Genomic DNA, 57,671 nt, shown 5'->3' with positions numbered 1-57,671 from the left:
CATGAATGCCGATCTCCGCGCCTGCTTGTGAAATTGTGGCTAGCAATGCGGGATGGCGTCGTAGGACTACGGCTGGAATAAAGAAAGTTGGCGCTGCTTGATAGCGCTTCAGTTCATGGATGACGGTTTCCAGTGAGCGACGATTGCGTTTCTCACTGAAACCAAAGCGCGAAAAGACTGTCCAGAGGCGACGCGCGAAGTTACGTCCGCCCTTGGTTCGGATGGAGAAGGCGACCAGATTCAAGAGAAAACCTCCCATGTCATGTATGCGATGGATTGCATGGGGGCGCAAAAAGCCCACCATCGTGCAAAAGCGTTCAATGGCAAGCAAGCAGGATCTAGAACGCGGTCGCGATGAACATGGGATATGTTTTTTGCTATTATAGCATATACATGTGTTTATAGGCGAGATTGTATACTTTGCTCAAATGATGGGCGTGAGCGCGTCCTGAAAGACACGGTATCCCTCCTGGCTGATTAGCCCCTCCAAAAGCAAGTCGTCATTGATGCGATATCCTTCTGGATGAGGTGTTACCTTGTCTAGATGGGCAAAGAGCCAGCCAGCAGGCGAAAGCCATTTCTGGAAGTTGTTGAGGGCATGACCCTGACTTTGTCCATAAGCATAGAGGAGCGCTGGTTCTGGCTTCTCATCCTCGATCCAAAGTTCTGCAATATAGAGCACATATACGGCCGACTCAGAATCCATTTTTCTCCTCCTGCCTGATAGATGTAGAAGATTGCTATTGTTAGTATGCCATAGAAAAAGCCAGAAAAACAGGCGAAAAGTGCATATATTACGATTATTATGATACACGCTGGCTGACAGTGAGTTGGAGACAGTTGTTTTGAAATAAGAGGAGGCAGCCACTGCTTATAAGTTTAAAGCAATGACTGCCTCACAAGAATTTCTTATAGCATTGCCGCAACAGCTTGATGAGATGTCGTGGTTGACTGAATCTGGCTAGGGTCTAATCCAAGGTGGCGTGCTGTGCTGCGAAGAATATCGTCGGCGAGGTGTTCCAGGAGGGCTATTTCATCGCACTGGAATGGCTGTAGGTGGCGAGTGCGAAGAAGATGCAGAGGATCACCCCTATGTATCCACGCATACACTGAGCGATAGAGAATAGCCAGGAAAAGGAACAGGGCTGGGAAAAAGAGGATAAGACCGATTAGACTAACCAGCCCTGTAACATACCAGTCTGAAGAGGCATTATTTCCTTGTGAAGACGAGCTTGTGAAGGCAAACAATGGTGCATGCTGTAATTGTGCAAGTAGCGTTGGAAAGCTGAGTAGAGCCGCACCAAGAAAGAGCGTCAGTAGCGTAAAGACTAGCCCACGTAACATGCTCATTGGAAGGCGCACGGTCGTTGTGCGTGACATGTACAGGTGATTGCCAATGGATGTGGCAGATAGAAAGACCGTTGCCGCTTTGCGGTGCAAAAGGACATATTGTTCTTGCGCGCGTGTAACTTCAACCTCTTCCAACTTGCGGTGCCTGGTCTCTTCCTCTAGAACTGCGTAGACCGTGGGTGCCTGTGTGCGATGCCCATGTAGGAACCAAGAGCGATGTGCCACAGTAGTACCATAGCTATGTAAGTCCTGACTATGAGCCTCCTGAGTTTGATCTGGCTCAGACTGTGTAATAGATGTGGGAATGGCAGGCAGTGACTCTGAGATAGGTAGTGACAGGGGCGACTCCTCGCCAGGGGCTGAAAGCATCGATGGGATCGGAGTCTGGGGTATGGCTGTATAGCGTGCGATCTTGGTAAATGAGCCGGTGACCTTACTCTGGGAAGCGTTTTGTAGTTGCGCTCCACAGTGTGTGCAGGTCGTTGTTTGTTCAAAATTAGCTAGCGAGCAATACGGGCAGGTGGATAGCATTAAGGATTCTCCTCTTCAACGTTGCACATACCAGATCTGTTGTAGAGCATATCTAACTCTACGACTATTGTATCTGTGAGCTCGCCTTATGTCAATTTAAGCCTGTAAAGCCGCTTTAATTCTTTTTTAATGTATTGTTATTAGAGGAGTGTTTGAAAACGCTTTGAGATGTCATTGGTGAATATTTGTTCATATTTATATGGCGAAAAGAAAGACGAGGATGGACCATCGCGAAGCGTGTAAGCGAGCTTGCTTATTGCGCGATAGCATACTGCAATATGTAAATACTGTCATTCAGTCGGTGTGTGAAGCTAACCTCCAGGGGTAATGCTTTGGATATGGAAGAGGGATTTGCTTGTAACCTATATAAACATAAAAAAGAAGGCTTCAAATTGAAGCCTTCTTCGTTAGTGCCGAAGGGGGACTCGAACCCCCATGCCAGTTAAGGCACAACGCCCTGAACGTTGCGTGTCTACCAATTTCACCACTTCGGCGGGTTATGGTGTTCTGGCGAGAACAATGAGTATCATACCGGATCGAACAGCACTTGTCAAGCCTGAGGATAAAGTTTTTAACATGGCATATGCTCATCCTTCACAAGATGTATGTATCAGCAAAAACTTATAAGATGTTGGGAGGCTGCGAGAACTCTCAAATGGAAGCGATCCGGTCGAGTTTGATACTCGACCGGATCGCTTGTCTCCATGGTATGGGTGCCGAAGGGGGACTCGAACCCCCATGCCAGTTAAGGCACAACGCCCTGAACGTTGCGTGTCTACCAATTTCACCACTTCGGCGAGAAGTGTCTTGTTCCTTATGGAACGTAAACAATAATACAGGATTGATTTCCACTTGTCAATAGGTTGAGTGATCTTTTCCCAGAGCGTGCATATTGAGAATAACCTGAAGAACGTGTATGGCTCTAGTGTTGAGTCGAGTGGCCCATAAGTTTGCTTCTCTGGGTGTGCTTTGTCTGTGGTAAAATGACAAATATATTCCAACTGGCCGTTTGGTGTTCCTGAACCTTGCTTCACACAAGGATATTCAGTAGGGAACTGTGTGTCCACAGAAACTACGTGGAAAGATATGTGCGTGGTACTTCTAGTGCCATAGGGAAAGAAGCCAAATACTGGAGGGTTGAGATGTCGCTTCAGGAGAATGCCCCGACGTGGGCTGCTATTGATATAGGTAGCAATACGCTTCAACTGGTTATCGCCAGGTGTCAGGCCGATGATCTGGATATCCTGATCGATGCTGAAGATGTTGTGCGCCTGGGTCAGGATGTGAATGCCCATGGAGAGATCACGCCTGCCAAGCGTGGAGAGGTGGTAGATATCCTTAAGCGCTATCGATCTCAGGTGTCTGAGCATCACGCGGAAGCGGTCTTTGTGGTTGCGACAGAAGCCGTGCGTAAAGCGAGCAATGCACCGGAGTTTCTAGATGCTGTCGAGCGGGCAATTGGTGCGAAGGTGCAGGTGGTTGCTGGTGAAATCGAAGCCTTGTTAACTTTCTTTGGTGCAAGCTATGAATATTTACGTGAACAGCACACATCGCCCGCGCTAGCTGTGATGGACCTGGGTGGGGGAAGTACTGAACTGGTTACCGCGACTGGTGAACAGGTCAACTGGCTCACTTCGCTCCCTATTGGCTCTGGTTGGTTGCATGATCGCTATACACGTTCAGATCCACCAACAGAAGAGGAGCGTGAGCTAAGCTCAATCTTCCTCAAAACATATTTGAAGGGGGTACGTATCAAGGGGAAACCCAAGACCTTGATTGCCACTGGCGGTAGCGCGAAGACCTTGATGTCCTTGGCCCGTGCGTCTCTCGGTCTTGATGCGCAAGCATCATGTCTATCCTATATGGATGTTGTGCGCTGTGATGGTATTCTGGAGGCGCTCTGTGCCGATGAGATTACGCAGCGATATGGTATCTCTGAGAAGCGGGCTGGGCTCTTGCCTTCCGGTGTCCAGATTATCAAAATGTTGATGCTACGTCTCCAGATGTGTGAGTTGTGGATAAGCACTCACGGGATACGTGAGGGACTTTTGCTAGCTTACGCTCGCTATGGTGAGCGTTGGCTTGAAGTGCTTGAGACACAGGTGCAAAGCCTTGGACGCAAACGAACACGGGTGTCCGTTGGTGCGGAAATGCTCACTGAAACTTTTATGGATACGGGGCGACGCCTGTTGAGCGAGGGGGCGAACAGGATGAGTGAGTGGCGCGATGAGGTGCTCAAGAATGAGGATATCGAAGCGGTCCATAAGATGCGTGTAGCCTCACGCCGTTTGCGCGCTATACTCGATTCGTATGAGGGGATTTGTGATCCCAAACTATTCAAAAAAGTCTATCGCCTTACTAAAGAGATGGCAGATATGCTTGGCAAGGCCCGTGACACTGATGTCATGATCCTGAATCTAAATGCAACCCTTGAAGAGGTCGTAAGTGAGCAGAAAGCTGGTATCGCATGGTTGCTTGAGCGTCTGCATGTTTATCGTGTAGAGCATCAAGCCACGCTGGAACGTTACCTCAACGCCTTCGATGAGCGAAAGTTTCAGCATTTGATCGATACTTGCATTCCGAAAGGAGGTAGGCACAATGGCAAAGGCTAAGGCCATAAAGGATTTGTCTCCACAGGCTATGACTGTGGAGAGCGTGCGCAAGATTGTTACCACGCGTTTGCAAGAACTCTATGACTGGGCTGATTATGTCGGCGATACCTACCACGCGCGCGAGTTGCATGATATGCGGATAGCAGCCAAGCGTCTGCGCTATACGTTGGAACTGTTTGCTGATGCTCTGCCGCCGGAGTGTGGTTTACTGGTTAAAGAAGTTGAGCTTATTCAGGGAGAGCTAGGCGAACTGCATGACGCTGATGTGATGGTCGCGTTGTTGCGTTTATGTCTGGGAAGTTCAGATAGTGGAGCACCATATCAGGAGGCTCTGGTGCGAGCAACGAAGCTCCCAAAGAAGGGAAAGGTAATGGTGGATCCCGACCTTGTCGCCCACTTTGCCGATCCAGGTGTTACGCCCTCCGCTGAAGAGCGTCAGGGCTTAGAGTGGCTTTTAAGCGACTACGAAAAACGGCGTAAGCAGCACTATACTGCTTTTTGCCAGCACTGGCAAGAATTGCTAGCGCAGGATTTTCGGCACAAACTATTGTATGCTCTATAATAAGTAGTAAATATATGGGTGCATGTGAATCTTGTTTTTATCTGTAAACAACAATAGTCGCTTGCTTGGCCGGAAAAATAACATTTAATACCTATGGGAGAGGAGCTTTGGTATGTCTACGAGTTCAATCGAGGAGTTACGCTGGTGGCAGGAAGCCCAACCAACTGCGGAAGAGTTGCGTCTGAACGGGGGATTATTAGTAGAGGATTGGCCCCATGCCCGTTATGTTACGCGTCTCGCTCACGATTTGTTTGGGGTGACGCGTCCTCTGCATAAGCTCAATGAGAGAGCTCTGCTCGTCCTTGAGCGCGCGGCTTTTCTGCACAATGCTGGCATGCTCATCGAAGAACGGCAGCATCATAAGCACTCATACCGTTTGATTAAGGAGACAGATCTTCCAGATTTCACGGATGAAGAGCGGCATGAGATTGCCTGTATCGCCCGTTATCACCGACGGGCTCTCCCAAGCAAGGAGCATAAGGAGTTTGCTCTGCTCAAGCCAGAGGCCCGTAAACGCGTCTCATCTCTCTCGGCTATCTTGCGTATTGCTGATGCGTTGGATCGCAATCATGATGGACGTGTGTTGCGTCTGGAGGCCGATGAGGCTGGCTGCGATAAGGATATATGGACGCTTCGCCTTTGGGTACGCCCCTTGGCGGATCTGGACGAGGAGTTAATGCATGCTCACGCCAAGGCTGATCTCTTCGAAAAGGTTTTCAAGCGCAAACTGCGCCTGAAAACCCAGGCGCTTGATGTACAATATTTTCAGTAAAGCATCTAGAGGTAGCCAGAGGGTCTTGATCCTCTGTCAATCTTGGTTTATGCGGTTGCCCTATTATCCTTCGACGAGCATAATAGATGCTCCACATGCTTGAGATGGATGAATCCAGAGTAGGGGGTTGCCTTGCTCCTGGTGCGTATATGTGATATGGCGCGCATTCAGATAATGTCGGGCTGCGGCAAGGTCGTTTACCATTAGTGTCATACGGCAGAGACTCTCCCCGTAGCGTTGTAGATGGGCCGCAAGCGCTCCTTTGGCTGGCAAATAGTTTGGTGTTTCCACTGACACATGCTCCTTTGAGAGGGGAGAAGCCAGCTCAAAGCGTTGCGCTCCATTGTGTGGGGCCTTGCCAAGAGAAAATGCGGCTATTTGTGCTTCCCATCCCTCAAACTCGCCGCTAAACGGTTCAGATGGTTCTAGACCATAGACACGTTGAAAGCGTACAGTCGCCTCTTCCAGATCCTCCACTGCCAGCGTGGTACTGAGCACCCCAGTTACGCCCAGCGGATGCGTGGGTGGCTCCTGCCACCCGGCCAGGCGCATGCGCCGTTCCTGGCCTGAACTATCATGCTGAATCAGAAAGGGATAGTGCTGAGCCAGATCAGGGCGTTCGACATCGGTGCGTTGCCAGGCGCGGCTCTGCCCTCCTGGGCTATGTAGTGCTCCGGCGTATGGGCCTATGATAGAGATGCCACGTGTGCTCATGGCAGCGCTATCAGCGGCGATGGCATCGGAGCCAAAGACACAGTTTAGGTAGCCGTCTCCTTGCGCGAGCCGCTCTCGTATACTCTGCTGTGCCTCCTCTGGCTTCTGAATGGTAATCAATTCAAGGTAGGTATCGCCAATCACGATGATCCGATTAGCTGTTCCACCTGTAGGATGTTGCCCTCCACCGCTGGGTATCAGACCCAGATCCTCTTGAAAGATGCGTGTTCCTGCTTCCAGGTTGTTGACGCCAATAATAACGTGATCTAGTCCTATAAGCATATGCACTTTCCCTCTCATGGTTACTGCACGAAAAAGGGGCAGGTTACCCTGCCCCTAAGAAGTGTTATTGTTGTGTCGTTTCGCTAGCTTTAGCCACGGGAGCGCGCTAGCTCACGAGCCTGACGGCGACCGCCAGTCGCGACCTGGGCTTCGCGCTTGCGGCTGAAGAGGCCAAAGCCAAGTTCACCGTGTTCCCAGATGACCAGCATCATACTGGCGTTGAAGATCGAGGAGTAGGTGCCGCTGGCGATACCGATGAGCAGCGTCAGCGTGAAGGTGTGAATGCTGGTGCTGCTACCGAAGAGCGTCAACGCCAACAGGGTGAAGAGCACTGTCAGCGAGGTGTTGAGTGAGCGTGCCATTGTCTGCACAAGGCTGGCATTCACTACCTGCTCGAAGGTCTCCGTCGTGTGGCGCAGCATGTTCTCGCGGATGCGGTCGAATACCACGATAGTGTCATGGACCGAGAAGCCGACAACGGTCAACAGCGCGGTGATGAAGAGGGCATCGACCTGGATATTGAAGAAGTGACCCAGAATCGAGAAGATGCCTACTACAACCAGAACGTCATGCAACATGGCGAGGATCGCGCAGGCACCGTAGCGCCATGGGCGGCTCACCTTACGGAATGAGAACCAGAGATAGAGCAGGATAAAGACCGAAGAAGCTAAGATGGCAAGCCCGGAGTACCACTTGGTCTGCTCGGCGACTGAGCCACCTACCGTCGAGCTGGAAATCAACTCTACGTAAATGCCCTTATTGAAGAAGGCCTGCTGAAGTTTCTCCAGGTCGCCGCTGTTTGACTGGAACTTACTGCTGGTCAGCAGCGAAACTGCTTTGGTCTGGTCTTTGTTACCAACAATGGTATTCGCTATCTTGACCGTTTTCTTATCAGCGGTGGTGGGAAGGTTTTTCTCGGCCTCTTTGAGCTTATTGATATCAGGTGTCTGGCTGAAACCGGAGATGGTAAAGATCGTGAAGCCTTTGTTTGCCCCGGTTCCGGGCAGATTGTTTTGCTGGAATTTCAGATTGGCCGCTTCATTGGGAAATTGTTTACTGACGCTGTCCGTCAGAGCCTTGAAGATTGTGCCATCGGCCGGAATATCCGTCTGAATCCAGGCTGTTCTGTCAGCGCGGATCTGGCTATTCTCGGTGAATGAGACCTGAACGTCCTTCAAGTTAAGCGGCTGAATGATACTCTTGACATCCGCTGTTGACCCGATGCTCTTATTTGGCAGCACTTCAATGCTGGTTCCGCCGGTGAAGTCAATACCCACGTTCAAGCCCCAGATAAAGAGCGAGACAACGCCTGGGATGATGACAATCAACGAGACGAGCAAGAATATAAAGCGATATTTTATCAGGTTAAACACGACATTCTCCTCTACACAGTGCTGTTTCGTCGTGCCAGGGGTGCCGCAGATATAGAGCCAGCAGGCAACCCGAACAGCGCGGGATGATTAATGACACCGGTTGGTACCAGCAGATTCAGGAAGGTGCGCGTGACGGTAATGGCGGTGAACATACTGATCGCGACACCGAGGAAGAGGGTCGTAGCAAAACCTACGATGATTGTCGCGCCAAAGTTGGTACCGAAGACATAGAGCACGGCACAGGTAATCATGGTCGAGATGTTTGAGTCGCGAATCGAGGGCCAGGCGCGTTTCCAGCCAATGTCAATCGCGGAAGCGAGAAGACGCCCATCGCGTAATTCCTCTTTGACGCGTTCAAAGATGAGCACATTGGCGTCAACAGCCATACCAATCGAGAGGATAAAGCCTGCGATACCAGCGAGGGACATTGTGACGCCAATCATCTTAAAGATGGCGAAGGTGATGAGTGAGTAGAGTACCAGGGCGATGTCCGCCAGGAAGCCTGGGAGGCGATAGTAGACAAGCATGAAGAAGACGACAATGCCCAGGCCGATGGCACCAGCGATCAGGCTCTTGTTGATCGAATCCTGACCCAGGGTCGCGCCGACGGTTGACTCACTGGCAATTGTGAACGAGATAGGAAGCGCGCCAATTTTTAGCAACTGCACAAGCTGGTTGGCTTCATCAACGGTGAAGTTACCCTGAATTACGCCATTGCCTGGCAACTGGCTCTGGATCACAGCGGACGAAATCACCTTCCGGTCTAGCGTGATGGTCATGTATTTGCCAACATTCTGAGCTGTATAGGTGCTCAGGCGGCCTACGGCGTCACCACGCATACCGAAGGCGATGACATATTTGCTGGTCTGCTGATCCTGAGAGACACCAAGCGAATTGGGATCAAGATCATTGCCAACAAAGAGTGCTTTGTCGCTACCGTTATTGTCAGCCGCGAACTGCGCGGGATCAAGGGTATCGCCGTTCTGAAGCGGCGTGCTACCAGTGTTCCAGAACTCAAGCTTGCCTGTACGCAACAGATTCGCGATATCTGCCTGCTGATTACCGCTATTATAGCCAGGAAGCTCGACAACAATGCTTTTCTGTCCATTGAGGGTGGTCTGTGTGCGCACCACGGGCTCATTGACGCCCAGGCCCTTATTAACGCGCTGTTCAATCAGGTCGCGTGCGGTCGCCATATTCTCATCGGTTGGATTCTCACCGTTGGCGGGGTTCAGCAGAACGCGTACGCCGCCTTGCAGGTCGAGACCTTGGTGAAGCGTAAATGGATTGTTGACCCCATATAAGGGCTTACCACCATTCGCAGCGGCGGTTGGCCAGAAGACAACATAGGCAGCGCCCGCGGCCAGTAAGATGATTAAAAAGAGGAGTGTGAGTGTTCCTCGGCGCATATGTACTGTTTCCTCTCACTCAAGTCATTGGTGATATGTTGAAGGCTGCATCCTAAGTTTGCTGGCCTTCCACCGAGCGCAATGAAAAGCGTTCTTTTATTATACAAATAGAAACGCAGACGCGCCTCTTTCGATACCAGTGAAGTATAGCATAGTTGATTGCTATTGACTATCCTGCTCTTGTGTCTATCAAGACCCCTTCTCAGGTGAATCGCCTTATACCTCTTCGCGCATGTGACGCGCAAGGAGTTTGTTATATATATATCAAGAGGTGCCAAATAGTCTCGCGGTGAACTGTGGTTTACCTCTATGTTTGGTATATATGGTTCTATCTAGAACTCTCGACATCTTGTGCCAGGAACTATAGCATTATTTGTTGGGCTGATATGACCCCATGGTTCTCTGTGATGTGCTGGAATGTTGAAGTGCCAGTGCAGAAATCGTTAGAATTTTGTTTCTCCCTGTATTTTCCTGATCCCACAGTTGCTATATCTCGCAGAAGTGAAACTCAAGAGTACTACGCAGAGAGTACTATAAAAAGAGGGTAACCTCTGCTATGAAAAGTCTGTAAATTAAACACAGGAATAGACCTAAAAAAAGGTGCTCTTGGGTGTCTTTTTTTGTAACAAGAGCTGAGTTTTCTTCGTAATTAAAGGCGATATATCGTTTTTCACTGACTAATAATTAGTGGATTAAGGGTTGATACGAAAACTAATGCCACTGACGTGGCTGGTGCGCACTCCTTGCCGAACCCTGAGGTTAGCTGTTGCCAAGTGGCATTGGGGTTCGTGTCAATAAGAACGCGCTTAGGTTTTCACATAAGGAGTAAAAAGGAGCTGGCATTCTTTATGGAAACTTCTTTGAAGGGTGTTTCGGGTGAGCAGGAGCGAAGTCCAGATGTGGCAATGGATGTACAAAATATTAAGAAAAGCTTACCATTAGGCAGAGAGCGTATAGACATTCTTAAGGGTATTAGCTTTCAAATCCAGCGTGGGGAATTTGTCTCTATCGTGGGTCCCTCTGGCTCAGGAAAGAGTACCTTGCTTGGTATCATCGCGGGACTGGACACTCCCACTTCTGGGAATGTATATATCGATAACGTGGACATATCGCGCATGAATGAGGGCAAACTGGCTTCAGTACGTAATAGTAAGATCGGCATGGTCTTTCAGGCCTATAATCTGATCCCGACGTTGACCGCGCAGGAGAACGTAGAGGTCCCACTCTATGTAGGTAAGCATAAGGGATCTCCTTCAGCGCGTGCCAAGGAACTCTTGGAACTCGTCGGTCTTTCACATCGTCTGAACCATCGCCCTAGCCAGCTTTCAGGTGGTGAGCAGCAGCGTGTAGCCATTGCGCGTTCGCTGGCAACTGATCCTGCGATAGTGATTGCCGACGAACCAACAGGCAATCTGGATGCGCGCAATGGTGAGAAGGTGCTTGAGCTGATTGCCTCACTACGCGATCAGACTGGCAAGACCTTTATTATCGCGACACATGACCAGAACGTTGCCGCGCACGCTGATCGCATTATTCGTATTGTCGATGGCTTGGTCGCAGAGGTTGATAACGCTGGTGGGAGAGTAGTGCAATGAAAGCCTCGATGTACTTTAACTATACTTCGCGCTCTCTAGTGCGAGGTGGGCAGAGGACGGTATTGGCGATCTTCTGTGTTGCAGTTGGTGTCATGGCAATTGTTGCCCTGCAACTGGTAGGGCTGATGATCAACAATGCTTTTAATAGCAACGTCCGTGATGCCAACGGTGGCGATATTGCTGTAACCTCAAACAATCAGCCCTTTACTAAGGATGATCTGAGTTACTTTGACAAGCTCAAGAAAGATAAGGTCATTACAAACTATACGCCTGTTATTAATGCACAGGCCTCGTCTGGGAGCGGTTCTGTCTCACTGCGCCAATCCTTCAACGTGCGTGTGATTGACCCGGCTATCTATCCCCTGGGGACTATACCTGGCTTTACTGAGCCGAAGGACGGAAATTTCCGCGACCTGCTCAAGAATGGACAGGTTATTGTCACAAAGGCGTTTGTCGATCAATACCACAAGAAAGTCGGGGACTCTCTGGATATACGCGTCACTTCGCAGGACCGCCAATCGCGTGTCATCAAGACGAAGATCGCTGGTATTGCGGAGAATAGCGGCGTGCTGGCTCAATCAGGAAGTCTTGCCCTGATTTCCTTTACTGACTTCAAAGATCCCAATGCCAAAAATGTTCAGACCTATGATACGGTTGATGTGAGCACGGTTGATAAGGCGCATATGAACGATGCCGCCAAGCGGTTGCGCGACAACTTCCCTATTGCCAATGTGCGCACCGTCGATGATGCGGTCAAGAGCCAGCAGGCGACAATCGACAATATCCGCAAGTTCCTGGAGATCGCTGGTCTGTTGGCGCTGCTGATCGGTGGCGTTGGTATTGTCAATACCATGCAGGTCCTGCTCTCACGTCGTAAGACGGAGATCGCGATGCTCAAGACGACTGGGTATCGGCGCTTCGACCTCTATCTGCTCTTCGGGCTAGAGGCTGCGATGCTTGGCTTTGTGGGTGGTGTGATTGGGGCTGCTGCCTCGGTTGGCGTGAGTTATCTGGTGCGTAACCTTGTTCAAAGTACGTTCCAGTTGAATATTCCCTTCGTGTTGGACTACACTACGATTATTGGTGGTGTAGTAATTGGTCTGGCAACCTCGCTCATTTTCGGCCTTTTGCCAATCGTCCAGGCAGCAAACATTCGCCCTCTGAATGTCATCCGTGAGCAGTCCGAAGGAAGCAGGGCGGGAAGCCTTCTGCTGATGATTTTTCTTGTGGCGCTCCTCTCAGTTCTCTTCTGTGGCCTCTCGATTGTCATTCTCAATAATGATGTAAGACTTGGCGTAGCCTCAGTCTATGGCACCTTTGCCTTCCTGCTATTGCTAAGTTTATTCTTTAGCTTGGTCATCTGGACTATTAGCAAGTTACCGGTTCCAGAGCGTCTAACGCTAGGTTTCCTGGCGGTGATTGTACTGGGTGTGGCTTTCTCACTTTTCTTGTATTGGATTCTGCCCACATACCTGGACTTCCCATACTTGCAGTTCTTTGGCCTGATCTTCCTGATACTCTCGCTGTTGGGCTTGCTGGTTGTGATTTTGCCTCGCACCTGGAAGTCGAATATCAAGATGGCGCTGCGTAATATTGGGCGTCAGCGTGCGCGTACGACGACAACCATGTTGGCCCTCTTTGTGGGTATCTTCACAATTGGCTTGATTGTCGTGCTAGGCCAGAATTTGCGCGATCAGGTGAATGATGCCATTGCCAAGTCGCTCAATTATAATGTGGTGTCAATTACGAGTGGCAACGATACCCAGAAGCTTCAGGATAAGCTTCCTACACTGAAAGGCCTATCAAGCTATCAGCGGCGTACTCTCACCTCTACCGTGCCAGTTGCGATCAATGATAAGCCAATCCAGGATCTTTTGCCAAAGAGTGGTCCAGGATCAAAGCCGGGGCCTGGTTCGCTGGGGCGTGAAGGATCACTCTACTTCTTGAGTGGCATGGAAGGCTATGATGTGGGTAACAATCAGTTTCCCAGTACGAAAGACCTCCGCATTGTTCAGGGGCGCAACCTTAATCTCAGCGATGAGGGCACCAATAATATCCTGATCTCTAACGAACTGGTCTCTCTCGACCCGTTGCATCTGAAGATTGGCGATAAGATCACACTGGGGAGCACGGATCGTACCAGTGTCGTCACGGTCAATGTCGTTGGCGTTTATGAGCAAACCAGCCTGGGTGGCACTCTCTATCCGCTTCTTGGTACGCGTACCAGTGTCAAGGCGCTCTCTCCGGGTGGGATAGAGCAGTCGATCTTTTATATGAAGATTGATACCAATAAGCTCAATAGCGCTGTTGATGCTATGGGAAAGACTGTCCCTGATGCCTTTGTCTTGAATCTGGCGAGTATTAGCGACTTTGTGGATCAGTTGCTTAACGACATCTTGCTTACCCTGACCACAATCGCTTCGCTCTCCCTGCTTGCGGGTGTGATTATCATCGCGAACGCGGTTGCCCTAGCTATGTTGGAACGTCGGCGCGAACTAGGTATTCTTAAGTCGGTAGGCTACACCAGTCGCTCAATTCTAGGTGAGGTTCTGATCGAGAATGGAGTCGTTGGCGGAACCGGAGCTCTTCTGGCCGTACTGCTCGTCACGGGCGCGATCAGCATTCTGGGCGCAGCGGCATTTGGTGCGCACTTTACTGTGAGTATGCCAATCGCCCTGGCCCTGGTTCTGGGTTCGGCGGTTCTGGCGATGATTACGGCGGCATTTGTGGCCTGGGGTGCGGTACGTGTGCGCCCATTAGAGGTACTCCGCTACGAGTAGTGTTTTTAGGTACAAGAGAACAAAAAGGGAGCCCATGCGCATGGGCTCCCTTTTTGTTCTCTTATAATTCTCAATCTCCGAGTGGGAGCGCGAGCAGGGGAATTTCCATTTCGTCTGGTGTTAGTCCTCCATGGTGACCCTGAAAGTGCATGTCGAATTTGCTCTGCTCGTACCACCAGATTGTCTCGTACTTATGGGGCAGAATAACCACATTTCCCAGGCGTGCTAGCATCGTCTGAGAGGGCGGCTGTTGCCCGAAGAAGCCCTGTTCAAGTAGCTCTGAGACTGGATAGATCTCTGCTTTGTCGGACAAATTTCGCCGGAGTAGATCTACCACCTCGTCAATACGTGTGTCTTTGACATGCAAGAACATATCGCGGGGAGAGCCCGCAGGCACAAGCAAGCGTCCCTGGTGATTGGTCTTCAGGTGGCGCGATAGCTGCGGAAGGCGTTCATTCAGATAATAGGTTGTGCGTGGATTGACTTGAACTTGTCCGTGGTCCGCGCTCAGCAAGAGGAGCGTGTCTGAAGCCTGAGTCCCAACCCGATGATAGAATTGCTCTATATGATGCATAAATGTATCGATTTCTCGCTCGACCTGTGGAGATGTGGGACCATAGTTATGGCTCACAGTATCGATGCGGTCAAAGTAGAGAAAGTAATACGCAGGTGTGGCCTGAGGTGCGACCAGCAGATTTGCAAGCTCATCCAGTGCTTCCGGTAACATACTGTAGGGATGAACACTCGCTCCTTGAAAAACTATATCAGAGTAGGTGGATGGCGTGTATGCCTGAAACTGGAAGATATGCGAGGTTACACCCTGCTTATGCAGGCTTTGGTAGAACGTCTGGCGTGGGAAAAAGGAGGTCGCTGGTATGGATGCACGCCTCAGGGAATCGCGCAGAACTTTATCGTCGGCATAGGAGAAGAGCAGAGGAGAGATGATATTATCGACGAGCGGCTCATAGTAGTACCACTCGTAGACGCCGCTTTGCCCAACTTCCAGACCTGTATGGATGCAGGTGACATGTGCTGCGGTCGTTGAGGGGAACTGCGAGGTGAGCTTTGAGATTACCCCTTTAGCGAGCGCGGTTTTGAGGAAGGAATAGCGTTCGGCATAGCGATTGAAGAGATGCCAGCCAAAACCATCGATGAAGAGGAAGACTACCTGATTATAGCGTGCTGGTAAACCCTGGAAGGCAGCTTTTGGTAAGGCCGAAGTGGAGGGCGTACCTGTGAGAAGAGATGTGATAGTTGCGGGCAAGCGAGAGAAGCAATAGGAATCATAGCATGGTTTCACAAAGCGCTGTGAGAACCTTGATTGCTTGATGGCTTTCAACGAAGCTGTATTGAGCATGATTAGTCCTGCGCTTCCTCTTCTAGCTCGTATGAGTGAGTGGTTATTAAGGCAGGGATCCTTCGATTTTTTAGGTATGGTTTGCTGTCTGCTTAACAGTATAACATGGAAAACTCTTCTATCAACACCACGCCTGGGAATGTGTGTGTTTTAGATATAAGAAATACTACGCGTAATATGGTAAATAAGATGATATACGTGTGAAATATGCTATGGAGCTGTACATTGATCTGCCTGTGCCATCCTTGCCTTCTCTGACTGACCTGATCCGCAGGGTCTAACGGGCAATTGGTAGCATATTGCTTCTATTATAGCTGTATTTTCGTGTGTGTGCCAGAAGCGGGTGAATGTGATATGTGCAAATTAACCATAGGCCAGGGCTATTCGTGATTCAATATGTAGATTTTGTGTGTCAGTTATGAAACGCCGTCACCATTGCGTTGCTCCGGTGCTTGCTGGTTCGTCGAGAGTGATAGATGGCAAATTTAAGCAATGGGAGTGAATGAGAATGCGTGTAACTGTGTGTGAGCTTCCCAATGAGAGGGGTGCTTTCTCTGCCTCCTGGGAGAGACTTGCTCGTCATGTTGTGGAGCAGAAGAGTGACCTGGTTTTGCTTCCAGAATTGCCTTTCTCCGTCTGGTTCTGCACGAACTCACAGTTTGAGAGCCATATCTGGCAGGATGCGTGTGATGAGCACGAAGCCATGATGAAGCGTCTGCCAGAACTGGCTCCGGCGCTTGTGCTAGGGACACACCCCCTAATGAAAAATGGCTTGCGCTTGAACCGTGGCTTCTGTTGGGCTGAGAGTGAGGGATATAGAGGCGTACATGATAAGCACTATCTTCCCAATGAAGAGGGCTTTTATGAGCGTGCCTGGTTTGATCGTAACCAGCAAGATTTCTCGCCGGTGGGTGTCGGTAATCTCGCGTTAGGCTTCCTGATCTGTACTGAAGTGATGTTCAACGAATGGGCCAGATTCTATGGCAGGCAGGGAGCGAATCTTATCGCGGTCCCGCGTGCCTCGACTCCGCATGAGCGTTGGGTGGTTGCTCCTCGTATGGCAGCAATTGCCTCGGGGGCGTTTGTCATCTCGTCGAATCGCGTTGACGATAAGTTGTTTGGTGGGCGTGGGCTGATTATTAACCCGGAGGGGGAGGTATTAGCCGAGACCTCCCGTCATATGCCATTTGTCACGGTTGATATTGATCTGGCGGAGAGTGCCCAGGCAAAGAGCACGTATCCGCGCGATGTGCCTGAGTAGCGCTACACTATTCCTAGTATGGGTTTGGCTAAGTGGGTATGGGTATATATGACTTGCTAAATGTAAACTCTATCTATGCCCTGGGTATATAAAACAGGTTCCCTGCGGTATTTCAAAGAAAGTAATTACGGTGAAACTACAACGTGCTGACCTTGCTATTGTAAGTGCAAGTATCTTATGGGGCTTAAATTATTGTACAGTAAAATTGCTAGTAACCTCTCTTCCGCCATTGCTGGTCGGCTTTCTGCGCTTCTTGCTTTCTGCGCTTGTGATGCTGGCGCTTTTAAGATTGATTGAAGGTAGTATCAAGATCTCATGGAGACATCTGGGAGCGCTTATCGGTGCCGGTGTTCTGGGCTTTGGCTTCCAGCAAATCTTCTTTCTCTATGGCTCATCCTATGCTGAAGCCTCAATGGGGGCATTAATAGGTGCTTTTACTAACGCGATCATGACCGTCGTAGCGTCTCTGATCGCCAGAGAGCGTATGACTGGATTGATGATTGGGGGACTATTCGCGGCTTGTATGGGGATGGTGTTAGTTGTAACTGGTAGCGGAGGTTCGTTAGCGGTCACAGGCACCAATTGGATTGGGCTAGGACTCTACTTTGGGGCGGGCATCTTGAGTGGACTGACACCGCTGCTTACTCATCGTACTTTATCACACTATTCCCCTTTGCGCGTTACTTCCTGGATGCTGGTAGTTGGCTGTGCCTTCTTCGTTGTGCCGGGCGCAATGAGCGCACCAAGTGCCCACCTGAGCACGTTGCCCATGCTGATTATTCCTGCATTGCTCTTTACTGCTATAGGGGCGACTGGCCTGACGAATGTGCTCTGGAACTATGGTCTTACACGCGTGGGTGTCGTACGTCTCTCTATCTATGGCTATCTTCCCTCTATTTTCGGGGTCCTCATGTCGGCGCTTCTGCTCGGAGAGGTATTGACAACGACTCAGTGGTGGGGAACGGCTCTGACTATCGCTGGTGTTCTTGTCTCCCAGCTAAAGAGTCTGGATGTGCAGGCTCTATTCCGCAAAGCTTTGCTTAAACAGAGAACGGCACGGCGCGAATCTGTGTTGGTCCTCAATTCTGGTACGATGAAGAAGTAACACTCCGGCATCAACCTGGAAATAAGGAGGGACGCGTCAGCTAAGAGACGCGTCCCTCCCTGGCTTCTATTTACCCTTTTGATGATGCTGCTCTTTATGATGCTTCATCACCGTGCGGGCGGCGACCTCTTCCGCGCGGTCTCCGTAGCGACCGCTTTTCTCCGCCGATTCTTTAATGTGCTCGTACTGGCGCTGCTCTTTATCACCAACGCCTTTTAAGGGCTTCTTCTGTGGCATACTTATCTCCTCTCTTTACGCGCGAACTTGCGCACGTGCTGATCGTCGATAAACTATTACGCCTCGGCGCGACGGAAACGTCTGCGGGCAAACCCGAGGGTTACGAGATGCCAGATGGCAACGAAAATGATCGCGCCGATCAGTGTCCTGATAACAGGTACATCATATAACACGTAATCCTGGAAACCATTGATGACAATCACTTTGGTCATCAGCCAGATGCCAACAAGAGCGGCAACAATGGCACCTATAATCCCGAAGGGAAGACGCCAGCCGACAACTGCTTCTGCGATCAGGCCGATTACAGCCGCGATGACCAAGTAGAGGATGAGATCCCACCCAAAGTTCCAGACGTTATTCCCCAGACTAATCGTGATACCATCCGCAAGGACAAACTGAGATGCTAACATAAGGTCCTCCTTGTATGAAAACAATGTATCGCTATATTTGAAATTCGTTTAGATGACCTTTTTAAGAAAAGGCGAAAGGCCTACTGCATGAGAACAATCAGTGTATTGCTTATTAGTAACGTAATAATGTTACTAATAATACGCAGTAAGGCCTTGATCCGGTTTCAGACTGATGAGTTGCCGCGCGACAAGAGGATGACCTTTGCGGGGGGACTTCGATGGCAAGAATAGGGCAATAGTGGCAGGAATTAAGGCAATGATGATATGCTAGAGAAACAATTTCGTTACTCTTTGTTGAAAGGTTTTTTGTGCGCATGACAGACGGTAAACAGGGGTTGTTGTGGACGCAAGGATTAACAGCGAGTGCGTTACAGGAGATTATGCAACTGGCCGAGATATGTCAGCAGCATGAGCACCTGACGATGAAGCTCAATTGGAATACGCTCCGCAATCGCCCCCAGCAGGAGACGAACGACTTTCTCTATTATGAGAATGGTAAGCTGGTCGGCTACCTGGCACTGTTCTGCTTTAATACGCAGGAGGCTGAGGTAAGTGGCATGGTACACCCGCAATACCGCCGTAGGGGGATATTCAGCAGGTTGTTCCAGGCAGCGGCTGAAGAGGTTCAGCGTCGCAACATTCCTCAGATCCTGGGTATTGTTGAACATACATCGCAGGGGGGGCAGGCATTTGCTCGCAGACTGCAAGGCCGACTCCACCACTCTGAATATAAGATGACGCTTACTGAGCCGCATCTCGTTGGCACAGAGATTGAGGGACTAAAATTCCGTCGATCTCAGTCTGAGGATGGCATGATCCTGGCGCATATTACCGCCGTTGCCTTTGGCATCCCACGTAGCGAGATCACATGGTATAGCCAGGGACCCCAGGAGGGGCGGCCCTCATATCTAGCACAACTAGGTGATATCTATGTTGGTAAACTTGATGTGAACCTGGGTGAGCAGGATGCCTTGATCCTCGGTTTTGGGGTGCTACCTGAGTTCCAGGGGCGCGGCTATGGGAGACGCCTCCTGGCGTATACCATTCAAGAACTGCTCAAGCTAGGGAAACGCCAGATTTCGCTGGAAGTAGTAACTGAGAACCAGAACGCGTTAGCACTTTATCAGTCCTGTGGTTTCCAGATAGTAACGAGCTATGACTATTATAGCTATCCGGTGCGCGTGGTATCCAGGTAAGCGGAGATAGTCGGCGCGTTGAGGAGCGGGTATGAAGATGATAGGGCAACCAGTCTGTAAAGGATGTGGCAAACCCATTACTGGACGCTATCTGACCGCGCTGGCTGCGACATGGCATCCTGAACACTTTGTCTGTATGGCATGTGGGCGTCCAATCACGGATGCCCGCTTCAAGCTCAATGAGGACCATCCATACCATGAGGTATGCTATGCGCGCGAGATCGCTCCACGTTGCGCCTATTGTGGAAAGCCATTGACGGACTCCTATCTAGTGGATTATTGGGGCACAAAATTTTGTCGAGAGCATCAGGGACAGTATGCATCCTGTGATTTTTGCGGACGCCTGATCCTTCCAGCGGATCGTGAGACAGGAGCGGAGGTCACGCGCTGCCGTATATGTCGTGCCAGCGCTATCGAGACCGCTGAGGATGCTCGACCCCTCTTCCGAAAAGTGATTCAGTGGGTTAGCCACCAGAGATTACATTATCACCAGCTTCCCCTTAGTCTGGAGCTCTGTGGAAAGGCCAAACTTCTCCAGTACTTGCGCGAGAATGGTTCAACTCATTCGCTCGGCGCGACCATGGGTGTCTTCTATACTCAGGATGGACAGGTGACGAGTGCCGAAGTACGTGGCGTCGCTGTTCTGTATGGTTTGCCTTCCATTGTCTTCGAGAGTGTGGTCGCGCATGAACTGGGTCATGTCTGGTTAATCGTACAGGGAATGTCTCACGGGACGCCCTGGCGTGAAGAGGGTTTCTGCGAATTGCTCTCGTACAATTATCTCCGCTTCAGAAATACGCCGGAGAGCCAGTATCGCGCCGAGAATATGGAGCGTAATCCAGACCCAATTTATGGTGATGGCTTCCGGCGTATTCGTGCCCAGGTTGAACAGCGAGGTTTCGAGCGCTTCGTGACCGAGATTGAGCGGTCAAAGCGTTGGCCTTAGCGTCTAGCTCAGGTCTGCTCAACCCATTCGACCCGATGAGCCTCGATGATATCTGGAACTTCCAGCTTGTTAAGTAGGCGATAGAGCACCGCCTCTGGTACATATTCGGAGCGTGCTCGGTTGCGTTGGAGAAGCTGAGGCAGGGGAGCATCAAGGTATACCAGGCGCACCCGCGCACCATATGAGACGAAGAGGTCTATCAACTGTTGGCGCATCTGGTGGGTGATATTGGTCGCGTTCCAGGCGAAGGATGTGTTTTGCCGGAGTAGAATACGGGCTTGTTCGCGTGCAGCCTGTACCACTAAGCCTTGATTCTCCCCAGGTGAAATTTGCAATTCCTTGCGTAATTGGTCCAGTGAGACCACAGGCCAATCAGGCAGATGAGTGTGCAACCAGGTATTCTTGCCACTTCCTGGAAGCCCCGACATCAAGACTATCTCAAAGCGCGTGTCATCGTATGCGACATACGAGGGGTCGCTCTGCTCTTTCTGGAAGTAGATAAAGCGGCTATGTGGGGTGGCAAACTGACGGGGGAATCATAACACTCCTGCTCCTGACAGAAGAGTGAGAAGAGTTCAATGCGCTCTAAGAGCTCACCTTGATCTGCGCAGATACGCCCCCGAACGTCTGCCTCGGAGAGAAGTGCCAGGTGTGAGAGACGTACACTTTGGCTGGCTTCGAGCACATGTCGCTGGGGATTAGAGCTATTTAAGAATTGTAGAGGGAGTCCGTGATAGCGCACTAGGCGCGCGATATACTCACGCTGATGTAGGGGGACGGGTTCAATCTCCTTGCCATCACAGAGAATATGGCGTACCATTAGCTCGCCTTTGCGAGCGTGTCCACGTGAAGAGATGCGCCCATCGGGATCGCGGCGTGTGCAAGCGGGCTTGCCGACATCATGGAGTAGAGCGGAGGTGAAGAGTAATGAGCGTTCGGTTTCTGGAAGACTTCGCCAGGAAGGGAGAGCGATCATAGCTTCCACGACCATGCGTGTGTGCGTGAGTACATCGCCCTCGGCATGGTAGAGGGGCTCCTGTTGTGTCTCGCGCATGGGGAGTAGCCAGGAGAAGGTCGCGACCAGGGCATCCCAGTCGAGTTGCCAGTCTGGCGCCTGGGGGCAGAAGGGAAAGGTCCAGTCTTTGCCTGAAAGATAGGTTTGGATCATGTGCACCATCCTTGATGAAGATTGACTAGAAAAGCTCCACGCCTGGATGCAGGCGGTTCGGAAGAATCGGGCGATCCTGCCAGTGACTCTCCGAATCGAAGACCGCTTGCAGGAAGCTCGAACGCACATACTTATAGCGCTCTTTGACCTCATCCTGCTCTTCCACTTTAATGTAGAGACCTTCCATCAGGGGCGAGGTGTCGGTCTCTTTCAGAACACGCTCGTAATCAAATAGACGACTCTGGCAGGTTGTACGCAAAATAGTGAGTTGCCCATCGGAGATGAAATGCGAGTGCCCTATCAGCGAAACCAACTCACTAAGGGTCTGGACTACGCCCTCATAAAGTACTTTAACGGAGACGATGAAGGGTAGGACGCGTAAGAACTCGCGCCTGCGTTGCGTACTCAGAAACTGTCCTGTTACCTTGTCCAGTATGTCGAATTCCATAAAGTAGTGTGGCAGATCTGTATAGAAGACAGTATGCTTGGCGTAAAGCCATTCCCCATAGAGGACATAGCGATCACCCAATACCTCCCATAGCTCCAATGTATAGCGCCCGGCCCAGGTCTTGAAGAGATGGAATTGCTTCTCGCGTGGCCCACCAGTCAAGAAGTGTCCCCGACTCTGAAGGAGAAGTTGCCCAGTACTATCGAAACTGATGGCACAATTGGCCCCGTCCATTTTCTCTTCGATGACGAGGTAGCGCCCGGCAAACTCGCGTAGCGGAATCAGAGTGAGGTCCTCATCACCCCGCTGTATGCCGGAGCCTTCTATGTGGTGTGTGCGTGGATACTTGTAAATCGTATCACTTGTTTGCATGATCTGTCCTTGCTACTATAAGCAGGTGCTTGGGTACATAATCAATCGTGACGCGCTGGATACCCTGCTGATGTAGGAGCTTGGTCAGCCGGTCGGGCGTGAAAAGGTGAATGTGCTCAGGATTATCGTCCTCCCTGGAGGGAACGGTGAGGATGAGGAAGCGCTTGGCGATGCGGCATAGTTCGCGTAACGCGCGCTCGGTATCGGGCACGTGCTCAAGTACTTCAAGCATTGTCACTACATCAAATGTATTATTGGCGAATGGAAGCTGCGTCACATTTGCCTGTAGAGCTGTGAGGAGATGTAACCCACCTTCCTGAGCCATATGCATATCGGCAACTCGGTAATCCAGAATGTCGATAGCGGTCACCGGTAGGTAGGGGAAGGTATCGAGCAGGGGCCAGAGGAATGCGCCGCGTCCGCTTCCTACGTCGAGCAGATTGGCTGGCTGCATGCCTTTGAGTATACCAAGTACCTTATGGACTCTTGGCAGCTCCATCGTTCGCTTGAAGCGGTGAATGCGCAACTCATGCTGGTGTGCCAGATTGATAAGTTCCTGAAGCGCCTCTCCACTCAGCATTTCAAGTGGCTTTTGTCGTAGAGGATGTGTTGGTGCTAACACCTCTTTATGTGCTAGCCAACCACGAATGAAGGCGGCAGCCTGAAGTTGAAAGTACTCAGTTGGCGGAGTAGATATGTTCATTTCGTCTGGTTTTCTATGATGAATTGCTAGGCGAAGAACTGGTGCGCAAAGCATAACACAAAAGTAAGAGCTTGTGTATTCATCGCCATCTGACGTTTACTCATCACGGCGCTTAACAAGAGCTATTGGTAGCTGGTTTAAGGCGAGTTGATCGCTACCCTGCGAGCTGGGTAGTGTCTGCTTCAATCTGGTAATTGAGCTTTCATTGCAGACGGTTGAGGGTTGGTCGTTTGTGATCTTGCAAATGGCGGCTGTCATATAGTTGGCAGCGCCAAGCACATTCTTGGCGACATCGGTCGTACGATCCGCTAGCTTGGCTGCGATCTGTTTCTGTGTAAGGTTGGCAAGCACCTCGACATTCAGGCTGGGGCCTGTGGTGATGTACTGGTTGGCGATGTCAACAAAAGGAAAGCCACCCGCTGATTGCTGGTCGACGTAAGGTGGGGCATTATATGTATCGATAAGTTTCTGCTGCGCATCGCTTGGAGTTTGCAAGGGCGCGTAGAAATTGCCTGATCGTTGATTGGTATACTGCTCGACGGCTTCGAAGTCGATATAGTTGCTCTGATATTTGCTGCCATTGAATGAAAAAGTCGCGAGACTGGGTGGGTTATCTTCTGAGGCTGAGGAGGTCTCGGGCAAGGCGCTAAAGGTGCCGAAGCGGCTGAGGGCTACGACGATAGACCAGCGCTCGCCTGCGCATAGAGGGCAAAACTCCGCGCCTGAGTAGAACACCATCGGCTTGCCAGTACTACCCTTGAGAATGGCTGGTTTCCCTTGCGGTGCCTGGAAGAATGCCTTTAATCCACCATCGCCAATGGCGTTAAGTGTATCAGGCTCAATGCTGGTCGTCATCTTAAGCACTTCTTGATCAGTAGGTCCTGAGCTTCCAGTATGTTGATTTTGTTGCCCCAGAACCGCAAAAGCGCCAATGACTATCGCAACAACGAGCAGAATGCCGCCAATAGGCATCCAGGGAGAAATACGTTTGTGCGTTTGGCGACGCCTCTGTGCATTGGGATTACGTTGGATGCTAGATGGTTGTAGACGAGAGCGGGCATGCACCTCTACGCGTGCGCTCGTCGAGGCGGCTTGCCGCCGCTTTTTCTTGGATTTTGCCATCTTCTCGAGCCTTTCCGTAAGCATAGGTCTACTAACGATTATAGCATTTTACTGTTAGCAGTGCCTTTGGTTCATTATGAGAATTTACAGGATAAAGGGAGTAGAATGTGGTTCATAAGTATTTAAAACAGTAACCACATTCTACTCCCTTTATTGCTTTGAGCGCGTGTGTGCAAAGAGCTCAGGAGGTGACTTTCATATTTTTATGTGGTGGTCAGGTGATTGGTAAGCATGGGGCCCCAGGAAGAGATATTGGTAGGGGTGAGCATGATGACTGGTTGTGTTTCCAGATGCATCGTACGATATTGGATGTAGCGCAGGCGAAGCAGTTGAAGCGCATGTGCATGGGCCTCATGCTCTGGTGAGATGAGTTCCGCGTGACAATAGACAAGGACATAGCCTAGATAATTCCAGTTGTCATCTTCGTAATGATCGATGAGGAGTGTGGCGTCAGGACGGTCCTGAATATTGCGTACTCGTCGCAATTTGAGGGGGGAAACGCTTTTAGGCTTCTCATCCAGCGCGATGTAGAAGCGCTGATTGTCAAAGGCATAGCAGACAGGTATCAGATGAGGTGGACCCTGTGTATTCAGGGTTCCCAGGCGTGCGACCCGTTGCTGGCGGACAAATATGCCCTCCGCCTCGGTCAAGGGTGGTTGGTGATGCATAATTTTCTTTGTTTATCCTGTGTTCTGTAAATAGGGATGCGCGTTCTCTGTTCGGCAGACTCATTATATTCTCACTTGTTCACTAATGAAAAGGGGATACTGATTGTGAGTGATCTGGGAAATATGTTGGTTGAGATGGGTAAGAGTTGCTATCTAGCATAATGAGTTTGATGTTTGGGAAGGAAGGAGAGCATAATGGTCATTATGATAGTGTAGGCCTGTTATTCCGTAGAAAGGCTGTGTTTGCGTATGTCGCTGCTCCAGGCATCTGAATCCGCTGAATCTGTAGTGGCTTTGCAGGGTAGGGCTCGTGCTCGCTGGCGTTTTCCGCTCTTGATTGTTCTTCTGCTTGTGATGCTGGCGTATTTTGTCGTGGTACGCCTGACCGCGCCTGCCGCCGATACGCCGGTGGATAATTTCCTGCTGCTATATATGGGAGGATTTCTCCCTTACGGGCTGGCTTGCGCAGTTGTCTTCTGCACGCCCGCACCCCAAGGGCGTTGGCGTTGGCTGGAACTGGGCTCGATTCTGCTGGCGGGGCTTGTCATGCGCGCACTCCTGTTACCGCTGGAGCCTGATCTCTCGCGGGATTCCTGGCGTTACCTGTGGGATGCTCGTGTCACGCTACTTGGCTACAGCCCATACGCCTACGTTCCTGCTGATCCACGCTTTCATTCCATCCAAGATTTTCTTTTTGTCAATAGCCGCTACCGTTTTTCTCCCGCGCTCTATCCTCCTGGCGCACAGGGGGTATTCCTCATTAGCTATTTGCTTGCCCCAAGCAATCTGCCCTTTCTCAAAGGAATGTTTGTGCTTATGGATCTGGTGACCAGTGGAGGAATAGCCTACCTGCTGGCGCGTCGTGGGGTGGACTGGAGTCGCTGCCTCCTTTATGCTCTATGTCCTGTCCCCATTATCGAGTTTGCCTTGCAGGGACACGTCGATGCTTGCCCTGTCGTCTTCTCTGTCCTGGCGGTCATTTTCGCGCAAGAGACCTGGAAGGGAAGTCGTGTCGTTACTGGTTTGTGTATCGCCCTGGCGACTCTGACCAAGCTTTATCCTATTCTGTTACTGGTGGTCCTGGTGAGACGGCGCGATTGGGCACTGGTATTGACCTGCTTCGTGACCATTGTCGCGGCCTATTTACCCTATGTTATTATGGGGCATGGGCAGATCTTTGGTTTTTTCTCCACCTATGCTAGTGAGCAGCAGCCGAACGCTGGTCCTGTTTACCTTCTACTCACCACGTGGGAGGCGACAGTGAAGGGGTCATGGGCCAGGCTTGTCTTCTTCGCGGTTGAGGGTCTGGTTATGGGTGGTGCCGTCCTTGCTGTGCTCTGGCTGCGCTGGCATCGGCGGATCGGAATCGAGGCGGGACTCCTGGTGTTATATGGAGTTATCTTTGCCGTCTCATCCCATATTTTTCCCTGGTACACACCCACATTGCTGCCCTGGGTTGCCCTGCTATTGGGGTTCTATGGAGGCAAGGTAAAGGTATGAGCGCGAAAGGACTGGCCCTGTTGTGTGTCTGGTACCTCGTCTGTGCCTCTGTTGGAGGGTACTTCGGTCGTAATCCTCAGAGTTGGAATGTGTATTATCTGGCGGTGTATTCTGTAACGCTATTGGGGTTGGGCCTGTCGGCGGCCCTTGCTCTATGGCATGAAAGGGGCACACTTCCACAACTCCTTACACTCAATCGCAACCATACTACTCGCTAGACGAAGCAGCGGTCCGATGCTCAACACCGAGCATCGGACCGCTGCTTTACCTCTATAAGGCTGAAACTAGATTAGAGCAAGCCCTGCTGTTTGAGGAAGTCGGTTGCTACCAGGGTAACGGCGCGAGAGACGGAAGCTCCATCCTTCTTCTTCGCCGCGACTTGCTGCTGCAACTGGATGCTGACATCAGTGGTCAGTTTTGGAGCCAGTGGATTGAGTGTCGCTGCGATATCGGGATTCTTCTGAATGATGTCATTGCGCACTACAGGAGCGGGATTGAAGGCTGGGAAGCCATTCTTATCGTCTTTCAGGAAGATGAAGCCGCTCTCAGGAACCGTGGCATCGGTACCGTAGCACACCGTGATCTGAGCCTTGTCGTTCTTTACCGCCTCGAAACCAAGTGCATAATCCACGGTTGACGTGCTCTTAAAGCTCTTGGTTGTGATGTTGTAGACCTGCTTCAGGCCGTCAACGAAATCGGTACCATCGCTAGGTGAAGTCAGTACCAGTTGTGATACTTTGGCCTGAAGTTCCGAGAGGGATGTGATGCCTAGCTTCTGCGAAGTCTCCTTCGAGGTGCAAAGCTCATAACCATCGTTCAAAGGCGAGGCGTCGAGCCAGCTCAACTTATACTGCTTGTCGAAGCCATCCTTGACCGCTTGATAGTCTTTCTGGGGATCATACGTGGTTGGAACCTGGAGTTTATTCAGGCCCGTCGCCGTGAACTCTGGATAGAGATCTATCGAACCACTGCTGATCGCTTGAAATACGATATTGCTATTGCCAAGCGCAGCCTTCTCGGTGATCTGGTAACCTGCCTTCTGCAAGAGTAGAGTATACATCTTGCCCAACAGTTGTGACTCAACATCGAGTTTACTGGCGACGGTTAGTTTGCCCTTTGAGTTGTTGCCAGTGTTGCCTGTAGAGTTCCCGTCTGTGCCACAGGCTGAGAGTAGGAGCAAGAGGAGCAGTACCAGCGCTCCCGCCGACTTCAATTTGAATGAACGTAAAGACATGAAAATCTCCTTATGCTTGGAATGATCAAAAATGTTGTAGATCTAAAATAAGACCTCCAGCGCGCTCAGGATGCCTGAGCTTGTGGAGTTCTCTGCTGCTCTCGCAACCCCGCAGGAGTGAGCACACGCTGTAAGATCTCCATGAAGATCTCTACTACCAGCGCGATAAGCGCGACTGGAATCGCCCCAGCGAGAATCTCGGTGTTATTCAGGTTATAGAGGCCATCTACAATGTAAACGCCATAACCATCCGCACCGATAAAGGCCGCGAGAGTCGCGGTAGCGATAATCTGGATAGAAGAAGTGCGAATGCCAGCGGCGATGATGGGCATGACCAGTGGTGCCTGCACCCGAGTGATAATCTGCCAATTGGTCATACCCATGCCACGCGCTGCATCAATGATGGCTGAGTTGATTCCGCGCAACCCTGTATAGGTATTGAGCAGAATCGGTGGAATGCCAAGAATGATGAGCGCGACTGCGGCAGGCGTAAAGCCTAACCCCAGGTATGGAAGTACCGCGATCAGAAAAGCGATCACTGGAATAGCGCGCATCAGGCCGCTCAGGTTTACAGCGATGAAGCCCAGGACGGCGCTGCGTGAGACTGCGACTCCCAGTGTGACGCCAATCAGAATTGCGACAACGATGGTGAAGGCGCAGATTTGTAGATAAGCTATGGTCTGGTCACCGAAGTGATGGGTTGGATCGGCGATATAGTTCCAGATAGCGTTCATAAGTACGTACCTCCCTCCAAATCAGGCCACCGAGAGCGCGCTACGACCACGGTTGAGCAGGGTCTGTAGGCCCAGCAGCAGGAGGTCGGTCACAATCGCGAACAGGCTTAGCAGGATCGCGCCAGCCAGAACGGCATCCATATCGCGGCTGGTAATATTCTTGAAGATCAGGTCTCCCAGTCCTCCCTCGCCTACTAGAGATGCCAGGGCAGCGATACCGATAATGGTTACCGTGGCGATACGCACGCCAGCAATGATTACCGGGAGCGCTAGAGGTAGTGTCACGCGCCACAGCTGTTGCCCTGGGCTCATTCCCATCGCACGTGCCGTCTCAATCAGCAGGGGATCGATCCCGTTCAGAGCAGTTGATGTATTGCGAATCAATACCAACTGAGTATAGAGTATGAGCGGAATGATAGCGGTCGCGAAGCTCAAACCGGTAATCGAGATCAAGATGCCCAGTAAAGCCAGCCCTGGAATAGTATAGAGCAGATCCATAAAGGTGATTACAGGTAAGGCTAACTTGCGGTAGCGCGAGACCAGGATACCCAGCGGGATCGCGATAATCAGCGAAATGAGCATACTGATACCAACCAGAAAGGCATGTTGCGAGATCAGGTTAGGAATGCTCGCGGGATCGGAGAGATCATAGTTATATCCACTGAGCAGATAATGCATGACAAATTACCTCTTCCTTTGCAGCGACGCGAGGCCGCGCGAACTAGGCTCCTATTAGGCGTGTGAACTTTCCGGCTGATTGATGGGAGCCTGGGTAGAGCGCTGGCGTGAGATCTCGCGGTTGATGCTGGTAAGGGTAATTGTACCAAGCTGTTTCTGATTCGTGGGATCAAAGACCGTGAGAGTGGAGGTGTCGGAGGAGAGGAGTTGAAGCATTGCGTCAAGTAACGTGGCGTCTGATTTGCAGGTCGCCGCGTCTCCCCAGTGTGCCGATGAAACCACCTCGGGTCGGTTGTCAAGCGCCGTGGTGACAGGTAGATATTGTAGCTGGCGTAGGGTGTTATCCGCGCCTACGAGCTGGCTCACAAAGTCATTAGCCGGCCGTGCCAGCAACTCGACTGGTGAGCCAATCTGCATTAGCTTGCCATCTGACATGACGGCAATCTGGTCACCCAGCTTGAAGGCTTCGTCGATATCATGTGAGACAAAAAGGATAGTCTTATGCACATCGCGCTGGATGCGCTGCAACTCATCCTGCATGCGCGCGCGCGTAATGGCGTCGAGTGCCCCAAAGGGTTCGTCCATAAGCAAAATAGCTGGATCAGTTGCCAGTGCACGGGCCAGACCAACGCGTTGCTGTTGTCCGCCTGATAGCTGGCGTGGGAAGCGTTTACGATAATCGGCAGGTGGTAGCCCTACCAGGTCGAGCAACTCATCAACGCGACTATTGAGGCGTTGCTTGTTCCAGCCTCCAGCAATCTCAGCGGTCACGCGCACATTCTCTGCAACCGTCATATGAGGAAATAGGCCAACCTGTTGGATAACATACCCAATACGTCGCCGTAACTGAATGGGATTCTCTCTTAAGACATTCGTGCCATCAACGAGAATCTCACCTGAGGTTGGCTCGATCAGGCGATTCACCATTCGTAGGAGTGTGGTTTTACCCGAGCCAGAGGTACCAACGAGGACACAGGTGCTCCCTTCCGGTACGTCGAAGGATACCGCATCGACTGCCGGTGCCGGAGTACCTGGGTACCGCTTGGTAATGTCTCGAAAGGCAATTTGAGCCATAAGTTGGGAAGCTCCCCTCGTTATTATTTTAGTCTAATAAGCACATTCTGGTAAACAATGCTAGAATCGGAAATATTCCGTTCCAGGTAGGAGATATGTGTCCTGAGCACCCACTTATATGGTGAGAATACACTACCCCCTTATGTTATACGTCATTCTTCCTAAAATGGTTGAGGTGAATTAACCAGATATTGTGCATTGTCTTATCATCTTCTTAATGTAGTCGGATGAATAGAGCAAATCAAGTATCAATTAAGATGGTCCGTCTCAAATGAGCCAAAAGCTGGGAATTTGATTCGAGGATGTAGAAGAGTAATTTTCTACTTTAGGCAACAAGTGGAAATTGGATGGGGGGAAGGTGGGATTGGATCGAGGTGTGCAAGTTCGATTCGCTCCCCATGTATGAGATTACCCAAAGAGCTTTTGGTAATCTCATACATGGGGAGTATGATCAACAGGCTGGTTGGCTATGATAAGGGAGCATATTTTTTGATGAAGGCGAGGATGCGGTCATAGAGATCCTGGCGATTCTCTGAAAGAAAGATGGATGTTCCATGAGCAGAGCTGCCTGGATAGATGTGAAGCTCCTTCGGCCCTACAGCATCCTCATACATCTGGCGTGTCTCCCCACTATAGGTATCGCCTTCACTATTGATGAGCAGCTTGGGAGCGGTCACTGCCTGGAAGACCTTCTTCTCTAGAGGGGAGTAGTATGCAGGCGAGAGCGAGATGACACCATCTACCTTAGTGTGTGTGGCAGCAATTTCTGAGACTGCTGTACCAATACTGGAACCTAGCAGAATGATCTTCTTTGCGCCCTGTTTTTTCGCGTAATCGATGGCAGCTAGCACATCCTTATAGGTGTTGCCAAGATCCTGTTCCCCTCCTGAGTCCCCTAGCCCACGGAAATCATAGGCGATTACCATATAGCCATGGGAGGCAAATACAGGTGCAATGCTATCCCACTGGGCTTTATTTCCCCCTCGTTCGTGCGAACAGATGATAGCCGTCGTGGATGGTTTTCCGTAGAGCCAGGCTGCAATGCTCACCTTATCGCTGGTGCGAAAGGTAATATCCTTGCGTGGTACGTCGGGCGTTGGTGTCGGTGTAAATGTGGGGGGTGGAGTTGGGGTGCTTTGAGCTGTCGTTCCCTGCGTTGGAGCATTGCCACCACAGGCGGCAAGCAGGCTGAGGATTAGCAAAAGGATGAGTATGCTGAAGGCACTTGAAAGCATGTGACGCCGTGATGATAATGACAACATGGTTTCCCTCCCTGGATTCGTATGCGTGTGAAATGCAGCACGACCAATAGATATCATATTACATATGTCTAAATTGACATAAATCTCACGCTGGAATCAGGAGTTCTTAAAGTAAATAAGAAGAGAAGCGGTGGGAACGAACGCTCCCACCGCTTCTCTTCTTATTTACTGTTATTTTACGATGACGGTCAGGTTCATACCTGGATGGACCGTACAATAGAACTGGAAGGTTCCAGCCGTATTGAAGGGGCCAATCTCCTGACTATCGTTGCCGGTGAACTGGATATTTATTTGAGGGGCACCTGATTCTTTGCCGACTTTTGGCACATTGTTTTGCCAGGTTCCGTTCGCGATGATGTGTGCGATAGTGACGTCATTGACAATGTTGACCTTCTCGCCTTTGTGAATGGTGATTGTGGTGGGCGAGAAGACAAGCTCCTTCATGTGGACTGTATTGGGCTTGTTACTGGTATCTCCACCGGTCGCGCAAGCGGTGAAGAGGGTAGCGATGGTCCCAAAGAGGAGCAGGAGAGTGATAAATTTTTTCACAGACGATAATCCCCCAGGAAAACGTAAAGTTGCAGTGTGGAAGCACCCTGCATGTCTGAATATGTTCAGGTTTCCTACATCAGATTATAATTGTCGGTGTCTACCTGAGAGAAGTTGAATTTATACCTGAGAAATGCATCGGGTGGATACCTGAAGGCATAGGTCTTTTGTACTGAACAGCAGGATCTTGCAAGGCTTACTAAAGAAAGGCGAACCTTGCAAGATCCATTAGTTAAACGTGTGTCCACCCGACGAGGCGTAAATCTGTTCCATCGGAAATATCGGCGAAGAAGTTGGAAACGCCATCAGTGAGGTTCCCATAATACATCTTGCGATTTTGACTTTGGGGATCAGCCTCTTGCAGGGCGAAAAGTTTGCCGTCCGTCGAGACATTAGCCCAGGTATAGTGGGAGAAGAGGCTGAGTGATTGACCGCCAGTAGCATCTGTGGAGAGACGCTGACGATTGGTTCCATCAATATTCATGCGCCAGAGGCCATTCTGACTGCTATCACCGCTTCCGTTCTCTACCATATAGAGGAGCGTCGTGGACGAGATGGTGCGTAGCATGGTTACAGCCTGATCGATATGAGCGATAGTGTGGGCTGTGCCCCCTGTCGCAGGTTGAATGCTAATTGTGGTTGGCCCGGTAGGAGTGGGTAGAGCTGTCCCCTGATTGGTCCCACAACTGGCGACAAACAACTGTCGTGAATCGAAGCTATCATCAAAGCTGCCACAGGTCCAGTCCTGGCTGAGCACCTTCGACATATCCTGCTCTTTCTGATTCGCACCCTTGTCAACATTGAGCAGGTAGAGATCCGTGCGTGGAACGTCTGAATTAGGAACGAACGAGGTCAAGTAGACATGGCTCTTATCCTGCCAGGTCGTGGGTGTATAGGCTTGTTGTCCTGTCGGTTCCAGAAGACGAGTCAGCGAGCCAGTTGTCAGGTCGAGCAGGTTTAGCGAGGGCTTACCAACAGGGCCTGGAAAGAGGTTGAAGATGAGTTTCTGCCCGTTGATAGAGAGTTGTGAATCAGCTATGTGCCCATCTGAGGGAGCACAATAGAGCGTTTGCTGCTCCTGCCCATCAACGCGCGCCATGCGTACCTGGCTGATGCCGTTGAAGCTCAGGGTAAAGAGGACCCATTGCCCATTTTGTGTGATCTGTCCCTCGTCGATATGTACGTTGGGTATTTGAAGGATTGACGTGGCTTTGTTGTTTGTGTCAGCATCGCGACGTTTAAGGGTTGCCGCTGTAGGGGCATCGTTAGGTCCCTCGTTGACGATATAGATCAATTGGTGGTGACTCCCCAACGTCATTGGATGAAGTGTCGCTGGACGGGCCTTATTTGTTGGGGGGCATGCAGTAGTAATAGTGGCGGGTACAGATTGACTGGGGGTTGCTGTTGCTTGTGTTGAGGGAGATGGTGTCTGTTGTTTGCCAAGGTAGCCTGCGTTATAAAGGATGGCAAAGATACTGGTTGCCAGCGTCGCGCCTATCAAAATGTACGTGAGGATATTCCACTTACTGATTCCACGGGGACGTGGTGGAGCGCCATGCGTTGGATTGATACCAGGAGGCGGGGAGGACTGAGGTGTGATAGTTGCCTGCCGCTGAAACGCGAATTGGGTCGCAGGTGTCGAGATTGAGCCAGATGGTTTTGGGCTTGAGTGGAAGGCGTTAGAAGCGTTTCCCTGGGGCGTAATTGTGTGCTCCGTTTGCCCGGCAAGCTGTGTCTGATAGGGAGAGCTGAGATGCGTATGACTAGCCATATCAGCCATTGGCATATTGCTACCCTGCACTTGATGAGAAGTGGTCTTGAGAGCGTTTCCTAGAGCTGTGCGGAAGGTTGTCGCTGATTGGAAACGTTGCTCTGGCTCCTTCGCCAGGGCCTGGAGTACGACGCTTTCTAGCTCTAGCGAGAGTGCTGGGTTGAGTTCGCGTAGTGGACGTGGACGCTCATGCAGGTGCTTGAACAGGACAGCCATTGTATCTTCCGCCTGAAAGGGGCGCTGTCCGGTGAGTAGTTCATAGGCTACGACCCCTAGCGAATAGATATCACTAGATTGTGCTGGGCGACCATGAATCTGTTCAGGGGCGATGTAGCTGGGTGTTCCTTTCAAGCTCGGCCCACCGCTCTGTGTCATATCCTGCTGTGGGTTTGCACCTGCTTCCTTTTCGACAATTTTCACTAGCCCAAAGTCTGAGAGCAGAAGTGTTTTGTCATTCTTGAAGAGGATATTGCCAGGCTTAATGTCACGATGGATGAGCCCGCGTGCATGCGCGTATTCCAGTGCCAGGAGCACCTGCTGAAGGAAGGAAACAGCCTGTTCCGGGGAAATTGGAAGCGGTCGTTGGCGTAGATAGTCGCGTAGTGAGCCTCCTGCTATATAAGGCATGACCAGATAGACGTGCCCATCCTGTTCACCGTAGTCATAAACTGGAAGAATGTTTGGGTGATCCAGACTGGCAAGCGTGCGGGCCTCACGCGCGAAATAGGAGAGGAAATTTTGCTGCGCATTTGTATCAAGGTCTGAATCGAAAACCTTGACCGCGACCTGGCGTTGAAGGTGGATATCCTCCGCCAGGAAGACCGTCGCCGTGCCGCCCTGTTCTAGCTCTCGTATTAGCCGATAATGTCCTAGTAGAGTTCCAAGCATAGTTTTAAATCTCGAAAGCACTATATGGAAGAATATATCTAGAATAATTGCCCCTATTGTAACATAGATGACTATGAATAGCGTGTCTATTTTTCGGAAGTCCGGGTTTTCCAGGTGGTGGTCCTGGTTTGCTGTGCATACTCTGCGCTCCTGTCGCGCCAGAAGCGTGAAGCCTGCTTCGATAAGAAGCAAGCGATGCTTGACACGGAAAAGGGAATCATGTATGCTTAGCCTAAGGTCTTATTCGAAAACCAACCCTCATACGAGGGCACGGCGCCGTATTGCGGCTAGCACTCATACACTCAGGTTTCCGGATAAGGAGTAATAGAAACGAATAGTAAACGCGCCGATCAGGATCAGTAGACGCGATGCCCATGACCTAGCAGCGAGCCGAGAGAGTGAAAGTCGGCAGAGATGGCCCCGTCGAACCCACCTGAGAGCGTCAGTGAGAAACTGACCGGAATCCTTCACCGTTACCAGGAAGGGGCGGTTCAACAGCGACCGTCAGAGAGGAGATGTGCCGTGAGGCATGTCTCAAGTAAGGTGGTACCACGGGCCAATGATCTCGTCCTTATGCAGGGCGAGTTTTTTGTTGTCTAAAATCAGCTATATAGCATGCATGCGGATGTTTTTAAGAAGGGAACGTTATGAGCGAGAAGGAAAAGTTTGTCGAAGACATTGCCGACCAGGAGGATGATTTCTCAGCCTGGTATAACCAGGTCGTGCGCAAGGCTGAACTAGCCGATTACGCGCCCGTGCGCGGTTGCATGATTATTCGTCCCTATGGCTACGCCCTCTGGGAGAATATGCAGGCCCGCCTGGATCAGCGCTTCAAAGAGACCGATGTGATGAACGCCTACTTCCCTTTGCTCATTCCACGTAGCTTTCTGGAGAAAGAGGCCGAGCATGTCGAGGGCTTTGCTCCAGAACTGGCATGGGTGACACGTGGCGGTGGCGAAGAACTGGAAGAGCCACTGGCTATTCGCCCAACCAGTGAGACGATTATTGGACATAGCTATGCCAAGTGGATTCAGAGCTACCGTGATCTGCCCTTGCTGATTAACCAGTGGAATAATGTCATGCGCTGGGAGAAGCGCACCACACTTTTCCTGCGTACCGCTGAGTTCCTCTGGCAAGAGGGCCATACCGCGCATCGTACCCTGGAAGAGGCCGAAGAGCGCACACTCATGATGCTGGAAGTATATCGCGACTTCGCTGAGAATGAGGCTGCCATTCCAGTTATCGCCGGGCGCAAGAGCGAGAACGAGAAGTTCGCAGGTGCGTTGCGCACCTATTCCATTGAAGCTCTCATGGGCGATGGTAAGGCTTTGCAGTCCGCGACCAGCCATAACCTGGGTCATAATTTCGCCAAAGGCTTCGACGTTCAGTTCCTTGATTCTGACGGTGAGCGCAAGTACTGCGCCACGACAAGTTGGGGTCTAAGTACTCGCATGATCGGCGGCATTATCATGGTACATGGCGACAAGTCGGGTCTGATTCTGCCTCCGCGCCTGGCACCGTATCAGGTTGTGATCGTACCTATCTGGCGTAAGGATCAGGACCGCTCTACTGTCTTTGAGGCTGTTGAGCGCTTGCGGAAGATGCTTAAGGGTAAGGTCCGTGTCAAAGTTGACGATAGCGACAACACTCCGGGTTGGAAGTTCAATGAGTGGGAGATGAGAGGTGTGCCTGTGCGCCTGGAGATTGGACCGCGCGATGTGCAGAACAATAATGTTGTTCTGGTCAACCGCATGGACCGCTCGAAAGAGGTGGTCTCTATCGATGCTCTGGAAGCGCGCCTGCCAGAGAAGCTAGAAGAGATTCAGAAAGCCCTCTTCCAGCGTGCGCTCGATTATCGCGAGCAGAACACACATTACACTGAGGATTACGAGGAGTTCAAGCAGATCATCGCCGAGAAGCGTGGTTTTGTGCGTGTGAAGTGGGCCGAAGATAGCGCCGCTGAGCAGGCTGTGAAGGAAGAGACCAAGGCCACTATTCGCGTGATTCCTTTTGACCAGCCCGAAGGTGGGGTACAGGGCAAGTGCATCTATACTGGTAAGCCTGCCACCTGCGAGGCCATTTTTGCCCGCGCTTACTAGCCTTTAAATGGTGGGTAGGATAGGGAGCGCTTGACGTGCTCTCTTCCCTGCTTGCCAGGTTCTTAGGAAGCATAGTAAGTAAATAATCATCCAATATGAGCCTAGATATCTCTGTTGCATACTTCTATTGACATATTAGGACGAGAGGAGAAGAGAAGAGGATATGCGTTATTCTCAACTGTTTAGTTCTACCTTGCGCGAGGCTCCACGTGAAGCCGAGAGTATGAATCTGGAGTTGCTCACCCGCGCTGGCTTTGTGCGTCAATTGACCTCAGGTATCTATAATCTGTTGCCTCTGGGTGAGCGTGTTATGCGTCGACTTACGGAGATAATTCGTGATGAAATAGAGATGATAGGAGGTCAGGAAGTCTCAATGGCCTCTTTGCAGCCGCGTGACATATGGGAGGCCAAGCAAACGGGAGGTGTGAGCCGGGCTGAGCTCTATGGACCAGTACTCTTTAGTCTGCGAGATCGTCGCGAGCGAGATATGGTGCTTGCTCCGACACATGAAGAGATGGTGACCTTGCTGGCGAAGGAGTTCATTCATAGCTATCGTGACCTGCCGCGCCTGATCTTCCAAATTCAGCGCAAATTCCGCGATGAACCGAGGCCGCGTGGGGGCTTATTGCGCCTGCGCGAGTTCGTCATGAAGGATCTATATAGCTTTGATGCCGACGAGGCTGGATTAAGCGCCAGTTTTGAGCGCGTGCGCGGCGCGTATTGCCGCATTTTTGATCGATGTGGCTTGAACTATATCGTCGTCGAGGCAGATAGCGGCGCGATAGGCGGCAAGGAATCGCTTGAGTTCATTGCCCTGACCGAAGCGGGAGAAGATGTTGTTCTACGTTGTGAAGACTGCGGCTATGCCGCCAACGTGGAGAAAGCCGAGTTTCAGCGGAGTGCGCAGGAACATGAAGATAAACTTGCGTTGGAGGAGGTCTACACTCCAGCTTGCAAATCGATCAGTGATCTGGCGACCTTCCTTGGTATTCCGGAAGCACGGACAATGAAGGTGGTTTGCTATAGCGTGGAACTGCGTCTGATAATGGCTGTTGTGCGTGGCGATCTAGAGATTAATGAGATCAAGCTGGCACATACCCTGTCGAAAGTGGGCCTGAACACCATTGACCTGCACCTCGCGACGGCTGAGGAGCTAGAGCAAGCGGGAATTGTCGCTGGTTATGCCTCCCCACTGGGCCAGGGGGATGCTATACTAGTCATAGCCGATTACTCGCTGAATCGGGACCGCAATTTTGTCGCTGGAGCCAATCGCGCGGAATATCATACGCGGAATGTGAACTACCCGCGTGACTTCCGCGTTGATGTGTGGGACGATATCGCGTCCGCCTATGATGGCGCTTCCTGCGCGCGTTGTGGGGGTACATTACATGCGTTCCGTGGAGTTGAGCTTGGGCATATCTTCAAGCTTGGCACCGTTTACTCTAATCTCTTCGACGCGACCTTTCTGGATGCTGAGGGGCAGACGCGACCGTTGATTATGGCTTGTTATGGCCTGGGTGTTCCGCGCTTGCTCGCCTGTATCGTTGAGCAGCATCACGACGAGAGGGGGCTACGCTGGCCGCAAGCAGTCGCTCCATATGCCGTATCACTTCTGGGGCTCGATCTGGAGCGGGCTGAGGTTGGTGAAGCAGCGGAGCGTCTCTATGCTGAGCTACGTGATGTGGGTATCGCGGTACTCTTTGATGATCGGCGTGAGTCGGCGGGCGTTAAATTCAATGACTCTGACCTGTTAGGATTTCCATTGCGTGTAGTTGTGAGCAAGCGTTCTCTTAAGCAAGGCGGGGTCGAGATCAAGGGGCGTGCAGATCAGGAGAGTTGTATTGTTCCCCTGTCTGAGGCAGTATACAAGATCCGCGAGGCGCTTGAGTAATGACGCGTCTGGGTCGTACTCCTGGTATAGTGTAGATGGTGGGGATGCTCGCGAAAGCAATGATGCTGTCGTAGGCTTTCACCACCATCTAGTTAAAACTGACGGAGGAAGCACTATGATACCGTTGATTGAAGAAGGCGCAACGGTCCTATTTCAAGGTGATAGCATTACCGATGCTGGTCGCTGGCGTAGCGACGAGGGCAATATGGGTCAGGGCTATGCCATGATTGCTTCAGCATTGTTTGGAGCGCTCTATCCTGAGAGGCGGGTGCGCTTCCTGAATCGCGGTATCAGTGGCGACCGGGTAAAGGATTTACGAGCGCGCTGGGAGCTGGATTGCCTGGAACTGCGTCCCAATTGGGTTTCGATATTGATTGGTGTCAATGACACATGGCGGCGCTTTGATCAGAATGAGGAGACACGGTTAGAAGTCTTTACGCAGGTATATCGTACCCTGCTGGAAGATATTAAAGGTCGGCTCGATGCAAAGGTTATTCTTTGTGAGCCCTTTGTTCTGCCATCACAGCCGCAGTATGTGCAGTGGCGAGAGGACCTCGATCCCAAGATTCAGGCAGTTCGCGAACTGGCGCGCGAATTTGATGCCCTGCTGGTTCCTTTTGATGGTCTCTTCGCCCAGGCGTGTGAGCGTCGTGAGGCTGGATACTGGGGGGCGGACGGTGTTCATCCCTCCTCTGAGGGACATGCGCTGATGGCGCGCTCCTGGCTCCGTGTGGTCAAGGCCCTATAACTCTACAAGGTTGCGTACAAAAAGCAGAGCCCCCGTCGCTCAATGGGGGCTCTGCTTTTTGTACGCATGCCTGAGTGTACCAAGGTATGGCTATTTAACGGCTATGACAATAGGAATAGCTGTCACTGAGTCAATTGTCACTCTGTTTTTATTGTTGCTGTCTCGTACATAAATGCCAGTAGATGCTCCACCATCTAGATTGAGCGCAGTCTGGATCGAGAGGTCTGAGGCTTCCAGTACATCGGCCATTTCATCAAGCGAGAACGTCAGACCGGGGCTGATGATGAAGAGTAGGCGACCTTGCTTATCCTGAGCCACAATCGTGCGCCGCTCAGTCGCGCCGTTGGCGTTAAATTCGGTACGTTTTCCATGTTCAATGAGCATAGGGGTTGATTGGGTGGCTTGCTGAAGCTGTTCGGTAGTAGGGTCGTAGGGCTGCTCATGTAAGGCACGTAGCCCTATTTTGCCCTCGCTATTGACGGAAAGCATGCCGCCGAAGGCGTCATATGATTGCCCATATACGTCGCCATTGGAGACAAGTAGCCCCGTAGCTCGATTGTGATTATCAAAGTAGCCACCATTAATTAGCACCTTGGCGTTCGTCTGTTTGGTCCACTCACTCATGGAAAGAGGTTGGTCTGGTTGATAATCTACGCTCAGATGAATTTTTGCTGGATTGAAGCGAACAATGACCATTATGTCTGAGTTGGTGCTAGGTCCTGTCCAGCGTTCGTAGCGCAGCTCAATGCCTGGCGAAATTGCCTGCCAGACATCGAGTTGTTGCTCACCATCTGGCGTATCCTGCGAATGAGTAACAGGTGTTCCATTAAAGCTGATTGTCGGTAGCGCGGAGCAGCCCATCAAGAGACTGCTCAAGAGACAGAGCAGACTCAGATGCAGTATAAATCGCCTGGTGGCTGGCATGGAAAAATCCCTTCCTAAAAACCATATTGCTCCTTATACGAAAACCAACGCCGCTATCGTGACTAGCGCTAGCCGCGATAGAGGCGTTGCATCCTCTTTTGAGGACACGGCGGGCAGTGGCCCTCATGTATATAAGATTCGATATGGATGTTTACATCCTCTACCTACCTGCTCCATGCAGTGGCTTCAATAGCCGATACTGTTCCCTTGAATTCCATCGCTAGTTTGTAGGCGGCGTTGTGGGCAGCCTGTTCAGTCTCATCATTGAGCGGAGCCAGGTCAACCTTACCATAGCGTCGAGAGAGTGCGCGCTCGATCAGGAAGTCGGTGAACGCCGGGTTTTTGGGCAACAATGGGCCATGCAGGTAGGTGCCAAAAACATTATTATAAGTTGCGCCTTCATGCCCGTCCTTACCATTATTACCCCAGCCCGAAATGACTTTACCTAGCGGCTTGGCTTTGGGGCCAAGGAAGGTACGTCCACTATGGTTCTCATAGCCAACCAGGGTTTGTTTTCCTTGTGTACCCAGATCGCATTCAAGCGCCATATGTGTCATGTAGCGTTCCTGGCTACCCTCGGTGTGCAGATCGAGCACGCTTGCGCCCTTCAGTTCGCCACCTGTGTACGGTTTGTAGCTATGTCCTAGCAGTTGATATCCCGCGCAGACAGCCAGGAAAGTTGTCCCTGCCTCGGCGGCTTCACGCAGAGAGGGTGCCTTCTCCTGAATATCTTTGGAGGCGATCTCCATTTCGCGATCCGCGCCACCATGGAAGAGGATCATATCATACTGGGTAAAATCGGGTGTCTGTTTCACGTAGATGGGATCAACCTCGACCGATATCCCGCGCCATTTGCTGCGCATCTCAATTGAGAAGAGATTGCCACGGTCGGCGGCCACACACATCAAGGTAGGATAGAGGTGGGCTATCTTGATGACCATCCGTGAATTCGATGTTTGCTCGCTCATGCTTATTCCTCCCAATAGTGTTTGACCCAACCGCGTTTCTGCATAATTTTGCGCAGTTCTTGCGTTGGTGTATAGCCGCTCAGAATGTAGAGCGACCCGCCCGGTTCGACATTCTTCAATGCAGAGTCCAGCGCGGCCTCATAATCATGAATCACCGTGATCTTATCGGTGCCTACCTCGGCATATTTCAGGCGCAGAGCCAACTCCTCAGCCTTATTGCCGCAGCAGACTGCGTCGAGAACATCGGGTACTATCTCTTCAAGATCCACATCCCATAGCCAGGCGAAGTCCTGACCATCAACCACTGTATGACTCATTGAGAGTAGCATATGCTTCTTGCCGCTATGTTTGGCGATCAAGCGCATGATCAGGTTGAAGGACGTGGGATTCTTCACGAAAGAGAGGTAGATGTTTTTATCGCCTGCCTGAATCTTCTCCAGACGCCCAAAGGCCGGGCGGAGCGTTGAGAAGGCATTGGTGGCCTGATTGATTGTGAAATCGGTCGCGAAGGCGGCACCAATAGCGGCAGCGGCATTATATACGTTATGGATACCAGGTAGAGGTAGCGTGAAATCGAAGGTTCCTTGAGGTGTGCGCAAGGTGACCTGGGAAGGGCCTTCGCCATCTTCAGCCAGTTTTGCTGAGGTTACAGCGAAGTCCAGTTCGGGCAGAGTATAGCCGCAATTAGGGCAGCGATAGAGCCCAAGGTGCGAAAGGTAGGCTATTTCATAAACCAGGTCATGGTCGCAATGGATACAGCGAATGATGTCCGCTGATTGCTCAGGTACAGGCGTGCCAACTTCTTTTGTCTCCAGGCCAAAGTAGAAGCGACGTGCTTTGGAATTCAGAGCGAAGTTCGCGACCTGGGGATCATTACCATTGAGCAGGATCGTCGAGGTGGCGGGAAGTCTCTCAAGCATTGTGTTGAGCGCATTCGCTACGGAATACATCTCGCCATAACGGTCGAGCTGGTCGCGGAAGAGGTTAGTAATGACGACTACGTCGGGCTGAATCTCAGGAACAGCCAGGGGAATCGTACCTTCATCAATCTCGAAGAGGAGCACATCGCTGGCAAGACGCCCAAAGATGTCGGCGAAATTGACGGCGACTGATGTAACGCCTTGCAGCAAATTTGAGCCAGTGCGGTTCTGTGACACACGCTGACCATCGGCGCTCGCCAGGGCTGCGGTCATACGCGCGGTTGTGGTTTTGCCGTTGCTGCCAGTAATTACAATCTTCTTGGCTGTGCTCGCACCAACGACCTCTTTTAATACATTGGGATCGATACGGCGCGCGACCATACCTGGAAGGCTGGTGCCACCACCGATCCGTAACAGACGCCCAGAGGCGCTCGCCAGTTTCCCTGCTGAAATAGCCAGGGCCAGGCGTGCCCGTCCCAGACCTGAGGGGGCAGCGTGGCCTTGTAGCTGCTCATCGTCAGGCTGTTTTGTCGAGAGATGTTCTATTTGCATAATATTTTCCTATTGTCCCTGAGAGACATAAAGGTGTTCAATACATCAATATATCAGGAGATTTCTCCAATGAGAAAACCTGAGCGTTAGCCACGGTAGCGGCGTTAGTTTTTGTATAAGACCTTTGTCCAGGCATGGAGCCTGAGTGCAGTATAGCAAACCAGGAGAGGGACAGACAAGGGCGGTAGTCACAATGGCAGTGTGATATGTTTCACCATCGTACAAACCTTCTCAACGCATTCCTCGAATCGCAGTACTTCTTTATTAGACCTTCTGGCATTGTTGGTTGCCAGTGGTCTGGCATCGGATGGTGGCATGCTCAAATTTCTGGCTGATGGTAGAGTTGCTTCCTTTTGTGGGTTGGCTAAGTGGGAAGCCGATTTTGCCCAGCCCGCCATTCTTATCAAAGAATTTCTGAATGGAGCCACTGGTGCTATAACCAGTAAAAATGTAGTAGCGTCCACCGCCAGAGGTGGGGATGGTGTTCTCCTTCTTGTCCTTCTGGAAGTAGTTCCAATCAGTATCGAAAGGGATAGGGTGTTTCAGGTCCTCAATGGCTGGTGAGATCCAGGTATAGCTATTGAGGCCCCAGTTCATCAGGCTGCGCATATCTGTCCACCAGTCATTTGTGTGGAGCGTCACACCAATAATGTGTTGCTTGTCGCGGGTGACCGAGACCACCTGGTTGAAGTTGGAGAGCCCATCCCAACCAGGCTTGCCGCCATCGGTGCCGGGGTACCACCAGAGGAATTGATTGCCGTTATACATATCCTTTTCTTTGTGGCTTCTATTTTGCTCAATAAAGTAGTGCTGAGTTCCGCTAATCTGATGAATCAAAGGATTGCTGAGACTATGTTGACCGATGATTGCTAGATCATGCGCGCATGAATAGTGGTTCGGTTCCATCAAGCCGTGAGGATTCATATAATGGGTATTGTGCAGATTCCAGACACCTAGCTGTTTGTTCATCTTTGCCACAAAGGCCGGGACATTGCCACTGATCGTATCGGCGATAGCGATAGCGGCATCATTGCCTGAGACCAACATCAGGCCATATAGGAGATCCTTGAGGGTATAAGTCTCGCCCTTCTTAATACCCATGAGTGAGCTATCCGCGGACAAATAGTGTTGAAGGTCGCCATCGATGGTAGGCGTAATTGTAATGCGTTGATTGGGATCACCCATAGTCGCTGCCAGATAGGCTGTCATCAGTTTGGTTGTGCTCAAAATCGGAAGATGGGTCAGAGGATTATGTGCATAGAGTGTCTTGCCTGTATTCGCATCCAGGACATAAGCTGCCGACGCATACACTGGCGGCGAGGGATGATCGGTTGGTGGGTGCTCGACCACAATCTGGTCTTGAGTCGGAGTTGGCGTAGCCTGACCAGTTGGATCAAACAGGTTGGTAATACTAATGCGCGATGGCGCATTGCCGTTTACATAATTCAGGCTGAGTGGCAATATAATAATCAGGACCAGCACAATCGTACCAATCAGCATATTGCGATTGGTCAGTAGTTTCTGTAGGTCGAATTTGCTTGGAGGCGCGGACGCTTCACGATAGGGACGGCGATAGTGTGGTGTGCGTTTGGGGGTGATAGGTGGCTGGTATACATCTGTATAGCGCGATCGTGGGCGTGGTGTGGTGGAACGCGAGTGAGAAGCCACCGTGCCACGTGTGCGAGGAACCACGAGACGCGGACGTGTCTCCGAGAGGCGAGTGGGAATGGTTTCAAGATCATCCTCGTCTTCATCCTCATCTACAAGAAGATTTGTCGTCTCGTCGGTGAATTCATTAGACTCTTCGTCTTCTTCAATGAATTCATCCTCAAATTCAAGTAACTCATCGGTATCGTCGTCATCATAGGAGGGGTGTTGAGTCATTCTGGAGCGTTGGCGATTCGCCTCTTGCTGTAGCGAGGCTCGTCTCACCTTTGGTCGATCTGTATATTCACCAGTTTGATAAACATGATGGCGCCTGGCACGACGCTGCTGGGCTGTATATGCTTCCGATTGAGCATTCTGTGTCGTTGAGCTGAGGGGGGAGGCTGATGGATGGGATGTGAATTTTTCATCGTCTCGTGATGGAATATCAGGCATGCGCCGATTCTCCTAAAATAGATAGCAATGGATGTTTGGTGAGAAACCATAAAAAATGCTTATAGTCTTAACATATTGTTTTTTATCTTTAGCATCTTTCTGCCTGTGATATTTTGTGGGCACTAAAATGGCATTCAATGAGTAATTACACTTTTCATAAAAATACTGATCAACATTGCTATCGCATGATTCTTGTTGACAGGGTTCTGTTTGCAACATTATATGCCCTATACTGCATCTTTTGCAATAGAGGGACGAAGTGGCTTGTCTGGCCTCTTCCTACGATGAGCTTAATATCGTAGTGTATTGTGAGTGGCTAGAAATTTCACGTTCGACACCGAACATATGACTTTTGGTAGAAGATGCCATCGTTTACAGAATTTTAGAGAGAACTTCAGAAATTCTTGATAATTTGCTGGTAGTATTGGGATAAATATCGAAGAGTTAGATGCCCTTGACATTTTCGGGAACAAGCCTGCTGCGAATGCTAAATGTGTGTCGAGGAGAGCTTGTGACATTGTTTTATCTACTCGATCTATTCAAGGAAGCTCGACATGAAAACAACACATACATCCCCATATACTACAACCGTGCAGGTCACGGACGATATATTACTTGAGCGCGTAGAACGTGGCGAACAGAGTGCATTTGAGACACTCATGCAGCGCTACAATGCTATTCTTTGTAAGTTTGTGTATACGCATATTAATGATTATGAGTTGACGCGCGATATTGTACAGAGCGTCTTTTTACAACTGTACATCTATATTCCAAAACTACGAGCTAACCGGGCCGCGCAGACGTCACGCGCGCCGCTCAAAGCCTGGCTTTTCCAGGTCGCGGCTAATAAGTGTATCGATGAATTGCGTAAGCGTCGCCCTTTGCTCTTTTGCGAGCTAGAGATGACGCAAGACGATGATGAAAATGCCTGGCTATATAGTATTGTGGATAGCGAACTTCAGCCTGATGAAGAGATAGAGCGTGAGGATACGCGGGCCGCTTTGCGTCGTGCCATTATGGAATTGCCGTTACGCTTTCGCTCAATAGTGCTTCTGCGCTATCAGGAGGAACTGACCTTTGGCGAAATAGGTCGTGTCCTGGGTATGCCAGAGAATACGGCTAAAACCTATTTCCAGCGCGCGCGGCCTCTCTTGCGCGCTGCGCTCAGTTTGTAGCCGCATGTAAGAGGGACGGAAGCAAGGTCCAGGGTCCAGCGAATGCAACATGTCTACTTGACGCGTTAGTCTTCTCCGTGCTACGCTCAAAACACAACCCTAATCTTCTGCATTCCTTGTTATAAAAGGCATTCGCCAACGCCGCCGCTCAGGCGGATAGCGCTGACCTCATTCGGGGGCACAGCACGCTCAGGCGAATGAATTGCCTGCTAGTGGTAGGTGCAAGGGCGAATGGTGTGGCGAGATTAGAGATAGAGACGGCATAGCGCTTAAGAGCGCCTGACGTGAGAAAGGATACAGAAGACAGATGGACCTTGCTGAGATCAAACATCTCATTGAGGATGGGCAGATCGAATATATCAAGCTCGGAACGCCTGATATTGAGGGGGTTTTCCGTGGTAAGCGTGTTGATGCGCGCTTCTTCCTAGACTCGGTGGAAGATGGTTTTGCCCAATCCGACGTTATCTTTGGCTGGGATATCGCGGAGAACGTATTGCCCAATTTGCATATCAGCAATTGGGAACGTGGCTTCACGGATTTTGTTATGAAGCCAGATCTCTCAACCTTCGCCCTCGTGCCTTGGGAGCAGAACGTCGCCTCATGTATTTGTGATATGTGGAATGAGCAGGGCGAACCAATCTCCGTCTCACCTCGTTATGTGCTCAAGAGCGTGATCGAGCGAGCACGCCAGATGGGATATGCCGCCAAGGCTGCCGCTGAGCTTGAAGTACGCTATTTCCGCGAAGACCAGGCATCGCTGCGTGAGAAAAATTTTGGTACCAATCTGGTTCCTCTCAATCCCGGCACGAATTGTTATGTCATTAGTCATGCTACCACCGATGAGCCGCTGATTGGTCAGATCGCGCGTATGATGCGCGACTATGGTGTGGATATTGAGGGGTATACGCGTGAGCATGGTCCTGGCATGTATGAGATGAATATGCGCTACACCGATATCCTGGCTGCTGGTGATCGTACCATGCTCTTTAAGAATGGGGTCAAAGAGATCAGTCATCAGCTTGGGTATCTCGCAACCTTTATGGCTAAGTGGAACGAGCAAGAGGATGGCAGCAGCGGACACACGCATGTCAGTCTATGGGATCTGGATCAGGAACGCAATGTCTTCTGGGAGCAGGAAGCGGAAGGCCATATGTCACAGACCATGCGCCACTTTGTCGCGGGTGTGCTGGCGAAGATGCCTGAGCTGATAGCTTTGTATGCTCCAACGATCAACTCGTATAAGCGCTATGTCGAGGGCTCCTGGGCTCCAACTAATACTACCTGGGGCATGGATAACCGTACCTGCTCCATTCGCGTCATCAATACCAACAAACGAGCCATTCGCATTGAGAATCGCGTTCCTGGTTGCGATGCCAACTTTTATCTCGTCTTTGCGGCCACGCTGGCAAGCGGTCTGTATGGCATTGAGCATGAACTTGAGTTGCCGCCACGCCTGGAAGGTAATGCGTATCAATCATCGCAGTGGCGGCAGTCAGCGCAGCGGAGCGATGTCAGAACGCTCGCGCGCAACCTGGGCGAGGCTGCTGACCTGCTTGAAAGAAGCGAAATGGCACGCGAGTATTTTGGCTCATACTTCGTTGACCATTTTGTAACCACCCGTCGCTGGGAGGTTAGCGAGTTTGAGAAGGCCGTAACCGATTGGGAGCGCCGTCGCTACTTTGAACTGATCTAAAGATATTCGCGAGATACGATGGCCCAATCATGGCGTCGTATCTCGTCAGAACAGATGCCAGGGGCGTGCATGACACAGGAGATGGTAGAGAAGGTTACCGCCTTTATTACCAGAGAGCGGCAGGAATGTAAAGAACTGCTGGTCTTTGAGCATGCTTTGTCAGGCGTGCAGGTTCCGGCAGGAACCGTCGAGACTGGCGAGGAGTTCGCAGAGGCAGTAACACGTGAAGTGTGGGAGGAGACGGGCTATCAAGGACAGATAGTACGTCTACTAGGGGAGGAGAGACAGGACCTTCCTGATTCGCAATGGGCCGTTCTGGCGTCAGCGCCTTTGCGCGAACTCCCTAAGCTGGATGCCGTGCCAGTCGCGCGTGACGAAGTACTTGGTAACAGCGTGCGGCGAGGACTCGTAGTGCGTTCGGAGCGAGAAGAGGGAGATTGGCTCTACATAGTGCTGGAAGACTATAATCTAGAGGTAGAACCGCCACGTATGCTAAGAAGCATAGGAGGATGGATTCCGCGCGTACTAGTAAGCAGATCTATACATCGCACGTACTTTGAGATGTGCCTCCTCGATGAGACGCCGCAGCGCTGGGAGCACTTCGCGGAAGGCAGGTATACCTTTCATTTGTACTGGCAATCTCTGGAGGCGCATCCGCGCCTGGTCAATGGGCAACAACAGTGGTTAGAGCGCTTCCATGAGGCGCTCATGAGCTCGCCTATCGATGATGGGTTTCGATAAGGTAAGTGAAGGCTGCGACAGAATCGCGACAAAGATAGAACATCTCGGAGACAATGCGGTGCTATGCTGAAGTAGAGAGGTGTGGTGTATCTGTTTGCTGATGCCAGCCATAGAAGGAGGCACTCATGAGCAGGGTTGTACTGTATCGCTTATGGCTTAGTTTTGTCCTGGTAGTCGCGTTGGTATTGGCGCTGCTGAGCTTATTGGGGCTATTGCCTCATTTTTAGCGGAGTTCGTGCATATGGCCTGTGTGCGAAGATGCAGCCTGGACCAATGCAGATCCTGTAGAGCGGCCTTGTAGGGATGTGCCATTTTTTTGCTACCTGCTATGATAGCAAATATGGTTCGTCTGAAGCTCTATTCGAAATCGTTACCACGAAGAGCGTGTCCCAGTTAGACATTTGCCTGGGCATGCTCTTTTGTTATGATGAATGTAAATGCGGAAAACAGTTTTGCGGAACGGAGGTCGATGAGATGAAACACATTTGTGTCTATTGTGGCTCAAGAGCAGGGGCGCGCGCCGAGTTTATGCAAGAGGCATATACGCTTGGTGAGCAATTAGCGGAGAGAGGGATTGGCCTGGTATATGGGGGGGCACGTGTTGGTTTAATGGGTGCCGTAGCGGATGGCGCACTGGCAAAAGGAGGCGAGGTCATCGGCGTGTTACCGCGCGCGCTTTTCGAGACAGAGGTTGCTCATAGCGGACTTACCAAGTTGTATGAGACCAGGAATATGCATGAGCGCAAAGCCATGATGGCGGAATTGTCAGATGGTTTTATCGCGCTTCCTGGTGGCTATGGTACCTTTGATGAACTCTTTGAGATGATAACCTGGGCGCAACTTGGTATTCATAATAAGCCTTTAGGGCTGCTCAATACCGCGAAGTTTTATACACCGTTGCTAGCCTTAATTACCCATGCCATGGAAGAGGGTTTTATTTCTTCCTATCATGCTTCGATGCTGCTGGTAAAAGAGCGTAGCACCGATCTGTTGGATGCTATGTATGAGGCAGTTCCGCGAGCGCCTGTGTCAAAATTCTCGGATGATATGCCCGTCGAACCTTAATGAGTCTCATTGTGTATATATATGGCTAACTATGCTCTATCTGCAAGATGTGGTGGGATAAAAGCTATTGGCTAGATGCCGCTTATTCTAAAGGACATTTACCTGAATAGCGATCAGCTGCGCTCGGACAAATAAAAGGCATCGTAATTTCGTACAAGCTTTCTTCGTCCTTTCTACTAACATTGGTGCTATAATATAGCAATGCATTGCTCAAGTTCTATTGACAGATGACAAAGGCTGCATAAGAATGTATGGCTCGATGAGAGGGCAGGAAGCACAAGAAATCATCCTGATTGTTGAAGATGATGACCAACATGCCGCGGCGTTAGCGCAGATGATTTCATATCAGAGACCATATCGTGTTTTTCATGCTTCTGATGGACCCACCACGCTTAAATTCACTGAACATCTCAAGCCAGATTTGTTTATTCTGGATTATTGGCTACCAAACATGAATGGGATTGAACTCTACGAGCGCATTCGTCGCCGTAAAGAATTACAGGATGTCCCTGTAATCATGATTAGTGGTCTTTTGCCAACGCAGGAGCTTCAGGCAAGAGGAATTGTGGGCCTGCCCAAGCCATATGATCTCAATGATCTATTGCAGAAGATAGATATGTTGCTTGTGAAGCAGCCATAACTCATCGTGTAGATAATATGCAGCACATGTCACCCCCGGATTGCTGAAAGGGGTGGCATGTGCATTCTTCTAATAGTGGGCGATATTGCTTAGTCTTTCGCGCCGTCTTCGCGCATCTCATCAAGAATAACCGCCAGAGCGATTAAGAAGGGTCCATCAACCCCAGGCGCTACATCGACTGTGTAGTGGTCGCTAAAGATGGCGAACTCTTTTGTGATGTGCCCCAGAAGTCGTCCATAATGATCGATGATATTAAAATCCCAATCTTTAAATTGACCCTGGACCTGTAGCACCATGCCGTCGCTTGTGCTTACCTCATAGCGTGCTCCGTAGGTTGCTTCTTCTTTTTTACGATGCAAACTGGCGATTTCCGCACCATTGCTGGAGATATCATAGTGGGTGGTATAGTCAAAGACACGCTGCTTGATAGTAATCACTTCCTCATCATTAGTGGCATCAATAATGCGGAACTGATCACCGATATGAAATAGTTGCCCCTTAATCACATATGCAACGTTGTTCTTCTCATCACGTACGACAAAGTCGTCCTTCAGGGTTAAGACTCGCTCCTTCACATGGTAGCGCATAGGTGCTAGAACCTCCATAGTGTGTGGTTGTCAACAGCGAATAGGCTTCCTACAGGGTTACATTGGGCTCTCTTATCGAGGATGCCCAATATATTGTACGACATCCCTCCCACAAAGTTGGGTATGGCAGGACTGTATGTGTGCCTCTGCCAATTCCTCATCCTAATTGAGCAGGAGAAGACACACCCCTTGAGTGATGTAGGGCTCTCTGTGGTTGGGTATACTTCGCGTGAGCTGTGCTAGTGGCTATTAGAATGAGCAGGAGGGTCCTTATGGCTGTACAGGAACAATTAGATGCTTTACTGGCAGGGAAGGTGGCTTGGGAGCGCTGGCGCGCGAAGCACTTGGATACTGTTCCCGTACCAGATCTCTACGGAGCAGATTTACGTGAAGTGGACCTACGTGAGATGGATTTGCACGGTGTCAATCTGGAATCGGCGGATCTGAGTCGGGCGGACCTGCGAGGGGCCAATCTTCGAGGGGCTAATCTTCGAGGAGCCTACCTGGTGATGACCAATCTCCAGAATGCTGATCTGCGTCATGCTCTCCTCACACAGGCCGAATTTCATAAAGCGAATCTGAGTGGTGCGAACTTGAGTCGGGCGCATATGCATTTTACTTCGTTGTATGAGGCGAATATGCAAGGGGTTGACCTTAGTGATGCAGACCTGATTGGTACAGACATGCACGACGCCGATTTGCGTTTCGCGAACTTCTCAGATGCGCGTGTTGAGTCGGCTGATATTCGTAATGCGAAGCTAGATGAGGTCATATTACACAATGTCAACTTAAACGACTTCCGTTATGGTTGGCCTGAGTGAACTCAACCCACCTTACTCGCGTCTGAGGCAGGGTGAGCACCGCTATGAGCGAGGGCGTGTCACTTGGCCAGTGTGAGATTAACATTCTGCGCCAAATTGCCTCTCTCTTTCCATACGTATAGGCGCTGACTTAAGAGCGTTATGGCGTTCAACGCGTTTTTGGAATGTCTATTCGTAAGCGTCTACATAGGTAGAGAGGCATATTCATTGTCATGAAAAAGGATTAGAAGTTGTCTCTTTATATAGAGGAAGTGTTAAGTGATAGTATGACATGCATCGTAGATATCAGGCACAGGTGTCAAAAGGAATGACATGCGGTGGAAAATCAGAACGAACGCCTTTTGCAATTTCGTCGGAGGGACATTGAGCAAGTAATGGGTGCATTGCGTGCGGGGAATTCATGTGCTCTCATTGGTGTGGATGGCGTTGGGAAAAGTATGTTGCTCAAGCGATTCTTAACGCCTACACTACGCGAATACTATTTGCCAGAGACGTATGATCATACCTTTTTCTTCGTGCTCAACTCTCATGAATTGAACAATGTCTCTCCACTATCCTATTACCGGCGTATGGCCTCGCTGCTGAAGCCATTAATGCATCAGTATGGCTTGCCTATTACCGGGGAAAATGCCCTGTTGATTGCTGATGAGGATGTCGCAAGTGATGTGCTGTTTCAGCGTGTAGAAGCCCTCATTCAGTGCGATGAAAGATTGCTTATAGCCTTCTTCCTTGACGAATTTGATATAGCCTACGCGAAGATTGAGCCCCAATTTATGCGCGTCTTGAAAGCGTTGCGCTATCGGGCCAGAGGCAGAGTATGCTATATCATTGTGAGTAATAACCTTCCCCAATTGATATGTGAGGCTCGCACACGCAAGCTGGCGCGAGAAGCATTTGAGGAGTTGTTCAATCGACGTGTCATCGGTATCAAGCCACTGGGCCAGGAAGACGCCTTTATGTTGATCGATGAGCGTCTAAAAGGTGTAGCTCTACGAGGTTATGCGCCATCCTATACGAGCCTCCGACGCCTGCTTTTTGAGGTGACGGGTGGTCATCATGGCTTGCTGAAAACGGCGCTTCAGGCTTTGATAGATGGTGAAGTGCAGCTTCAGGAGCGTGAGACGGTAGCGTCATTGAGCGAGAAGTTGTTGGATGATGAGACTATTATTAGCAAATGTGAGCAGTTGTGGAATAGTCTGAGTGAAAGCGAGCAACAGTGTTTAAAGCACCTACAAAGGGGCTTACTTTCGAAGATGCTGATTTCGCAGCAATTTACCAATCGACAGATGCACGAGGTGCTCTACTCCCTTCAGATTAAGGGACTATTATTGGAATCTTCCCGTAGTAAGATGTATCGTTGTTTCGCACCATTATTCGGGAGTTTTGTGATGCAACAAATTTCTTCTGTAGCACCGGGAATCCAACTCGATTTTGCTCGACAGCAGATTTGGGTAGACGGCATCTTACTGCCAGGCCGTTTGACACCCAGTCAGGTCAAGCTCTTGCGTTTCCTGGTTGCGCATGCGGGCGAGATCTGCCCGCGCCAGGATACAACCAGAGCTGTCTATGATGAAGAGTATAACGCGGATCTGGATGATGCCCGCCTCGATGCCCTGGTAGAGCGCACGCGTAAACACATCGGTGATGATTCACGTGCTCCCCGCTTTCTGGAGACGGTGCGTGGTTCTGGTCATCGATTGAATGAGTACCAGGGAGAGCATTTCTGAGCCGAGATGCATTGTATTCTGCCCATGTCCATTGAGAAGCATATGGCACTAACCGATGTGGTAGACTTTGATGTACAAGAACATCGGAGTTCTGGTGCTTTTATCCAAGGGGGCAAGGGTGCGCAATATCAATTTGCATCAACTCGCGACCTTTCAGGTGGTCGCGAAGCATTCCAGCTACGTGCGCGCTGCTGAAGAATTGCACTTTAGCCAGCCCGCCGTATCGGCTCAAATTCGGCAGCTTGAGGAATCATTGGGTGTCAAGCTCTTTGACAAAATCGGGCGGAGAACACATCTGACGCGCGCAGGCGAGGAACTGTACCTGTATAGTCAGAAAATCTTCTTATTGATTGACGAGGCACTGGATACAATGGAGGCTCTACGCAGCCCCCACTATGGGCGTTTAAGTGTGGGCGCGGATACAACTGTTGGGACATATGTTATTCCTAAGTATCTCGGCAAGTTTCGTCAAATATATCCAGAGGTTGAGATTGCGCTGGAAGTCTTTAACCATAACTATCTGGTTGATGCACTTGTAAATAATCGGATCGACATGGGCATCATGGGCCGGGTACCTAAAGATGTTCCCCTCTTTGTCGCTCCATTTGTCGCGAACGAATTGGTGATCGTTGCTCCTCCGACGCATCGCCTGGTGAACTGTGAGCGCGTTCCGCTGACCGATCTGGCGCGTGAACATTTTCTGATGCGTGAAATAGGCTCAGGAACTCGAGCGGCCCTGGAGGAGGTTTTTCATGAAGCTGGCCTCCCTTTACTTGTCAGTATGCAGGTCGGAAACAATAGCGCCATTAAGCAGGGGGTGCAAGCGGGACTGGGAATCGCGCTTATTTCGCGGGTGGCGCTCGACATGGAGTTAGAGACGAATCGCCTGGCACTGCTAGATGTCGAGGGCTTTCCTGTCATGCGTCAGTGGCGTTTGCTGCACCTCAAAGAGAAGAATCTCTCCGCGACCGCGCGCGCCTTTAAGCTCTTTCTCTTACAACATGCTAATGTGCCCTACAATGAAGTGCCCTTGTTGAAAACGCGCCCACACAGACCAGAGGCGATCTAGTATTGGACTTCCCTACATGCCCAGCAAATCGGCTCGCTGAATAGTATTCTGGATGCTCCGTGCGATAGCTGCGTCGACCATCTTTCCATCGACTGCGATGGCACCTATTCCGTGTACCTGCGCCTCGCGGTAGGCACCGTCAATCTTGCGCGCTTCGGCAACTTCCTCAGGTGTGGGAGAGAAGACCTGATTGGCGATTTCGATCTGGCTGGGGTGAATGGCCCATTTACCCACGAAACCTAGCGCACGCGCTCGCAGACATTCGCGTTGGTAGCCCTCAGGATCTTTGAAGTTCGAGTAGGCTCCATCAATAGCATCGATGCCAGCCGCACGCGCGGCAATGACAATCTGGTTGCGGGCATAATACCAGGTATCGGGATAGATAGCGAATGAGCCATCGATACCGCGACTATCAATGCCTTGCGAGGCGCTATAGTCTCCAGGACCGAAGATAAGCGCCTCCAGGCGTGAGCTTGCGCGCGCGATTTCCTCCACATGGAGCATAGCCTCTACCTCTTCGATAAACGCCTCCAACTTGATTGGATGTGTCCGGCGCAGACGTTGCTCAATTTGCGTGAGGAGCACATCGACCCACCAGACGTCACGCGCAGCCCTGATTTTGGGGAGAATCAGGATATCAAGTTGTTCGCCAGCCTCTTCGACGACGGTGATGATATCCTGATAGGCATACTCGCTTTCGAGATTGTTGATGCGCACAGCGCGCGATTTGGTGCCCCAATCCAATGTTGTTAATGCCTGGATTACCTGGGTGCGTGCCTCAGCCTTGGCGTCGGGAGAGACCGCGTCTTCGAGGTCAAGCAGTACGAGGTCGGACTGGCTGGCGGCAGCCTTGCGCATCATATACGCATTGCTACCAGGTGTTGACAGTTCTGAACGTCGTAGGCGCATAGCTTTCATCTCCTTTACACGCAGAGGTTTGTTCCAGTAAGGGCTATTCTAGCTCTAAGGCATCGTGAGCCAGAGTCGAGAGCGTAACATCATCCATTGGGGGATGATGGAGGCCTGCTCGCACATCGCGGTAGTAGCGCTGCAATGGGAAGTTAAGGGAGAGGCTTGCCCCTCCAACCAGGCGCATTGCGATGTCAACAATCTCAACAGCATGATTCGTCACAAGATACTTGGCGGCGGCAAGCTGGCTTGCGGGCACGCTTTCAGGCTCCTGGCTGAACTGCTCGGCTATGCCAAAGAAAACAGCCTTGCTCTGAAGAAGGGCCAGTTCCATCTTCGCGGCCTTCTCCTGGATATGTGGTATAGCGGCGATAGACTGTTGCGTGATCGAGTTGGGGCGGCGGCGGCGTGCGAAGTTGATGGCTTCATTGCGTGCTGCCTGCGCGATGCCCAAATAGACCGCGACGGTAGGGAAGGACCAAGCACTCAGGCGTGTCCTGGAAGCGAGGTCGCTCTGAAGCTGGGATTCCATATATGCCTCAGGCTCGACACGGACGTTCTCCAGGATGACGTCATTGCTACCGGAGCCACGCATGCCTACCGAGTTCCAGGTATCCTTGATGCTGAGCCCTTCCGCTGTGTGGGGAATCAGGAATTGTCCGCGCTCTGCTTTGATGGGGGGTAGGTTTGTGCGGTCTTCGATGGCGCAACTGGTAAGGAAGAAATAGAGGGCATGGCTACCAGTCGTAAATGTCTTGCGCCCATTGATGAGCCATGAGCCATCTTCCTGACGCTGGGCGACGGTGGTGGGGAGTCCGCCACGGCTAGGGCTTCCAGTTGCGGGCTCGCTCAGGGCTGCGTTAATCATAGCCCCCTCTTCGACGACGGCCTGGCAGATATGCTCGAAGAATGGATTGGGGCGTTCACCTACATTCTCCGCCATCTTGGCGATATTGGCGATATGCATGCTAGCTGCTAGCGCCGTTGAGGCATCGCCCTGAGCCAGGCGGTACTGAGCTAGTACCACATCGATCAGGCTGGCCCCCATGCCGCCATACTTTTTTGGAACAGTCAGCTTGAGATAGCCAGCGTCGCGTAGATCACGAAAGTTTTCCAGGGGGAATTTGCCAGCCCAGTCATTTTCCTGGGCGCGCTGGGCAAATGTATCAGCTAACGCTCCTGCGAGCGTGAGAAGGCGTTGTTGTTCTTCCGTTCTGGGATAGAGGGGGAAACTCATGAATTGGTTGCTCCTTGCAAACGAACAGTTATACTCTCAGCCTTATTTTATAACAATCTGGCGCTCACTGCTCTTTCGGCCCTGATGCGAGTCAATTTTATATGGATATACTCCCCGATGTGCTGGCCTTAGAGGATTGTGTAGGAATGATGTTGCAAGGATGAAATGGTTTTGTTTCAGGGTATCCAGGTAATGCCAGGAAAAGAGGGGTGCTTGTTAGTGAAGAGGAGGAGCAGACCCCGCCAAAGCGGAGCCTGCTCTCCCGAAAGTGGGGGCGCTTCATAAATGGTAGTTCAGTAGGACGATATATTAGGAATGTATATGTTTTTTTGCGTCATGTGAAAGGTGTGTGGGTGGTGCTTGATATGTTCAGTCTTTCAATTAGCCCATAACTTGATTGTAAAGATCGTAGATAGTCGAAGTGGCTTCCTGCTCACCTACCTGACTTGCTAGTTGTTGTTGATAGCGATCCACACGCCTCATGCGTAGATCAATAATGTCATGTTTTGATGTTCCCCAGGCCAATCCACTAAGGCCTTGTTTGATAGCTTCATATTCTTCGATAATATGCTGGCGCAGGATGGTGATTTCGCTCTGATGCATTGGGGGTGCCTTCTTTCCTGGTAAGAGCTGGGTGAGTGATAGAGTAATCCGCTTTACGTGCCGCATATATGTGGGACATTGCCATCGCATATGTTGTACTTTTCTAAACGAGGAATATACAATGTTTTTTCGCGATCTGCATGTTTTTTGCATGTTTTTTATGGAATTTTTATAGTAGTGTCAGGATTTCATCTCAATGATCCTGTAGAATGTCACACGCGACATTCTACAGGATCATTGAGAAAGAGCGAAACAGGTTAACGCTGCCTGAAGAGGCACTTCTATGAGAAGAGAGCACTATGTCTAGCGAAGCTTCTCTTTGAGAAAGTTGATCAGGCGAGGCCAGGCATCGGCTGCGGCTGCCTCGTTGCCGGCCCCATGATCGGGATTGATAAAGGCGTGCCCCGCATCGTAAATCTTAACAGTGATATCTTTACCCGCGTCCTGGTAGCGCTTCTCAATCGTGTGAACTTGCTCCAGTGGGATGCTGTTGTCCTGGCTTCCATAGATTGCTAGCACCGGTGCGTTCACACGCGCGA

At 50.9% G+C, this 57,671-nt stretch carries 53 protein-coding genes and 2 tRNA genes (2 of these 55 running past the window's edge); 22 read left to right on the top strand and 33 right to left on the bottom strand.

All coding sequences use genetic code 11. The annotated features are described in order from the left end of the window. The 5 genes from K3T82_RS06980 to K3T82_RS06960 form a co-directional block, all read right to left on the bottom strand. Nucleotides 1-244, bottom strand: partial view of a polysaccharide deacetylase family protein gene (locus K3T82_RS06980; RefSeq protein WP_220192762.1) — the start only. Its footprint begins 1,094 nt before the window's first position; the window shows 244 of its 1,338 coding nt (coding positions 1-244); it begins with the start codon at nt 242-244; the stop codon falls past the left edge of the window. A 180-nt stretch (nt 245-424) separates the two neighbouring features. Next, on the bottom strand, nt 425-706 hold the full coding sequence (locus tag K3T82_RS06975; protein ID WP_220192761.1) for a hypothetical protein: 282 nt from the start codon (nt 704-706) through the stop codon (nt 425-427). Nucleotides 707-909: 203 nt separating this feature from the next. Beyond that, on the bottom strand, nt 910-1,881 hold the full coding sequence (locus tag K3T82_RS06970; protein ID WP_220192760.1) for a hypothetical protein: 972 nt from the start codon (nt 1,879-1,881) through the stop codon (nt 910-912). A 411-nt stretch (nt 1,882-2,292) separates the two neighbouring features. Beyond that, nucleotides 2,293-2,375 (bottom strand) — tRNA-Leu (locus K3T82_RS06965). A 216-nt stretch (nt 2,376-2,591) separates the two neighbouring features. After that, nucleotides 2,592-2,679, bottom strand: a tRNA-Leu gene (locus K3T82_RS06960). 344 nt (nt 2,680-3,023) lie between these two features. Here K3T82_RS06960 and K3T82_RS06955 point away from each other — a divergent pair. The 3 genes from K3T82_RS06955 to K3T82_RS06945 all read left to right on the top strand — a co-directional run bounded on the left by K3T82_RS06955 (nt 3,024) and on the right by K3T82_RS06945 (nt 5,827). Beyond that, nucleotides 3,024-4,493 carry a Ppx/GppA phosphatase family protein gene (locus K3T82_RS06955; protein WP_220192759.1) on the top strand — a complete coding sequence of 490 codons (1,470 nt, stop codon included), beginning with the start codon at nt 3,024-3,026 and terminating at the stop codon, nt 4,491-4,493. After that, nucleotides 4,480-5,055, top strand: coding sequence for a CHAD domain-containing protein (locus tag K3T82_RS49015; RefSeq protein WP_220192758.1), 576 nt, complete (start codon nt 4,480-4,482; stop codon nt 5,053-5,055). The genes K3T82_RS06955 and K3T82_RS49015 overlap by 14 nt, the downstream gene beginning before the upstream one ends. Before the next feature lie 112 nt (nt 5,056-5,167). Next, nucleotides 5,168-5,827, top strand: coding sequence for a hypothetical protein (locus K3T82_RS06945; RefSeq protein WP_220192757.1), 660 nt, complete (start codon nt 5,168-5,170; stop codon nt 5,825-5,827). Nucleotides 5,828-5,890: 63 nt separating this feature from the next. Here the strand turns inward: K3T82_RS06945 and K3T82_RS06940 are convergent, their stop codons facing one another. The 3 genes from K3T82_RS06940 to secD form a co-directional block, all read right to left on the bottom strand. Further along, on the bottom strand, nt 5,891-6,823 hold the full coding sequence (locus K3T82_RS06940; protein WP_220192756.1) for a VOC family protein: 933 nt from the start codon (nt 6,821-6,823) through the stop codon (nt 5,891-5,893). Between the two features lie 89 nt (nt 6,824-6,912). Next, nucleotides 6,913-8,196 (bottom strand): protein translocase subunit SecF, encoded by a 1,284-nt coding sequence (secF, locus tag K3T82_RS06935; protein ID WP_220192755.1) that lies wholly within the window; start codon nt 8,194-8,196, stop codon nt 6,913-6,915. Between the two features lie 11 nt (nt 8,197-8,207). Beyond that, complete coding sequence (gene secD / locus K3T82_RS06930; protein WP_220192754.1) at nt 8,208-9,605, bottom strand: protein translocase subunit SecD; 1,398 nt, start codon at nt 9,603-9,605, stop codon at nt 8,208-8,210. Between the two features lie 848 nt (nt 9,606-10,453). Between secD and K3T82_RS06925 the strand changes: the two genes are divergently transcribed. Both K3T82_RS06925 and K3T82_RS06920 read left to right on the top strand, forming a co-directional pair. Then, on the top strand, nt 10,454-11,200 hold the full coding sequence (locus K3T82_RS06925) for an ABC transporter ATP-binding protein (RefSeq protein ID WP_220192753.1): 747 nt from the start codon (nt 10,454-10,456) through the stop codon (nt 11,198-11,200). Next, nucleotides 11,197-13,980, top strand: coding sequence for an ABC transporter permease (locus K3T82_RS06920; protein WP_220192752.1), 2,784 nt, complete (start codon nt 11,197-11,199; stop codon nt 13,978-13,980). Before K3T82_RS06925 ends, K3T82_RS06920 begins: the two co-directional genes overlap by 4 nt. Before the next feature lie 70 nt (nt 13,981-14,050). Here K3T82_RS06920 and K3T82_RS06915 read toward each other — a convergent pair whose 3' ends face one another. Continuing rightward, nucleotides 14,051-15,337: an alkaline phosphatase family protein gene (locus tag K3T82_RS06915; protein ID WP_220192751.1), complete on the bottom strand. Its 1,287-nt coding sequence runs from the start codon at nt 15,335-15,337 to the stop codon at nt 14,051-14,053. 508 nt (nt 15,338-15,845) lie between these two features. On the opposite strand from K3T82_RS06915, the gene K3T82_RS06910 reads away from it, so the two are divergent. Together K3T82_RS06910 and K3T82_RS06905 are read left to right on the top strand one after the other, a co-directional pair. After that, complete coding sequence (locus tag K3T82_RS06910; RefSeq protein WP_220192750.1) at nt 15,846-16,598, top strand: carbon-nitrogen hydrolase family protein; 753 nt, start codon at nt 15,846-15,848, stop codon at nt 16,596-16,598. 130 nt (nt 16,599-16,728) lie between these two features. Further along, nucleotides 16,729-17,703, top strand: a complete 975-nt coding sequence (locus K3T82_RS06905) for a DMT family transporter (RefSeq protein ID WP_220192749.1) — start codon at nt 16,729-16,731, stop codon at nt 17,701-17,703. A 66-nt stretch (nt 17,704-17,769) separates the two neighbouring features. On the opposite strand, the gene K3T82_RS06900 is transcribed toward K3T82_RS06905, so the two are convergent. Both K3T82_RS06900 and K3T82_RS06895 read right to left on the bottom strand, forming a co-directional pair. After that, a complete protein-coding gene (locus K3T82_RS06900) occupies nt 17,770-17,940 on the bottom strand; it encodes a hypothetical protein (RefSeq protein ID WP_220192748.1) in 171 nt (56 codons plus the stop codon). Between the two features lie 56 nt (nt 17,941-17,996). Beyond that, nucleotides 17,997-18,350, bottom strand: a complete 354-nt coding sequence (locus K3T82_RS06895; protein ID WP_220192747.1) for a hypothetical protein — start codon at nt 18,348-18,350, stop codon at nt 17,997-17,999. Nucleotides 18,351-18,664: 314 nt separating this feature from the next. Between K3T82_RS06895 and K3T82_RS06890 the strand changes: the two genes are divergently transcribed. Both K3T82_RS06890 and K3T82_RS06885 read left to right on the top strand, forming a co-directional pair. Next, nucleotides 18,665-19,546 carry a GNAT family N-acetyltransferase gene (locus K3T82_RS06890; protein WP_220192746.1) on the top strand — a complete coding sequence of 294 codons (882 nt, stop codon included), beginning with the start codon at nt 18,665-18,667 and terminating at the stop codon, nt 19,544-19,546. Nucleotides 19,547-19,577: 31 nt separating this feature from the next. After that, nucleotides 19,578-20,492 (top strand): protein DA1, encoded by a 915-nt coding sequence (locus K3T82_RS06885; protein ID WP_220192745.1) that lies wholly within the window; start codon nt 19,578-19,580, stop codon nt 20,490-20,492. Between the two features lie 8 nt (nt 20,493-20,500). On the opposite strand, the gene K3T82_RS06880 is transcribed toward K3T82_RS06885, so the two are convergent. The 6 genes from K3T82_RS06880 to K3T82_RS06855 form a co-directional block, all read right to left on the bottom strand. Then, the gene (locus tag K3T82_RS06880; protein ID WP_220192744.1) at nt 20,501-20,920 is read right to left on the bottom strand and encodes an AAA family ATPase; all 420 of its coding nucleotides are present in this window, start codon (nt 20,918-20,920) and stop codon (nt 20,501-20,503) included. Between the two features lie 5 nt (nt 20,921-20,925). Further along, a complete protein-coding gene (locus tag K3T82_RS06875; protein WP_220192743.1) occupies nt 20,926-21,660 on the bottom strand; it encodes an HDIG domain-containing metalloprotein in 735 nt (244 codons plus the stop codon). A 25-nt stretch (nt 21,661-21,685) separates the two neighbouring features. Next, nucleotides 21,686-22,480 (bottom strand): RNA ligase family protein, encoded by a 795-nt coding sequence (locus K3T82_RS06870; protein WP_220192742.1) that lies wholly within the window; start codon nt 22,478-22,480, stop codon nt 21,686-21,688. Next, nucleotides 22,467-23,183, bottom strand: coding sequence for a class I SAM-dependent methyltransferase (locus K3T82_RS06865; RefSeq protein ID WP_220192741.1), 717 nt, complete (start codon nt 23,181-23,183; stop codon nt 22,467-22,469). Before K3T82_RS06865 ends, K3T82_RS06870 begins: the two co-directional genes overlap by 14 nt. A gap of 96 nt (nt 23,184-23,279) precedes the next feature. After that, complete coding sequence (locus K3T82_RS06860; protein WP_220192740.1) at nt 23,280-24,305, bottom strand: DUF929 family protein; 1,026 nt, start codon at nt 24,303-24,305, stop codon at nt 23,280-23,282. Between the two features lie 203 nt (nt 24,306-24,508). Next, entirely contained in the window at nt 24,509-24,973 is a 465-nt protein-coding gene (locus K3T82_RS06855; RefSeq protein WP_220192739.1) for a TIGR03668 family PPOX class F420-dependent oxidoreductase, read from the bottom strand. A gap of 249 nt (nt 24,974-25,222) precedes the next feature. On the opposite strand from K3T82_RS06855, the gene K3T82_RS06850 reads away from it, so the two are divergent. Together K3T82_RS06850 and K3T82_RS06845 are read left to right on the top strand one after the other, a co-directional pair. After that, nucleotides 25,223-26,473, top strand: a complete 1,251-nt coding sequence (locus K3T82_RS06850; RefSeq protein WP_220192738.1) for a glycosyltransferase 87 family protein — start codon at nt 25,223-25,225, stop codon at nt 26,471-26,473. Beyond that, nucleotides 26,470-26,691: a hypothetical protein gene (locus K3T82_RS06845; RefSeq protein ID WP_220192737.1), complete on the top strand. Its 222-nt coding sequence runs from the start codon at nt 26,470-26,472 to the stop codon at nt 26,689-26,691. Before K3T82_RS06850 ends, K3T82_RS06845 begins: the two co-directional genes overlap by 4 nt. 71 nt (nt 26,692-26,762) lie before the next feature. Here K3T82_RS06845 and K3T82_RS06840 read toward each other — a convergent pair whose 3' ends face one another. The 7 genes from K3T82_RS06840 to K3T82_RS06810 form a co-directional block, all read right to left on the bottom strand. Then, on the bottom strand, nt 26,763-27,707 hold the full coding sequence (locus K3T82_RS06840; RefSeq protein WP_220192736.1) for a glycine betaine ABC transporter substrate-binding protein: 945 nt from the start codon (nt 27,705-27,707) through the stop codon (nt 26,763-26,765). A gap of 65 nt (nt 27,708-27,772) precedes the next feature. Beyond that, a complete protein-coding gene (locus K3T82_RS06835) occupies nt 27,773-28,441 on the bottom strand; it encodes an ABC transporter permease (protein WP_220192735.1) in 669 nt (222 codons plus the stop codon). Nucleotides 28,442-28,462: 21 nt separating this feature from the next. Continuing rightward, nucleotides 28,463-29,119: an ABC transporter permease gene (locus tag K3T82_RS06830; RefSeq protein ID WP_220192734.1), complete on the bottom strand. Its 657-nt coding sequence runs from the start codon at nt 29,117-29,119 to the stop codon at nt 28,463-28,465. Between the two features lie 54 nt (nt 29,120-29,173). Continuing rightward, nucleotides 29,174-30,193, bottom strand: coding sequence for an ABC transporter ATP-binding protein (locus K3T82_RS06825; RefSeq protein ID WP_220192733.1), 1,020 nt, complete (start codon nt 30,191-30,193; stop codon nt 29,174-29,176). A 467-nt stretch (nt 30,194-30,660) separates the two neighbouring features. Further along, nucleotides 30,661-31,455, bottom strand: a complete 795-nt coding sequence (locus K3T82_RS06820) for an alpha/beta hydrolase (RefSeq protein WP_220192732.1) — start codon at nt 31,453-31,455, stop codon at nt 30,661-30,663. 171 nt (nt 31,456-31,626) lie between these two features. Further along, nucleotides 31,627-32,004, bottom strand: a complete 378-nt coding sequence (locus K3T82_RS06815) for a cupredoxin domain-containing protein (RefSeq protein ID WP_220192731.1) — start codon at nt 32,002-32,004, stop codon at nt 31,627-31,629. Between the two features lie 232 nt (nt 32,005-32,236). After that, nucleotides 32,237-34,663, bottom strand: coding sequence for a serine/threonine protein kinase (locus K3T82_RS06810; RefSeq protein ID WP_220192730.1), 2,427 nt, complete (start codon nt 34,661-34,663; stop codon nt 32,237-32,239). Between the two features lie 647 nt (nt 34,664-35,310). On the opposite strand from K3T82_RS06810, the gene proS reads away from it, so the two are divergent. The 3 genes from proS to K3T82_RS06795 all read left to right on the top strand — a co-directional run bounded on the left by proS (nt 35,311) and on the right by K3T82_RS06795 (nt 39,401). Further along, entirely contained in the window at nt 35,311-36,762 is a 1,452-nt protein-coding gene (gene proS, locus K3T82_RS06805) for a proline--tRNA ligase (RefSeq protein WP_220192729.1), read from the top strand. Between the two features lie 163 nt (nt 36,763-36,925). Further along, nucleotides 36,926-38,653: a proline--tRNA ligase gene (locus tag K3T82_RS06800; protein ID WP_220192728.1), complete on the top strand. Its 1,728-nt coding sequence runs from the start codon at nt 36,926-36,928 to the stop codon at nt 38,651-38,653. Nucleotides 38,654-38,771: 118 nt separating this feature from the next. Then, nucleotides 38,772-39,401 (top strand): SGNH/GDSL hydrolase family protein, encoded by a 630-nt coding sequence (locus K3T82_RS06795; protein WP_420799293.1) that lies wholly within the window; start codon nt 38,772-38,774, stop codon nt 39,399-39,401. A gap of 90 nt (nt 39,402-39,491) precedes the next feature. Here the strand turns inward: K3T82_RS06795 and K3T82_RS06790 are convergent, their stop codons facing one another. The 4 genes from K3T82_RS06790 to K3T82_RS06775 all read right to left on the bottom strand — a co-directional run bounded on the left by K3T82_RS06790 (nt 39,492) and on the right by K3T82_RS06775 (nt 44,865). Then, complete coding sequence (locus K3T82_RS06790) at nt 39,492-40,325, bottom strand: phosphodiester glycosidase family protein (protein ID WP_220192726.1); 834 nt, start codon at nt 40,323-40,325, stop codon at nt 39,492-39,494. Nucleotides 40,326-40,489: 164 nt separating this feature from the next. Beyond that, complete coding sequence (locus K3T82_RS06785; protein ID WP_220192725.1) at nt 40,490-41,293, bottom strand: type 1 glutamine amidotransferase; 804 nt, start codon at nt 41,291-41,293, stop codon at nt 40,490-40,492. Nucleotides 41,294-41,295: 2 nt separating this feature from the next. Then, nucleotides 41,296-42,765 (bottom strand): MurT ligase domain-containing protein, encoded by a 1,470-nt coding sequence (locus K3T82_RS06780; RefSeq protein WP_220192724.1) that lies wholly within the window; start codon nt 42,763-42,765, stop codon nt 41,296-41,298. Between the two features lie 264 nt (nt 42,766-43,029). After that, on the bottom strand, nt 43,030-44,865 hold the full coding sequence (locus K3T82_RS06775; protein WP_220192723.1) for a D-alanyl-D-alanine carboxypeptidase family protein: 1,836 nt from the start codon (nt 44,863-44,865) through the stop codon (nt 43,030-43,032). A 554-nt stretch (nt 44,866-45,419) separates the two neighbouring features. Here K3T82_RS06775 and K3T82_RS06770 point away from each other — a divergent pair. The 5 genes from K3T82_RS06770 (at nt 45,420) to K3T82_RS06750 (ending at nt 50,179) form a co-directional block, all read left to right on the top strand. Continuing rightward, complete coding sequence (locus tag K3T82_RS06770) at nt 45,420-46,040, top strand: RNA polymerase sigma factor (RefSeq protein WP_220192722.1); 621 nt, start codon at nt 45,420-45,422, stop codon at nt 46,038-46,040. A gap of 307 nt (nt 46,041-46,347) precedes the next feature. Continuing rightward, nucleotides 46,348-47,733, top strand: a complete 1,386-nt coding sequence (locus K3T82_RS06765) for a glutamine synthetase family protein (protein ID WP_220192721.1) — start codon at nt 46,348-46,350, stop codon at nt 47,731-47,733. Between the two features lie 69 nt (nt 47,734-47,802). Continuing rightward, nucleotides 47,803-48,474 (top strand): NUDIX domain-containing protein, encoded by a 672-nt coding sequence (locus tag K3T82_RS06760; RefSeq protein WP_220192720.1) that lies wholly within the window; start codon nt 47,803-47,805, stop codon nt 48,472-48,474. A 474-nt stretch (nt 48,475-48,948) separates the two neighbouring features. Continuing rightward, a complete protein-coding gene (locus K3T82_RS06755; protein WP_220192719.1) occupies nt 48,949-49,539 on the top strand; it encodes an LOG family protein in 591 nt (196 codons plus the stop codon). A 259-nt stretch (nt 49,540-49,798) separates the two neighbouring features. After that, a complete protein-coding gene (locus K3T82_RS06750) occupies nt 49,799-50,179 on the top strand; it encodes a response regulator (RefSeq protein WP_220192718.1) in 381 nt (126 codons plus the stop codon). Between the two features lie 89 nt (nt 50,180-50,268). Here the strand turns inward: K3T82_RS06750 and K3T82_RS06745 are convergent, their stop codons facing one another. Then, a complete protein-coding gene (locus K3T82_RS06745; protein ID WP_220192717.1) occupies nt 50,269-50,766 on the bottom strand; it encodes an LURP-one-related/scramblase family protein in 498 nt (165 codons plus the stop codon). Nucleotides 50,767-51,038: 272 nt separating this feature from the next. On the opposite strand from K3T82_RS06745, the gene K3T82_RS06740 reads away from it, so the two are divergent. The 3 genes from K3T82_RS06740 (at nt 51,039) to K3T82_RS06730 (ending at nt 54,383) form a co-directional block, all read left to right on the top strand. Continuing rightward, the gene (locus K3T82_RS06740) at nt 51,039-51,587 is read left to right on the top strand and encodes a pentapeptide repeat-containing protein (protein ID WP_220192716.1); all 549 of its coding nucleotides are present in this window, start codon (nt 51,039-51,041) and stop codon (nt 51,585-51,587) included. A gap of 317 nt (nt 51,588-51,904) precedes the next feature. Then, nucleotides 51,905-53,314 (top strand): winged helix-turn-helix domain-containing protein, encoded by a 1,410-nt coding sequence (locus tag K3T82_RS06735; RefSeq protein ID WP_220192715.1) that lies wholly within the window; start codon nt 51,905-51,907, stop codon nt 53,312-53,314. 118 nt (nt 53,315-53,432) lie between these two features. Further along, nucleotides 53,433-54,383, top strand: a complete 951-nt coding sequence (locus tag K3T82_RS06730; protein WP_220192714.1) for a LysR family transcriptional regulator — start codon at nt 53,433-53,435, stop codon at nt 54,381-54,383. A 12-nt stretch (nt 54,384-54,395) separates the two neighbouring features. Here the strand turns inward: K3T82_RS06730 and K3T82_RS06725 are convergent, their stop codons facing one another. The 4 genes from K3T82_RS06725 to K3T82_RS06710 form a co-directional block, all read right to left on the bottom strand. Beyond that, nucleotides 54,396-55,292, bottom strand: coding sequence for an HpcH/HpaI aldolase/citrate lyase family protein (locus K3T82_RS06725; RefSeq protein WP_220192713.1), 897 nt, complete (start codon nt 55,290-55,292; stop codon nt 54,396-54,398). A 43-nt stretch (nt 55,293-55,335) separates the two neighbouring features. Next, entirely contained in the window at nt 55,336-56,529 is a 1,194-nt protein-coding gene (locus K3T82_RS06720; protein ID WP_220192712.1) for an acyl-CoA dehydrogenase family protein, read from the bottom strand. Between the two features lie 381 nt (nt 56,530-56,910). Further along, nucleotides 56,911-57,132 (bottom strand): hypothetical protein, encoded by a 222-nt coding sequence (locus tag K3T82_RS06715; protein WP_220192711.1) that lies wholly within the window; start codon nt 57,130-57,132, stop codon nt 56,911-56,913. A 303-nt stretch (nt 57,133-57,435) separates the two neighbouring features. Next, nucleotides 57,436-57,671, bottom strand: the 3' portion of a protein-coding gene (locus K3T82_RS06710) for a dienelactone hydrolase family protein (RefSeq protein WP_220192710.1). 460 nt of this gene lie beyond the right edge of the window; only the last 236 of its 696 coding nucleotides appear in the window; its start codon lies off the right edge, out of view — the gene reads right to left on this strand; its stop codon occupies nt 57,436-57,438.

The sequence above is a fragment of the Ktedonospora formicarum genome (assembly GCF_016587355.1).
Lineage (GTDB): Bacteria > Chloroflexota > Ktedonobacteria > Ktedonobacterales > Ktedonobacteraceae > Ktedonobacter > Ktedonobacter formicarum.
Note: the sequence above shows the minus strand (reverse complement) of the source record. Positions and strands in the feature narration are given on the sequence as shown.

Excerpts from the sequence above, each read along its gene's own strand:
- K3T82_RS06975 (WP_220192761.1), bottom strand. The coding sequence starts at position 706 with ATGGATTCTGAGTCGGCCGTATATGTGCTCTATATTGCAGAACTTTGG.
- K3T82_RS06970 (WP_220192760.1), bottom strand. The coding sequence starts at position 1,881 with ATGCTATCCACCTGCCCGTATTGCTCGCTAGCTAATTTTGAACAAACA.
- K3T82_RS06955 (WP_220192759.1), top strand. The coding sequence starts at position 3,024 with ATGTCGCTTCAGGAGAATGCCCCGACGTGGGCTGCTATTGATATAGGT.
- K3T82_RS49015 (WP_220192758.1), top strand. The coding sequence starts at position 4,480 with ATGGCAAAGGCTAAGGCCATAAAGGATTTGTCTCCACAGGCTATGACT.
- K3T82_RS06945 (WP_220192757.1), top strand. The coding sequence starts at position 5,168 with ATGTCTACGAGTTCAATCGAGGAGTTACGCTGGTGGCAGGAAGCCCAA.
- K3T82_RS06940 (WP_220192756.1), bottom strand. The coding sequence starts at position 6,823 with ATGCTTATAGGACTAGATCACGTTATTATTGGCGTCAACAACCTGGAA.
- secD (WP_220192754.1), bottom strand. The coding sequence starts at position 9,605 with ATGCGCCGAGGAACACTCACACTCCTCTTTTTAATCATCTTACTGGCC.
- K3T82_RS06925 (WP_220192753.1), top strand. The coding sequence starts at position 10,454 with ATGGAAACTTCTTTGAAGGGTGTTTCGGGTGAGCAGGAGCGAAGTCCA.
- K3T82_RS06920 (WP_220192752.1), top strand. The coding sequence starts at position 11,197 with ATGAAAGCCTCGATGTACTTTAACTATACTTCGCGCTCTCTAGTGCGA.
- K3T82_RS06915 (WP_220192751.1), bottom strand. The coding sequence starts at position 15,337 with ATGCTCAATACAGCTTCGTTGAAAGCCATCAAGCAATCAAGGTTCTCA.
- K3T82_RS06910 (WP_220192750.1), top strand. The coding sequence starts at position 15,846 with ATGCGTGTAACTGTGTGTGAGCTTCCCAATGAGAGGGGTGCTTTCTCT.
- K3T82_RS06900 (WP_220192748.1), bottom strand. The coding sequence starts at position 17,940 with ATGCCACAGAAGAAGCCCTTAAAAGGCGTTGGTGATAAAGAGCAGCGC.
- K3T82_RS06895 (WP_220192747.1), bottom strand. The coding sequence starts at position 18,350 with ATGTTAGCATCTCAGTTTGTCCTTGCGGATGGTATCACGATTAGTCTG.
- K3T82_RS06890 (WP_220192746.1), top strand. The coding sequence starts at position 18,665 with ATGACAGACGGTAAACAGGGGTTGTTGTGGACGCAAGGATTAACAGCG.
- K3T82_RS06885 (WP_220192745.1), top strand. The coding sequence starts at position 19,578 with ATGAAGATGATAGGGCAACCAGTCTGTAAAGGATGTGGCAAACCCATT.
- K3T82_RS06880 (WP_220192744.1), bottom strand. The coding sequence starts at position 20,920 with ATGTCGGGGCTTCCAGGAAGTGGCAAGAATACCTGGTTGCACACTCAT.
- K3T82_RS06875 (WP_220192743.1), bottom strand. The coding sequence starts at position 21,660 with ATGATCCAAACCTATCTTTCAGGCAAAGACTGGACCTTTCCCTTCTGC.
- K3T82_RS06870 (WP_220192742.1), bottom strand. The coding sequence starts at position 22,480 with ATGCAAACAAGTGATACGATTTACAAGTATCCACGCACACACCACATA.
- K3T82_RS06865 (WP_220192741.1), bottom strand. The coding sequence starts at position 23,183 with ATGAACATATCTACTCCGCCAACTGAGTACTTTCAACTTCAGGCTGCC.
- K3T82_RS06860 (WP_220192740.1), bottom strand. The coding sequence starts at position 24,305 with ATGGCAAAATCCAAGAAAAAGCGGCGGCAAGCCGCCTCGACGAGCGCA.
- K3T82_RS06855 (WP_220192739.1), bottom strand. The coding sequence starts at position 24,973 with ATGCATCACCAACCACCCTTGACCGAGGCGGAGGGCATATTTGTCCGC.
- K3T82_RS06850 (WP_220192738.1), top strand. The coding sequence starts at position 25,223 with ATGTCGCTGCTCCAGGCATCTGAATCCGCTGAATCTGTAGTGGCTTTG.
- K3T82_RS06845 (WP_220192737.1), top strand. The coding sequence starts at position 26,470 with ATGAGCGCGAAAGGACTGGCCCTGTTGTGTGTCTGGTACCTCGTCTGT.
- K3T82_RS06840 (WP_220192736.1), bottom strand. The coding sequence starts at position 27,707 with ATGTCTTTACGTTCATTCAAATTGAAGTCGGCGGGAGCGCTGGTACTG.
- K3T82_RS06835 (WP_220192735.1), bottom strand. The coding sequence starts at position 28,441 with ATGAACGCTATCTGGAACTATATCGCCGATCCAACCCATCACTTCGGT.
- K3T82_RS06830 (WP_220192734.1), bottom strand. The coding sequence starts at position 29,119 with ATGCATTATCTGCTCAGTGGATATAACTATGATCTCTCCGATCCCGCG.
- K3T82_RS06825 (WP_220192733.1), bottom strand. The coding sequence starts at position 30,193 with ATGGCTCAAATTGCCTTTCGAGACATTACCAAGCGGTACCCAGGTACT.
- K3T82_RS06820 (WP_220192732.1), bottom strand. The coding sequence starts at position 31,455 with ATGTTGTCATTATCATCACGGCGTCACATGCTTTCAAGTGCCTTCAGC.
- K3T82_RS06810 (WP_220192730.1), bottom strand. The coding sequence starts at position 34,663 with ATGCTTGGAACTCTACTAGGACATTATCGGCTAATACGAGAGCTAGAA.
- proS (WP_220192729.1), top strand. The coding sequence starts at position 35,311 with ATGAGCGAGAAGGAAAAGTTTGTCGAAGACATTGCCGACCAGGAGGAT.
- K3T82_RS06800 (WP_220192728.1), top strand. The coding sequence starts at position 36,926 with ATGCGTTATTCTCAACTGTTTAGTTCTACCTTGCGCGAGGCTCCACGT.
- K3T82_RS06790 (WP_220192726.1), bottom strand. The coding sequence starts at position 40,325 with ATGCCAGCCACCAGGCGATTTATACTGCATCTGAGTCTGCTCTGTCTC.
- K3T82_RS06785 (WP_220192725.1), bottom strand. The coding sequence starts at position 41,293 with ATGAGCGAGCAAACATCGAATTCACGGATGGTCATCAAGATAGCCCAC.
- K3T82_RS06780 (WP_220192724.1), bottom strand. The coding sequence starts at position 42,765 with ATGCAAATAGAACATCTCTCGACAAAACAGCCTGACGATGAGCAGCTA.
- K3T82_RS06775 (WP_220192723.1), bottom strand. The coding sequence starts at position 44,865 with ATGCCTGATATTCCATCACGAGACGATGAAAAATTCACATCCCATCCA.
- K3T82_RS06770 (WP_220192722.1), top strand. The coding sequence starts at position 45,420 with ATGAAAACAACACATACATCCCCATATACTACAACCGTGCAGGTCACG.
- K3T82_RS06765 (WP_220192721.1), top strand. The coding sequence starts at position 46,348 with ATGGACCTTGCTGAGATCAAACATCTCATTGAGGATGGGCAGATCGAA.
- K3T82_RS06760 (WP_220192720.1), top strand. The coding sequence starts at position 47,803 with ATGACACAGGAGATGGTAGAGAAGGTTACCGCCTTTATTACCAGAGAG.
- K3T82_RS06755 (WP_220192719.1), top strand. The coding sequence starts at position 48,949 with ATGAAACACATTTGTGTCTATTGTGGCTCAAGAGCAGGGGCGCGCGCC.
- K3T82_RS06750 (WP_220192718.1), top strand. The coding sequence starts at position 49,799 with ATGAGAGGGCAGGAAGCACAAGAAATCATCCTGATTGTTGAAGATGAT.
- K3T82_RS06745 (WP_220192717.1), bottom strand. The coding sequence starts at position 50,766 with ATGCGCTACCATGTGAAGGAGCGAGTCTTAACCCTGAAGGACGACTTT.
- K3T82_RS06740 (WP_220192716.1), top strand. The coding sequence starts at position 51,039 with ATGGCTGTACAGGAACAATTAGATGCTTTACTGGCAGGGAAGGTGGCT.
- K3T82_RS06725 (WP_220192713.1), bottom strand. The coding sequence starts at position 55,292 with ATGCGCCTACGACGTTCAGAACTGTCAACACCTGGTAGCAATGCGTAT.
- K3T82_RS06720 (WP_220192712.1), bottom strand. The coding sequence starts at position 56,529 with ATGAGTTTCCCCCTCTATCCCAGAACGGAAGAACAACAACGCCTTCTC.
- K3T82_RS06715 (WP_220192711.1), bottom strand. The coding sequence starts at position 57,132 with ATGCATCAGAGCGAAATCACCATCCTGCGCCAGCATATTATCGAAGAA.